At 47.2% G+C, this 55,227-nt stretch carries 64 protein-coding genes and 2 riboswitches (2 of these 66 only partly in view); of the genes, 43 read left to right on the top strand and 21 right to left on the bottom strand.

Annotation, left to right across the window (positions count from 1 at the left end):
* Both HPY28_RS07115 and HPY28_RS07110 read right to left on the bottom strand, forming a co-directional pair.
* Positions 1-116 carry the beginning of a hypothetical protein gene (locus tag HPY28_RS07115; RefSeq protein ID WP_174230293.1) on the bottom strand. 559 nt of this gene lie to the left of the window's left edge, so the window shows 116 of its 675 coding nt (coding positions 1-116); the start codon lies at positions 114-116; its stop codon lies off the left edge, out of view.
* A complete protein-coding gene (locus HPY28_RS07110) occupies positions 113-913 on the bottom strand; it encodes a class I SAM-dependent methyltransferase (RefSeq protein ID WP_174230292.1) in 801 nt (266 codons plus the stop codon). Before HPY28_RS07110 ends, HPY28_RS07115 begins: the two co-directional genes overlap by 4 nt.
* Positions 914-1,111: 198 nt before the next feature.
* Here HPY28_RS07110 and HPY28_RS07105 point away from each other — a divergent pair, with 198 nt between their 5' ends.
* From HPY28_RS07105 to HPY28_RS07095, 3 genes are read left to right on the top strand one after another with little or no spacing between them, the layout of a single operon-like run.
* A complete protein-coding gene (locus HPY28_RS07105) occupies positions 1,112-3,154 on the top strand; it encodes a hypothetical protein (RefSeq protein ID WP_174230291.1) in 2,043 nt (680 codons plus the stop codon).
* A 60-nt stretch (positions 3,155-3,214) separates the two neighbouring features.
* Positions 3,215-3,409, top strand: coding sequence for a hypothetical protein (locus HPY28_RS07100; RefSeq protein WP_170831631.1), 195 nt, complete (start codon positions 3,215-3,217; stop codon positions 3,407-3,409).
* Between the two features lie 13 nt (positions 3,410-3,422).
* On the top strand, positions 3,423-4,277 hold the full coding sequence (locus HPY28_RS07095) for an EcsC family protein (protein ID WP_173622224.1): 855 nt from the start codon (positions 3,423-3,425) through the stop codon (positions 4,275-4,277).
* Here the strand turns inward: HPY28_RS07095 and HPY28_RS07090 are convergent.
* The gene (locus HPY28_RS07090; protein WP_174230290.1) at positions 4,252-4,800 is read right to left on the bottom strand and encodes a GNAT family N-acetyltransferase; all 549 of its coding nucleotides are present in this window, start codon (positions 4,798-4,800) and stop codon (positions 4,252-4,254) included. The two genes, HPY28_RS07095 and HPY28_RS07090, sit on opposite strands and share 26 nt — an antisense overlap.
* A 68-nt stretch (positions 4,801-4,868) precedes the next feature.
* Complete coding sequence (locus tag HPY28_RS07085; RefSeq protein ID WP_174230289.1) at positions 4,869-5,309, bottom strand: flavodoxin; 441 nt, start codon at positions 5,307-5,309, stop codon at positions 4,869-4,871.
* 141 nt (positions 5,310-5,450) lie between these two features.
* Positions 5,451-5,640: riboswitch (Lysine riboswitch) on the top strand.
* Positions 5,641-5,731: 91 nt separating this feature from the next.
* Here HPY28_RS07085 and dapD point away from each other — a divergent pair.
* From dapD to HPY28_RS07070, 3 genes are read left to right on the top strand one after another with little or no spacing between them, the layout of a single operon-like run.
* Entirely contained in the window at positions 5,732-6,442 is a 711-nt protein-coding gene (dapD, locus tag HPY28_RS07080; RefSeq protein WP_007723196.1) for a 2,3,4,5-tetrahydropyridine-2,6-dicarboxylate N-acetyltransferase, read from the top strand.
* 14 nt (positions 6,443-6,456) lie between these two features.
* Positions 6,457-7,671 carry an aspartate aminotransferase family protein gene (locus HPY28_RS07075; protein WP_017249619.1) on the top strand — a complete coding sequence of 405 codons (1,215 nt, stop codon included), beginning with the start codon at positions 6,457-6,459 and terminating at the stop codon, positions 7,669-7,671.
* Between the two features lie 3 nt (positions 7,672-7,674).
* A complete protein-coding gene (locus HPY28_RS07070; RefSeq protein WP_174230288.1) occupies positions 7,675-8,808 on the top strand; it encodes an N-acetyldiaminopimelate deacetylase in 1,134 nt (377 codons plus the stop codon).
* Here HPY28_RS07070 and HPY28_RS30690 read toward each other — a convergent pair.
* The gene (locus HPY28_RS30690) at positions 8,783-8,917 is read right to left on the bottom strand and encodes a hypothetical protein (protein WP_256436311.1); all 135 of its coding nucleotides are present in this window, start codon (positions 8,915-8,917) and stop codon (positions 8,783-8,785) included. The genes HPY28_RS07070 and HPY28_RS30690 overlap by 26 nt on opposite strands.
* Positions 8,918-9,080: 163 nt before the next feature.
* Here HPY28_RS30690 and HPY28_RS07065 point away from each other — a divergent pair, with 163 nt between their 5' ends.
* Together HPY28_RS07065 and HPY28_RS07060 are read left to right on the top strand one after the other, a co-directional pair.
* Entirely contained in the window at positions 9,081-9,680 is a 600-nt protein-coding gene (locus tag HPY28_RS07065) for a hypothetical protein (RefSeq protein WP_173622220.1), read from the top strand.
* A gap of 112 nt (positions 9,681-9,792) precedes the next feature.
* Positions 9,793-10,155, top strand: coding sequence for a DUF4912 domain-containing protein (locus tag HPY28_RS07060; protein WP_017249616.1), 363 nt, complete (start codon positions 9,793-9,795; stop codon positions 10,153-10,155).
* A gap of 112 nt (positions 10,156-10,267) precedes the next feature.
* On the opposite strand, the gene HPY28_RS07055 is transcribed toward HPY28_RS07060, so the two are convergent.
* Together HPY28_RS07055 and HPY28_RS07050 are read right to left on the bottom strand one after the other, a co-directional pair.
* Entirely contained in the window at positions 10,268-10,906 is a 639-nt protein-coding gene (locus tag HPY28_RS07055; RefSeq protein WP_174230287.1) for a glycoside hydrolase family 73 protein, read from the bottom strand.
* A 112-nt stretch (positions 10,907-11,018) separates the two neighbouring features.
* The gene (locus HPY28_RS07050) at positions 11,019-11,447 is read right to left on the bottom strand and encodes a DUF1885 family protein (protein WP_017249614.1); all 429 of its coding nucleotides are present in this window, start codon (positions 11,445-11,447) and stop codon (positions 11,019-11,021) included.
* Positions 11,448-11,627: 180 nt separating this feature from the next.
* On the opposite strand from HPY28_RS07050, the gene HPY28_RS07045 reads away from it, so the two are divergent.
* The 5 genes from HPY28_RS07045 to HPY28_RS07025 all read left to right on the top strand — a co-directional run bounded on the left by HPY28_RS07045 (position 11,628) and on the right by HPY28_RS07025 (position 15,694).
* Positions 11,628-12,176 carry a MarR family winged helix-turn-helix transcriptional regulator gene (locus HPY28_RS07045; protein WP_007723208.1) on the top strand — a complete coding sequence of 183 codons (549 nt, stop codon included), beginning with the start codon at positions 11,628-11,630 and terminating at the stop codon, positions 12,174-12,176.
* A 78-nt stretch (positions 12,177-12,254) separates the two neighbouring features.
* Positions 12,255-12,554 (top strand): DUF3055 domain-containing protein, encoded by a 300-nt coding sequence (locus tag HPY28_RS07040; protein WP_015892160.1) that lies wholly within the window; start codon positions 12,255-12,257, stop codon positions 12,552-12,554.
* A gap of 108 nt (positions 12,555-12,662) precedes the next feature.
* Positions 12,663-13,460, top strand: a complete 798-nt coding sequence (locus HPY28_RS07035) for an alpha/beta hydrolase (protein WP_017249612.1) — start codon at positions 12,663-12,665, stop codon at positions 13,458-13,460.
* Positions 13,461-13,578: 118 nt separating this feature from the next.
* The gene (locus tag HPY28_RS07030) at positions 13,579-13,704 is read left to right on the top strand and encodes a GapA-binding peptide SR1P (RefSeq protein WP_007723214.1); all 126 of its coding nucleotides are present in this window, start codon (positions 13,579-13,581) and stop codon (positions 13,702-13,704) included.
* Between the two features lie 103 nt (positions 13,705-13,807).
* Complete coding sequence (locus HPY28_RS07025; protein ID WP_174230286.1) at positions 13,808-15,694, top strand: TolB family protein; 1,887 nt, start codon at positions 13,808-13,810, stop codon at positions 15,692-15,694.
* A gap of 69 nt (positions 15,695-15,763) precedes the next feature.
* On the opposite strand, the gene HPY28_RS07020 is transcribed toward HPY28_RS07025, so the two are convergent.
* Together HPY28_RS07020 and HPY28_RS07015 are read right to left on the bottom strand one after the other, a co-directional pair.
* Positions 15,764-17,701, bottom strand: coding sequence for a beta/alpha barrel domain-containing protein (locus tag HPY28_RS07020; RefSeq protein ID WP_174230285.1), 1,938 nt, complete (start codon positions 17,699-17,701; stop codon positions 15,764-15,766).
* A 119-nt stretch (positions 17,702-17,820) separates the two neighbouring features.
* Complete coding sequence (locus HPY28_RS07015) at positions 17,821-19,293, bottom strand: aminotransferase class I/II-fold pyridoxal phosphate-dependent enzyme (protein ID WP_069849688.1); 1,473 nt, start codon at positions 19,291-19,293, stop codon at positions 17,821-17,823.
* A gap of 166 nt (positions 19,294-19,459) precedes the next feature.
* On the opposite strand from HPY28_RS07015, the gene HPY28_RS07010 reads away from it, so the two are divergent.
* Positions 19,460-20,419, top strand: coding sequence for an NAD(P)H-dependent flavin oxidoreductase (locus HPY28_RS07010; RefSeq protein WP_017249607.1), 960 nt, complete (start codon positions 19,460-19,462; stop codon positions 20,417-20,419).
* 84 nt (positions 20,420-20,503) lie between these two features.
* On the opposite strand, the gene HPY28_RS07005 is transcribed toward HPY28_RS07010, so the two are convergent.
* Positions 20,504-21,139, bottom strand: coding sequence for a YktB family protein (locus HPY28_RS07005; protein ID WP_173622216.1), 636 nt, complete (start codon positions 21,137-21,139; stop codon positions 20,504-20,506).
* 229 nt (positions 21,140-21,368) lie between these two features.
* On the opposite strand from HPY28_RS07005, the gene HPY28_RS07000 reads away from it, so the two are divergent.
* The 3 genes from HPY28_RS07000 to HPY28_RS06990 all read left to right on the top strand — a co-directional run bounded on the left by HPY28_RS07000 (position 21,369) and on the right by HPY28_RS06990 (position 23,645).
* Complete coding sequence (locus HPY28_RS07000; RefSeq protein ID WP_017249605.1) at positions 21,369-21,968, top strand: hypothetical protein; 600 nt, start codon at positions 21,369-21,371, stop codon at positions 21,966-21,968.
* A 227-nt stretch (positions 21,969-22,195) separates the two neighbouring features.
* Positions 22,196-22,702, top strand: a complete 507-nt coding sequence (locus HPY28_RS06995; RefSeq protein WP_017249604.1) for a DUF4446 family protein — start codon at positions 22,196-22,198, stop codon at positions 22,700-22,702.
* Between the two features lie 346 nt (positions 22,703-23,048).
* Positions 23,049-23,645, top strand: a complete 597-nt coding sequence (locus tag HPY28_RS06990) for a hypothetical protein (protein WP_007723238.1) — start codon at positions 23,049-23,051, stop codon at positions 23,643-23,645.
* Positions 23,646-23,756: 111 nt separating this feature from the next.
* Here HPY28_RS06990 and HPY28_RS06985 read toward each other — a convergent pair whose 3' ends face one another.
* Entirely contained in the window at positions 23,757-24,251 is a 495-nt protein-coding gene (locus HPY28_RS06985) for a GNAT family N-acetyltransferase (RefSeq protein WP_017249602.1), read from the bottom strand.
* A gap of 332 nt (positions 24,252-24,583) precedes the next feature.
* On the opposite strand from HPY28_RS06985, the gene speD reads away from it, so the two are divergent.
* On the top strand, positions 24,584-24,985 hold the full coding sequence (gene speD / locus HPY28_RS06980) for an adenosylmethionine decarboxylase (protein WP_007723244.1): 402 nt from the start codon (positions 24,584-24,586) through the stop codon (positions 24,983-24,985).
* A 79-nt stretch (positions 24,986-25,064) separates the two neighbouring features.
* On the opposite strand, the gene HPY28_RS06975 is transcribed toward speD, so the two are convergent.
* On the bottom strand, positions 25,065-25,676 hold the full coding sequence (locus tag HPY28_RS06975) for a YhcN/YlaJ family sporulation lipoprotein (protein WP_017249601.1): 612 nt from the start codon (positions 25,674-25,676) through the stop codon (positions 25,065-25,067).
* Positions 25,677-25,815: 139 nt separating this feature from the next.
* On the opposite strand from HPY28_RS06975, the gene typA reads away from it, so the two are divergent.
* Positions 25,816-27,657, top strand: a complete 1,842-nt coding sequence (gene typA, locus HPY28_RS06970; RefSeq protein WP_017249600.1) for a translational GTPase TypA — start codon at positions 25,816-25,818, stop codon at positions 27,655-27,657.
* Positions 27,658-27,724: 67 nt separating this feature from the next.
* Here typA and HPY28_RS06965 read toward each other — a convergent pair whose 3' ends face one another.
* Positions 27,725-28,198, bottom strand: coding sequence for a glutathione peroxidase (locus tag HPY28_RS06965; RefSeq protein ID WP_174230284.1), 474 nt, complete (start codon positions 28,196-28,198; stop codon positions 27,725-27,727).
* Positions 28,199-28,429: 231 nt separating this feature from the next.
* On the opposite strand from HPY28_RS06965, the gene HPY28_RS06960 reads away from it, so the two are divergent.
* From HPY28_RS06960 to HPY28_RS06950, 3 genes are all read left to right on the top strand, one after another.
* Positions 28,430-28,756, top strand: a complete 327-nt coding sequence (locus HPY28_RS06960) for a YlaH-like family protein (RefSeq protein ID WP_017249598.1) — start codon at positions 28,430-28,432, stop codon at positions 28,754-28,756.
* 10 nt (positions 28,757-28,766) lie between these two features.
* Entirely contained in the window at positions 28,767-29,042 is a 276-nt protein-coding gene (locus tag HPY28_RS06955; protein ID WP_174230283.1) for a hypothetical protein, read from the top strand.
* 190 nt (positions 29,043-29,232) lie between these two features.
* A complete protein-coding gene (locus HPY28_RS06950) occupies positions 29,233-30,612 on the top strand; it encodes a hypothetical protein (RefSeq protein WP_174230282.1) in 1,380 nt (459 codons plus the stop codon).
* Positions 30,613-30,621: 9 nt separating this feature from the next.
* On the opposite strand, the gene HPY28_RS06945 is transcribed toward HPY28_RS06950, so the two are convergent.
* Positions 30,622-30,963, bottom strand: a complete 342-nt coding sequence (locus tag HPY28_RS06945; RefSeq protein WP_007723262.1) for a DUF5665 domain-containing protein — start codon at positions 30,961-30,963, stop codon at positions 30,622-30,624.
* 137 nt (positions 30,964-31,100) lie between these two features.
* Here HPY28_RS06945 and HPY28_RS06940 point away from each other — a divergent pair, with 137 nt between their 5' ends.
* The 3 genes from HPY28_RS06940 to HPY28_RS06930 all read left to right on the top strand — a co-directional run bounded on the left by HPY28_RS06940 (position 31,101) and on the right by HPY28_RS06930 (position 34,195).
* Positions 31,101-31,559, top strand: a complete 459-nt coding sequence (locus HPY28_RS06940) for a pyridoxamine 5'-phosphate oxidase family protein (protein WP_173622212.1) — start codon at positions 31,101-31,103, stop codon at positions 31,557-31,559.
* A 74-nt stretch (positions 31,560-31,633) separates the two neighbouring features.
* Positions 31,634-31,753, top strand: a riboswitch (SAM riboswitch).
* A 94-nt stretch (positions 31,754-31,847) separates the two neighbouring features.
* Complete coding sequence (locus HPY28_RS06935) at positions 31,848-33,011, top strand: aminotransferase class I/II-fold pyridoxal phosphate-dependent enzyme (RefSeq protein WP_173622211.1); 1,164 nt, start codon at positions 31,848-31,850, stop codon at positions 33,009-33,011.
* Positions 33,008-34,195 carry a trans-sulfuration enzyme family protein gene (locus HPY28_RS06930; protein WP_017249593.1) on the top strand — a complete coding sequence of 396 codons (1,188 nt, stop codon included), beginning with the start codon at positions 33,008-33,010 and terminating at the stop codon, positions 34,193-34,195. Before HPY28_RS06935 ends, HPY28_RS06930 begins: the two co-directional genes overlap by 4 nt.
* 24 nt (positions 34,196-34,219) lie before the next feature.
* On the opposite strand, the gene HPY28_RS06925 is transcribed toward HPY28_RS06930, so the two are convergent.
* Positions 34,220-34,822, bottom strand: a complete 603-nt coding sequence (locus HPY28_RS06925; protein ID WP_026043165.1) for a YhcN/YlaJ family sporulation lipoprotein — start codon at positions 34,820-34,822, stop codon at positions 34,220-34,222.
* A 202-nt stretch (positions 34,823-35,024) separates the two neighbouring features.
* Between HPY28_RS06925 and HPY28_RS06920 the strand changes: the two genes are divergently transcribed.
* Positions 35,025-36,359, top strand: coding sequence for a PhoH family protein (locus HPY28_RS06920; protein ID WP_069849661.1), 1,335 nt, complete (start codon positions 35,025-35,027; stop codon positions 36,357-36,359).
* A gap of 335 nt (positions 36,360-36,694) precedes the next feature.
* On the opposite strand, the gene HPY28_RS06915 is transcribed toward HPY28_RS06920, so the two are convergent.
* Complete coding sequence (locus HPY28_RS06915; protein ID WP_017249590.1) at positions 36,695-37,171, bottom strand: DinB family protein; 477 nt, start codon at positions 37,169-37,171, stop codon at positions 36,695-36,697.
* A gap of 137 nt (positions 37,172-37,308) precedes the next feature.
* On the opposite strand from HPY28_RS06915, the gene HPY28_RS06910 reads away from it, so the two are divergent.
* Together HPY28_RS06910 and HPY28_RS06905 are read left to right on the top strand one after the other, a co-directional pair.
* Positions 37,309-37,755 carry a hypothetical protein gene (locus tag HPY28_RS06910; RefSeq protein ID WP_174230363.1) on the top strand — a complete coding sequence of 149 codons (447 nt, stop codon included), beginning with the start codon at positions 37,309-37,311 and terminating at the stop codon, positions 37,753-37,755.
* A gap of 82 nt (positions 37,756-37,837) precedes the next feature.
* The gene (locus tag HPY28_RS06905) at positions 37,838-38,377 is read left to right on the top strand and encodes a hypothetical protein (protein WP_174230281.1); all 540 of its coding nucleotides are present in this window, start codon (positions 37,838-37,840) and stop codon (positions 38,375-38,377) included.
* A gap of 53 nt (positions 38,378-38,430) precedes the next feature.
* Here the strand turns inward: HPY28_RS06905 and HPY28_RS06900 are convergent, their stop codons facing one another.
* A complete protein-coding gene (locus HPY28_RS06900; protein WP_173622207.1) occupies positions 38,431-38,931 on the bottom strand; it encodes a hypothetical protein in 501 nt (166 codons plus the stop codon).
* 63 nt (positions 38,932-38,994) lie between these two features.
* On the opposite strand from HPY28_RS06900, the gene HPY28_RS06895 reads away from it, so the two are divergent.
* Entirely contained in the window at positions 38,995-39,642 is a 648-nt protein-coding gene (locus HPY28_RS06895; RefSeq protein WP_017249586.1) for an MBL fold metallo-hydrolase, read from the top strand.
* Between the two features lie 94 nt (positions 39,643-39,736).
* A complete protein-coding gene (locus tag HPY28_RS06890) occupies positions 39,737-40,993 on the top strand; it encodes a CapA family protein (protein WP_174224374.1) in 1,257 nt (418 codons plus the stop codon).
* Positions 40,994-41,006: 13 nt separating this feature from the next.
* Here HPY28_RS06890 and HPY28_RS06885 read toward each other — a convergent pair whose 3' ends face one another.
* Positions 41,007-42,080: a hypothetical protein gene (locus tag HPY28_RS06885; RefSeq protein WP_017249584.1), complete on the bottom strand. Its 1,074-nt coding sequence runs from the start codon at positions 42,078-42,080 to the stop codon at positions 41,007-41,009.
* Between the two features lie 93 nt (positions 42,081-42,173).
* Between HPY28_RS06885 and HPY28_RS06880 the strand changes: the two genes are divergently transcribed.
* Positions 42,174-43,271, top strand: a complete 1,098-nt coding sequence (locus tag HPY28_RS06880) for a class I SAM-dependent methyltransferase (protein WP_174230280.1) — start codon at positions 42,174-42,176, stop codon at positions 43,269-43,271.
* Between the two features lie 49 nt (positions 43,272-43,320).
* Here the strand turns inward: HPY28_RS06880 and HPY28_RS06875 are convergent, their stop codons facing one another.
* A complete protein-coding gene (locus tag HPY28_RS06875; protein WP_017249582.1) occupies positions 43,321-43,587 on the bottom strand; it encodes a DUF2626 domain-containing protein in 267 nt (88 codons plus the stop codon).
* Between the two features lie 137 nt (positions 43,588-43,724).
* Complete coding sequence (locus tag HPY28_RS06870) at positions 43,725-44,423, bottom strand: helix-turn-helix transcriptional regulator (protein WP_173622203.1); 699 nt, start codon at positions 44,421-44,423, stop codon at positions 43,725-43,727.
* Positions 44,424-44,703: 280 nt separating this feature from the next.
* On the opposite strand from HPY28_RS06870, the gene HPY28_RS06865 reads away from it, so the two are divergent.
* The 3 genes from HPY28_RS06865 (at position 44,704) to HPY28_RS06855 (ending at position 46,712) form a co-directional block, all read left to right on the top strand.
* The gene (locus HPY28_RS06865) at positions 44,704-45,081 is read left to right on the top strand and encodes a Spx/MgsR family RNA polymerase-binding regulatory protein (protein ID WP_016740704.1); all 378 of its coding nucleotides are present in this window, start codon (positions 44,704-44,706) and stop codon (positions 45,079-45,081) included.
* A gap of 87 nt (positions 45,082-45,168) precedes the next feature.
* A complete protein-coding gene (locus tag HPY28_RS06860) occupies positions 45,169-45,936 on the top strand; it encodes an enoyl-CoA hydratase/isomerase family protein (RefSeq protein WP_017249580.1) in 768 nt (255 codons plus the stop codon).
* A gap of 134 nt (positions 45,937-46,070) precedes the next feature.
* Positions 46,071-46,712 carry an RsfA family transcriptional regulator gene (locus HPY28_RS06855; RefSeq protein ID WP_173622201.1) on the top strand — a complete coding sequence of 214 codons (642 nt, stop codon included), beginning with the start codon at positions 46,071-46,073 and terminating at the stop codon, positions 46,710-46,712.
* A 92-nt stretch (positions 46,713-46,804) separates the two neighbouring features.
* On the opposite strand, the gene HPY28_RS06850 is transcribed toward HPY28_RS06855, so the two are convergent.
* Entirely contained in the window at positions 46,805-47,272 is a 468-nt protein-coding gene (locus tag HPY28_RS06850; RefSeq protein WP_007723302.1) for an N-acetyltransferase, read from the bottom strand.
* Positions 47,273-47,547: 275 nt separating this feature from the next.
* Between HPY28_RS06850 and HPY28_RS06845 the strand changes: the two genes are divergently transcribed.
* The 9 genes from HPY28_RS06845 to bshC all read left to right on the top strand — a co-directional run.
* Positions 47,548-48,903 (top strand): acetyl-CoA carboxylase biotin carboxylase subunit, encoded by a 1,356-nt coding sequence (locus HPY28_RS06845; protein ID WP_174230279.1) that lies wholly within the window; start codon positions 47,548-47,550, stop codon positions 48,901-48,903.
* Positions 48,904-48,939: 36 nt separating this feature from the next.
* Positions 48,940-49,152 (top strand): biotin/lipoyl-containing protein, encoded by a 213-nt coding sequence (locus tag HPY28_RS06840; protein WP_015892116.1) that lies wholly within the window; start codon positions 48,940-48,942, stop codon positions 49,150-49,152.
* Positions 49,153-49,204: 52 nt separating this feature from the next.
* Entirely contained in the window at positions 49,205-50,104 is a 900-nt protein-coding gene (locus HPY28_RS06835) for a hydroxymethylglutaryl-CoA lyase (protein WP_174230278.1), read from the top strand.
* Between the two features lie 38 nt (positions 50,105-50,142).
* Complete coding sequence (locus tag HPY28_RS06830; RefSeq protein WP_017249576.1) at positions 50,143-50,916, top strand: enoyl-CoA hydratase-related protein; 774 nt, start codon at positions 50,143-50,145, stop codon at positions 50,914-50,916.
* 17 nt (positions 50,917-50,933) lie between these two features.
* Positions 50,934-52,472, top strand: coding sequence for an acyl-CoA carboxylase subunit beta (locus HPY28_RS06825; protein ID WP_017249575.1), 1,539 nt, complete (start codon positions 50,934-50,936; stop codon positions 52,470-52,472).
* Between the two features lie 172 nt (positions 52,473-52,644).
* Entirely contained in the window at positions 52,645-53,610 is a 966-nt protein-coding gene (locus HPY28_RS06820) for a ketopantoate reductase family protein (RefSeq protein ID WP_017249574.1), read from the top strand.
* Positions 53,607-54,005, top strand: coding sequence for a DUF3397 domain-containing protein (locus tag HPY28_RS06815; protein WP_017249573.1), 399 nt, complete (start codon positions 53,607-53,609; stop codon positions 54,003-54,005). The genes HPY28_RS06820 and HPY28_RS06815 overlap by 4 nt, the downstream gene beginning before the upstream one ends.
* 52 nt (positions 54,006-54,057) lie before the next feature.
* On the top strand, positions 54,058-54,615 hold the full coding sequence (locus HPY28_RS06810; RefSeq protein ID WP_007717657.1) for a helix-turn-helix domain-containing protein: 558 nt from the start codon (positions 54,058-54,060) through the stop codon (positions 54,613-54,615).
* Positions 54,616-54,738: 123 nt separating this feature from the next.
* Positions 54,739-55,227: the beginning of a bacillithiol biosynthesis cysteine-adding enzyme BshC gene (gene bshC, locus HPY28_RS06805; protein WP_174230277.1), read on the top strand. The gene runs 1,134 nt beyond the window's last position; only the first 489 of its 1,623 coding nucleotides appear in the window; its start codon is at positions 54,739-54,741; the stop codon falls past the right edge of the window.

Below are 55,227 nucleotides of genomic sequence, written 5' to 3'. Positions count from 1 at the left end.
TGCAGGAGTAAACCTGGATCAACAAAATGAATGAGCTCTACGTCAAAGGCTGCGAACGCTTCTGATATGAGGGAAATATTCGAATCATGTCCATGGAGACAGGCAATACGAGTCATTGTGCAGCTCCCCCATGTAGAGTATCAGTCTCTGATTTCTTATGGGCAAGGACACGAATGCGTTTGTAATCGAGCACCCATTGACCATCTTGAAACAGAGCAGGACGAAGTAAGTCAGTGACTTCCCTACATACTTGCTGGATTTCATCTGCGGACAGCCCCGCAAAAAAAGGACTGCAAAAAGAATTCAACCAATGCGAAAGCCCCAGTTCCCCATCAGCCATGACTGTGGGACGATCAAAATGGGAGGCAAGTACGACGTGGAAGCCTTGCTTCTCCAAAAGAGTCGTGTACTCTCCAATGCTGGGAAAATACCAAGGTGATCGCTCATCCGCGGATATTCCTTTTTGTGCCAAAACAGTCCGTAATGCCTTTGTGATTTGACCGCAATTGCCGTGTCCCCCGAATTCCGCGACAAAGCGTCCACCGGGAGCAAGAGCCAACCAAATGGTCTCAACGACTTCAGCAGGACGTTTCATCCAGTGGAGTGCGGCATTGGAAAAGACAGCGTCGTAACAGATATCTGTACGATACGTATGCGCATCGGCTACTTCAAAAGCAAACTGCGGATATTTATGGCGAGCAGCCTCAATCATGGCGGCAGAAAAGTCGATTCCTGCCACATTTGCTCCGGAAAGCGATAGTTGAGCACACAGGTCGCCTGTTCCACAGCCTAGGTCAAGAATGCTTTCTCCAGGAGCCGACTGTAGCCAGTCCACTAATCCTTTGCCGTATTCAGAAACGAAATTCATTTTGGCGTCGTATAGCCCGGCATTCCATTGATTGGTTTGAATCATCTGTATCCCTCCCTACCTTCCTTTTTACCGACTGAAAAGACATAAGTCAAATCTATATAAATTATTAAACAGATAGTTTTTAACTATATCGAGCTTGGGAAAAAGCGTGAGAACATAAAAGGATATAACACGGTTATTGTCGAATAAAATCAGTTGTTCACATACAAATACGTAAGACAAAAAGTAGGAGGACAGTTCGTGAAAAAATGGGTTGTAAAAGCACTTCTCGTGTGTTTGGCAACTGGTACCTTTTTGTCAGGTTTGTCAGTACCGCCAGCCATGGGAGCCGGGGCAACAGCATCCATGAAAAAAAACAGCCAAGTATCTAAGCCGATCCGGAAGCAGCCTGTTCACGATATGGTTATCTTTAACGATTATCAGGTTGCGGGACTGGATTCAAAAGGTTGGAACTGGGTGAAGAATGATGAGTTTATTCTACCTCCGGAGACACCACTCGATATTGACGTGATACAGACTACTTATGGAAATGGAACAAACCTAAGTCGGAAGCAAGTATATTTGGATGGTGTAGAATTAACGGAGTTACAAATGGAGCAAACCTCAAATCAAGCTGTGTTCAAATGGCAGGTACCTCGCTTTACAATTCCCGCAGCGAAATTGTCTGCTGGCTCTCATACGTTGACCTTTGTAGTGACTGATGCCAATGCAAAGAGCAGTACGTTACACGTAAGCTTTCAGGTAGAAGCACAAAATTACCCACGTATTTATAAGGGAGAAAAAGCAGAGGGAGAGCCTTTGTCGACAGGTGGGCAGACGACCATTTTCGGAAATATGGGGTCAACTGATTTTAACAGTTCTGTACCTGGTACGTGGAAGCTAACAAACAAGTCTACGAACCAAGAAATGAGATCTGTTCCTGCTACTGTGTTTTCAACAGGTACGTTGTTGACTGGTCAATACCAACTCCTTTTTCTACCTGATGATACCTCGATGTCGCCTTGGACGACGACAGTTCAGATTGGCATGGCGGAGCTATATATGGGTACAGATGCAAGTGGTCAAAAACTGGCACCGGATCAGACCATTACTGCCCCGGAGCCACCAGGTAAGATTTCTTTGTATTCGGCATACCTAGGTCGATGGTCGGTGAACGGAACTGGACAAACGTTGACAAATGCGCAACATTTTGAAGTTGATATCCCGAAAATGCTGGCGGGTATGACGATTTCTGTCACTTTTGAGCCAGATTCCAAGGAAAACAAAACGGATTCCTTATGGGGTAGCTCTACGTCGACTACGATTCACATACAAATTCCAGGTGCACCGAATGCTTGTGGTCCCACAAGCGGAGATGTCACGTTGGATGTGTTGATGCAACCAAACGAAAAATCTACACTCATGGTCGAGAAAGCAAACGTGTATTCATCAGACAATACAGTGAGGCTCTATCAAAACCCGGTACATGTAATATGGCTGACTACAGCAGCAGAGCATATCGAATTCGGTAGTGAAGCTGATGACGATGAAGGACCAGGCGTATGGGCAGTCGATAACGTCGTGGTCGATAGTGATAAATTGAATTGGGATCATACAGGCTTGTTACTGTCTGGCTATAAGCCAGGGCGTTACAAGGTAAACTATTACAGCAAAAGAGACCCTGCCAAGTCATGGTGTGGTTACATACAGGTCATTGAGGACACGCCACCAATCCCAGCGTCCCAAAGTTGTGATCCAGGTGATTCAGGTATAGCTCCACCACAAGCCCCAATGCTCATGAGAGGAAAAGAGGGCAAGGAATATCGAGATGGAGATATTGTGACTGTGGAATCTGATAGCGATCTTACTGAATTGGAAAACCTACAACTCATCTCCACGTATGCAGAGCGGACTGGGACGAAGAAAATTAGAGAGAGTAGGAAGGCTTCCTCTTACCATATGCCCAAGTATGAGTGGATATATGGAGAGAACGCCATTGGTGCTAGACAAGAGCACAGCAGTGCTACGATATCTTCAGAAAACCGGATCGAGATCTCCTACGAAGGAAAAGAAATCACTACCATTAAGCCTTCCAATCGAGATGACGGCACTGAAAACGGACTGGAATCACTTGATATTAGCAAATACATTAATCGGCAGAAGCCCGGCAAATACGAGATCAAAATAACCAACATCCTTAGCAACAAGACTTGCCAACTCGTTACAAGACAAAAAAGATCAGTCAAAAAAACAGACGTTGATGAACGAAAAGAAACGATCGCATTCACAATCGAAGTGAAATAACGATTGACCCCCTTGCACTTTTTGGCATGGGGGTTTTCGACTACATGGGGAGGAAGTCCAATGACAAATGAGCAGAAGACGATCTTGGAAAAGTTCGGGTTTCGAATCGAAGGAGAGGAAGTGAAACATTTAAAACTGGGAATCGTAAGAAGTAAAAAAGAATTCGTCTGTCACGCCACGTCAGAAGAGTTGCAGGACTACATCAAGTCCATCTTGCGCAACCAATGTCAGTGGAGGCGAGGAGAATCTGAGTGAGCAGCCAGGGAGGTTGTTGGGGTTGAGTGAGTCTAGGGAGTCATTGGTTACGGCATTACGTGAAGTGGAGGCTTGGGAGAGAGACCAGAACGACTTGTGGTTCTGGGAAAAGCTTGGCAGACTTCCGTTTGTTCTGTTGGATCGGATTACGCCTGCATTCGTTCAAGAGAAGCTGGGAAAAGCCGTAGATGAAATGGCAGCCTTTCTTGAGACAGGTGGAACTTATTTGGTGCAGGATGAACCGATTTACAAGCGGTTTGGCAAACGGTTAGAGGGACAGGGGGCGTCTGTTGTTGACAAAGAAAAGATTGCCGCTGTACCGCTTACGATCATGAATGATGTCGCAATGGAGTTAAAGGATTCACGTGCGAATTTTGCCACGGTACAAGGTGCCACGACTGGCTTCGGAGGGATTTTTACCCTCGCGATCGATATCCCTTTATTGATGGGGACATCCCTTAAAGTATTACAAGAGATGGCTCTTGCCTATGGCTATCGACCTGAAGAGAAAAGAGAGCGGCTGTTTGTCGTCAAATGCTTGCAGTTTGCTTCATCAGACATTGTAGGGAAAAAAGCGATACTCGCTGAGCTCTCCCGCTTTGATGATCCAAATGCGCAGAGAGAGGTTATGGCTCAATTGCAAGGATGGCGTGAAGTCGTGGTAACGTACACAGAAAACTTTGGGTGGAAAAAATTGTTTCAAATGGTGCCGATTGCAGGTGTTTTGTTCGGGGCGTATTTGAACCGTTCAACCGTACAGGATGTCGCCGAAGCGGGGATGATGCTGTACCGCAAACGGCGTATCCTGGAGCGGCTACGAGAGAGCGAAATGAGGGAGGAAATTACTGAGCCCACTCCTCAGCAGTAAGAGCGTACAGGAGATGGTCTTCCCATACACCGTTAATTTGCAAAAAGCGTAACGAAAGCCCTTCCTGGCGAAAACGGTTTTTTTCCAAGACGCGAATGGAAGCTTGATTGCGAGGCATAACAGCAGCTTGTACTCTGTGCAGCCCAGCATCCGTTAAAGCAAAGCGGAGGGCGAGATTTACTGCTGATGTCGTATAACCTTTGCCATTGCACGCCTGATCCATAAAGTAGCCAATCGTCGCATTTTGCCATGCGCCACGTGCGACATTCGACAACGCTACACGTCCAATCATCTTTCCGGATTCTCGGGAGAATACGCCGAAAGCATAGGCAGTACCACGTTCAAAATCAATCTGCGCTTGTGAAATCTGTTCTTGCTGTCCTATGAGGGTCAGAAATGAAGCGGGGCGGATTGGTTCAAATGGTTGGAGAAAGTCATGATTACGCAGCCGAAGCTCTAGGAGCTCGGCTGCGTCTTGTTGTTGGAGAGGCCGTAAGAGAATCTCGTCCGTATGTAGTGACATGAGATCAATCCTCCTTAAAAAGTTGGATTGATAGTATAGCATGTGCCAGAGTATTTGGGAAACATCAATTAGCCGAGCAATTCAACAAATGACACCCCAAATGCTTTGCACGTTTCCACTTCTTTTGCAGTAGGAGAAAGCTCGATTTTCAAACCTTCCAGAGGAGTTTCCGCACCACGCTCGCTCGCCTTTTTCAGCAAAATATCAACAGCTGCACCGACATGCTCGTAAGCGGAGTCGCAAGAGCCAAAAGCAACAACCTTTTTCCCGCTGAGGTCAATATTGTCCATTTCCTCATAAAAATCCAGGCATTCGTCTGGCAGTTCACCGTCGCCCCATGTGTAGGCACCAAGCAAGATTCCGTCGTAAGCTTCGAGTTCTTTTGCGTTCGCATCCATCACTTCTTTTATCTCCAGCTCAGCACCAGTTGAACGAATACCTTCTGCAATTGCTTCAGCAATTTCTTGAGTATTCCCTGTCATGCTCGCGTATACCATCAAAATGCTCATAAAACGTAAAACCTCCAATTCAGATAATGAGTATCATTCTCATCAATAAAAATAATGAAAATGAGAATCGTTGTCAATAACTTTTTTCTTATTGCCACGTTTCATTGATTTTGGTAGAGTTAAATAAAATTATAATAATGTACTCTAAATAGAGGTGCGCCGAAGAAGAGTAAGTCTTTTCGCAATCTGCCAGGGGGCAGGAGAAGGAAGAAAGGCTAAAGCGCCGAAGCTTATGCTATGCCCCTACGTAGCACAGGCTGGGGTGTCTCATGAAAAATGATCATCCTGTCACAAGGGACCTAAAGTCTTTTTGTGGAGCGCTATTTATGATTTGCTTCTGTAGTAGTAAGAGCAATGAGATAGCGAATGCACTCATTGCTTTTTTTGATTTACCATGCTGTTATTTTGAGGAGGATGTAACCATGAACATGATGGATGCCAACGAAATTATCGCGTTTATTCAAAAAAGCGAAAAGAAAACACCAGTGAAGGTATATGTGAAAGGGAACCTGGAGGGAATCGACTTTGGTGCGAGCTCCAAAGCCTTCATTACTGGTCCTACTGGTGTTGTTTTTGGTGAGTGGAAAGAGATTGAGCCAGTGCTCGCTGCTAACGCAGACAAAATTGAAGATTATGTGGTAGAAAGCGACCGCCGCAACTCCGCTATTCCATTGCTGGATACAAAAGGAATTCAAGCACGTATTGAGCCAGGCGCAATTATCCGTGACCAAGTGACAATCGGTAACAATGCGGTCATCATGATGGGTGCTTCCATTAACATCGGCGCAGTTATCGGTGAAGGTACGATGATCGACATGAATGTTGTTGTAGGTGGACGTGGAACCATCGGGAAAAACTGCCACATCGGCGCTGGATCGGTTATCGCAGGCGTTATCGAGCCACCATCTGCACAGCCAGTTGTTGTCGAAGACGATGTTGTCATCGGAGCAAATGCTGTCATTCTGGAAGGTGTTCGCGTAGGAAAAGGTGCTGTCGTTGCAGCGGGTGCTGTCGTGATTGAAGATGTACCTCCATACGTAGTAGTTGCGGGAACGCCTGCTCGTGTGATCAAGCAAATCGATGAAAAAACTCGTTCCAAGACAGAGATCAAGCAGGAGCTACGTCAGCTGTAAGGGAGAGAGTGCACATGGACTGGCGTTCGCTCGATGAACAATATATCGTCTCCTCTTACAAAAGACTTCCGATTGCCATAGAAAAAGGCGAAGGAAATTACTTGTACGATACGAATGGAAAGAGCTACCTCGACTTGTTTACCGGACTCGCGGTAAACGTTCTGGGGCATTCTCATCCGCGCATTGTACAGGCTCTGCGTGAGCAGGGAGAGCGCTTCTTGCATATTTCCAATGTATTTTTAAATAAGCCCGCTATTCGTTTGGCCGAGCGTTTGGTTGCGAACAGCATTAGTGGAAAAGTGTTTTTCACCAACTCTGGTGCAGAGGCTACAGAGTCTGCGATCAAGCTGATTCACAAATGGACGAAGAACGAGGGAGCAGGTCGTGAAGGCATCGTTGTCTTACGCAACAGTTTTCACGGGCGAACACTCGGAGCAGTGCGTCTGACGAGGCAGGCTCACGTCTATCAAGACTTTCCTCAGCCGGCTTTTCCTGTTTATGAACTGGATGTGGAAGACACGGAAGGATTGCGAGCGATTTGCCAGGAAGCAAGACCCGCTGCGGTCCTCATGGAGCCAGTCTTGGGTTCTGGCGGTGTCGTGCCGTTAACGGAAGCGTTCTTGCGAGAGGTAGCTGCGATCTGTGAACATGAAGGCATGCTCTTTGTCATGGACGAGATCCAGACAGGAATGGGCAGAACAGGAAAGCTGTTTGCTTATGAGCATGCAGGCGTAACGCCAGACCTGATCCTTTTTGCCAAAGGCATAGGGGGAGGGCTTCCCCTCGGCGGTGTCATCGCTGGCCCAAAGCTGATGAACCAGTTCAAACCGGGGGATCACGGAACGACTTTTGCACCATCGCCACTGTCTGCTGCCCTAGGGAATGTCGTGTTGGACGAATTGCTTGATCCAGCCTTCAGCGCTCACGTAGAAGAAGTGATTGCGTACCTGTGGGCGGGCTTGGAAGCGCTGCGAACGCGTCTTCCAGATCAGCTGCAATCCCTTCGCGGAAAAGGCTTGATGGTTGGAATTCCGCTCTCTTCCACCCCGGAAGAGGTAAGCCACTTGCAGCAAGCATTGCTTGACGAAGGAATTCTCGTTGACGTGACGCAGAAAACGATTGTTCGTCTGCTTCCGCCACTGACGTTGACAAAAGCCGATGTGGACCGTTTTCTTGCTGTGTTTGAGGAGCAATTAACAGCAAGAACAGGTACGAAAAAGGAGGCGTAGACCATGACGACTTCCTTGTTTACACAAATTCGCCGAGACTTGCACCAAATACCGGAGCCAGGCTTCGCTGAAGTGAAGACGCAACAATACTTGCTCGATTATTTGAAAAAGCTGCCCCAGGAGCGAATCGAGATCAAAACGTGGCGGACAGGCATTTTGGTCAAGCTGGCAGGAACAAAGCCAAAACGATTAATTGCCTGGCGGACGGATATGGATGGCCTACCGATCGTAGAGGAAACGTCCTATCCGTTTCGCTCGCTTCATGAAGGATTCATGCATGCATGCGGTCATGACATGCATATGGCAATTGCTCTTGGCCTCCTGACGCATTTTACCGAGCATCCGATGGCAGATGATTTGCTGTTCCTCTTCCAGCCGGCAGAAGAAGGTCCTGGCGGTGCGGAGCCGATGATGGAAAGTGAAGAGTTTGCGGGGTGGCGACCGGACTGCATTTTTGCCCTGCATATCGCGCCAGAATATCCGGTCGGTCATATTGCGACGAAGCCAGGAATTTTGTTTGCCAACACTTCTGAGTTGTACATTGATTTGGTTGGCAAAGGGGGGCATGCAGCCTTCCCGCACAAGGCGAATGACATGGTGGTTGCAGGAAGCCATCTTGTGACACAGCTTCAATCGATTATTTCGCGCAATATGGATCCATTGGATTCGGCTGTCGTAACGATTGGCAAGCTGGAGAGCGGAACGAAGCAGAACATCATCGCAGAGAAGTCCAGGCTAGAAGGGACCATCCGAACCTTTTCGATGGAATCGATGGCAATCGTCAAGAGCCGCATTGAATCTCTCGTAAAGGGAGTGGAAATAGGCTTCGATTGCCAGGCAACGATTGACTATGGGGTTGGCTACTGCCAGGTTTACAACGAGGAGCAGTTAACGACAGACTTCATGCAATGGGTACAGGAACAATGTGAAGAAGTAACTCTTATCACCTGCAAGGAAGCCATGACCGGAGAAGACTTCGGTTACTTTTTGAAAGAAATTCCCGGCTTTTTGTTCTGGCTGGGTGTGCAAACGCCGTACGGCTTGCATCATTCTAAAATTGAGCCGAACGAAGACGCGATCGAAGTTGCTATTCGACTGGTCTCCCGGTATTTTACATGGCTTTCGCAACAGGAGTAGCAGGTGTCAGGAACAAAAAAGAGTGGCTGGATAGCCGCTCTTTTTTCTGTGTCATTCCCAGCCGTATTTTCGTCAAGAGTAAGAAGTAGTTACTAACATCTCTGTGCATAAGTCTTTCTTCCTAAGGTTTTTGTGCTTGTGGATAATGTGGATATTGTTGAAAAAACTTATCAGGGCAGCACAACTATTTCCTTTTCCAAACGTATAAACTAGAGAGAAGAAATTTCGGAAAAACAAGCGCTGCCGCGCACACATACAGGAGGATTATTGACATGAAAAAAGCATGGTTATCGGCCTTGTTGGCGTTGACTGTAGCAGCAGGGGTAGGGAGCACTACTGCGGTGGGAGAGGGTGCAATGCGCGTATTTTTCGGTGCGGAAACCGTAGCGAGTGAAATGCCAGCATCCAAGGCCGAATCGATAGAATCAATAGTGAACAAGCTCGGTGGTTTCGCCGATTACGATCAGCAATCTGGCAAATTGCAAGTGATTAAGCCAAACGTAAATATTATTGTGGTCGAAGGAATTCAGCAGACCCGCAATAAAAATGTCGTTTTCAGCAACCCTGTCAAAGGATACAGCGACAAAAATGTGCCTCGTACGTTTAACGTGTTCGTAGAGGTTGATGACGCGCCTGTAGCTAAAGACTTGCGCATGCAACTTGTGTTGATCGGACCGGACGGCAAAGAAGTGTCTAAAGGGAAGGAATGGAAATACTCCACACAAAATGCAAACAGCTTCTATTTTTCTGAGCCTTTTGTATCTACGAAACTCGAAGCATACGGCACTTATAAAGTACAAGTTCAAATGAAATCCGAGAAATTCACTTCTTATGTATCCGTTGGTGAAAATACATTTACAGTTGGGCGTTAAAAATTATGGCTTGGATGCGTTTCCACTTTGCATGTCCCCGTGCTATAATATACGGAAAAGCCAATATACTTGGTAATAGCAAGTACATGAAAGAAAGGAACGATGGGAGCGAATGGAGACAAATCCCCCGCGATCGTCCACAGATCTAGAAGGCCCGAGTATACGCATTGCCTGGAAAGATGAGCAATCCATTCAGGCAGAGTGGAGCATGACGAAGGAGTTCGAGCAAGAAATAGAGCGAAAGTTTGCTATTCCTTTTGCTGAACTGCCTTTTGTCCTACGCCTTTTTGATGTGACGTACCGCAAAGAGATCCGAAATGATGGCACTGACCTTTACACTGATTTTGATATCAACCACCTCTCTTCCGAATGGATATTGTACGGAGTGACGCAAGGATTGGAATATTGCGTCGATCTGGGAATTCGGATGGTGGACGGAAGGTTTTATTCGCTGTCCAGGTCTCAAATGATTTGATCAACGTGCTCAAGCAACGTACGACTGAGGCAACTGCATTTTTATACGAAACAGCCCCATTATCCACGAGGTTTACTTGTGGCAATGGGGCTTTTGTTTTTTATTCATGGACTCATGGCTTCTCTCGCTGTCTGTCCAGTAGTCGCAGGGCAACCGCTAAAACAGCCCATACTGGCATTGGTTCGTCTAACTTATTTAGCCATTCAGGCGAGGTCAGCAAGCCCTCCTGTAATGCGCGATTGCCCAGCTCCAATTTCCAGGGAGGAAACGTTTGTGGCCCTTCTGAGGTGAATGAATCGTACTGAGACAAGTTGTACGTCTGAATGAGGCCCGTCAGCTTTTCGGCGTACGCAGGGTCGGTAGCGTAGCTGGCTTCTTCTAAAGCCTGTGCGGCTTGTGCGGGAGTCGTGGCTGCCAGCACGTTTTTATATGCGGGCCTACGTAAAAACTGGGTATGGTCTTCCATGGATTGCTGGTAATTTTCATAAGCGCGGAACTGGGAGGTACGTGTGACCATTTTTCCGTTTTCCACCTCTTTGCTTTCGATGGTGACAGAGCCGGCAGGTCCCGTTCCCTTTATTCCAAAGAGGTTATACGAGGATGTCCCAGTGACAGGGTCAACAGGTACTTTTTTACCCCAACCAGACTCGAGTATGGCTTGCGCTATGATAATGGAGGGGAATAAACGATGGTTCAGATAAGACTTTCTGGCGTGGTCAGCAACCAACTGAACAAATGCTTGCGCCTCCATAAGCACACCCCTTTCCACTCTTTGTTATTCGTATGAAAAAAAGAGGTCAGGGGGAATAGGCCTGGACATGAAAAAACAGTCGAGATTTCTCGACTGTTTCTCCGTTTTTTCTTTATGGCTTTCGAGGTTGGAAGTATTGAATGCGATTATTGAAGAGATGGAGCTCTGCTTTATAATCACGTGCCAAGTATCGACAGTACTCATTCGCCTTGTTTTTATCGCCATGCGTGGCCGATTCAGGGAGGGACACCTGTATGTAGTGCTTTTCGGAACCGTTTTCATTTTTGCTCCCGACTCCAACAACGATGGCTTTGTACATGTTTGGGTCTTTTCCTTTGAGAAGGAACCACGAGTCCTTTCCTTCAGGGCGTTCTTCTAGGTTGTAAGGGAAAGCGGCGTCAGCATAGGTCCAGCCCAACTGCTTTCCTGTTTTTGAGGTCATGTCAACGTATCGCGTAAACTTGGCTTTCACGTCGTCAATACTTACAGATGCTGCGGTAGAACCATCAACGAAATAGATGTAGGCCGATTGAAGTTTCACGACTGCACTCACTCCTAGTACCGGTATTCTGTGCGTTAAGTGTAGCATTGTCTTCCACTCTTTGGCAATGAGGCAGTTGGCGACCAAAAACAATTGCGCGTTTTTTCTGAAAAGTGTAAAATATATATCATATTTATATGCCGTTAGATGAACGATAAAGGATCATGGAGGAATATACGCATGCAGGAGGCCTCAATTAGACACGTATTCGAAGCTTTAAACACCATGCGCGCCATCGATGTGGTGAACAAAGAAGACTGGGAGCGGGCAGCGAAGGAAGCTGAATTGGATTCCTCCGTACAGTTAAACATTCTCTGGATCATCTACTGTTATGAAGGTGTACGCGTCACGCAAATTGCAGATTGGACCTTCTGGCATCCCTCATCGATTGTCATTCATATCAAGAAATTAATGGAGAAAGGCATGGTGACCATCGAAAAGTCGGAGTTGGATGGGCGTGTAGTTCACGTATACCCGACTGAAAAAGGAAAAGAAGTATTAGAAGCCAGTCGAAGAAGTGTACCAGATATTTTTAGATTGACGTATGCATTGGAGAAAATGGAGGAACGATACAGTACAGCAGTAGTTGAATTGTTCTTTGAATGTCTCTCCTTTGTCGCGCAATCGTTGCATGGGGCAGAAAAAGTGAGATGGATTCAAGAAGGGGAAGACAGGGTCATTAACCCGACGCGTTTGGTAAATGATGCTGTTTGGGTGGCAAAAACGTGATTTTTCGCTTATACTAGTGAATAATCCGAATATTTCACGAAATTCGGAGGCCAAAATACTGTTGAGGAGGGATTGCTGATGGAGCACTACGACCACTTATACGACGTTTCGGAGAACGCTAATGTACGTTTCCTCGGTTTTATTTCAGAGGGAACTCGCTACGACTTTGGCATGGTATTTACACACAAGTTTTATGGGAAGCCGTTGGTGATCTGTATGCAGACAGGGCAATCGACTCTTCTCAGTTCTGAAGATGCGGTGAATCCAGGATATCTGCAAAAAATTTTCAGACTGGATTCAGAGAACGAGGCAGTCGCGCTTGCTGAGTTTTTCCAGGAGCATTTACCATCGATTCCATTTGAAGAAAATCAGTATTAGGTAACGAGCAGAAGTTTATCTTCTGCTCGTTTTGGTTTTTCAGTAAAATATGGCCTTCCGTTTTTTAGTATAATCGAAAGAAATCAAGCAGTAGGAGGAACAGTGGGAATGGGTGTACATAAATGGTCGGCCAAAGATTCTCGGGGAGCGATTGTTCTCGTCCATGGAACGGGAGAGCATCATGGGCGCTATGAGCATGTAGCGGCTTATTTCAATCAGGCAGGCTGGGACACATATGCGGAAGATTTGCCGGGATGGGGGCGCTCTCCTGGGAGACGGGGGCATATTCAATCATTCGAAGACTATTTGTCCCGTGTACGGGAGTGGACGAGTACCGCGCTTGCCGATGCGTCAGGAGAGAAGCCAGTATTTTTAATGGGGCATAGTCTGGGTGGTCTCATCGCGACTCGCTTTATTCAGGCGGATGAGCGGAGTAAAGAGTTGGCAGGGTTAATTCTCACATCTCCATGCTTGAAACTGAAACTGACTGTACCGGCGTGGAAGGAGCAATTGGCACAGTTTCTCGATCGGGTCTGGCCAACACTTGTCATGCCTAATGGAATCACTCCCGACATGGTATCGCGTGACGAAGCTGTTCAGGTTGCTTATCAGAACGATCCACTCAATTATTCCAAGGTAAGTGTCAGATGGTTTACAGAATTGAACCGCTCGATGGAAAAGGCGTGGGAGGAAAGAAACCAAATCAAGCATCCTGTCCTTGTTTTGCAGGCTGGTGCTGATACATTGGTTGATGCGGATGCAGTGGAGCAGTTTACAGCGGGCCTTCCAGACAGACAGACTTTTGAACGATTCGCGGGCTTGCGGCACGAAATTTTGAATGAGCCTGAAAAGGAAGAAGTCTTGCAAAAAATCGTGAACTGGTTGAATGACAATATTTCAAATTAATGTGACATACTAATTATCAACAAATGCATCTTGACTCCGAATGACGTGGCATATTAAGATGAATGTAACATAATATTTGTAGTAATATGTGAATCAATTGAATGCGGAGGGGACATAGATGGGAACTATCGTATGTCAGACTTGCGGAACCATCATTGAGCATTTTGAATGTAATTCAGTGAAAACGCTTTATGCGGTGTGCAACTGTGACTGCCGACCTGGTGAAAGACAGGAAAAAGAATAAATAGTCAACAGGCCTATGTTGAGGCCTGTTTTTTTTGACAACCTTTTCCGCATGGAGGATAATGGAGAAGTGTGAAAATCGCTGCAAAAGGAGGAATTGTGTCATGAAGCGAAAACCGATACAGGGAATGCTGGCCGCTGCACTTTTGGTCACATCTCTGTGGAGCGGGACACCAGCACTTGCTTACAGTATTGGTGATGAAGAAAAAATAGACGGTAGCCAGCCATCAATATCCTCAGCAGGATATGATATATCAAAAAAATATGCGGTATGGATGGTTGAAGGTGGGCAAAGAGTAACACTCTACAACCTTGATAAAGGTAACCAGAGCGAAATAGGTGACAAGGAATCAGAAAAGACGAATCCAAAGGTCGATGGAGATTACGTCGTATGGATTGATTCCCGAGAAGGCGGTTCAGATGTCTATTTGTATGACATTGTGAAAGAAAAAGAAATCCGTTTGACAAGTGGTTCTGCTTCGGTCGATGGCTTGGAGATTGCCGATAAAAATGTTGTTTGGACAGAAAACGGCGATGTTTATCTACATAAAATTTCTACTGGAGATACAGAGATCGTATCAGCGAGTGGAAAAGCAAGCAACCCGGTGGTAAGCAGTGGTTATGTTGCTTGGGAAGATGATCGTAATGGCAATGATGACATTTATTACTATGACATCAAAGCAAAGCAGGAAAAGGCTGCCGTTACTGCTAAAGGGGATCAAGGGCGTCCAAGTATTTTCTCCAATCAAATCGTGTATGAGCATCAATCGGCTGGCGACCTCTATTCCTATTCCATCAGTAACGGTAGAATTAAGGAATTGACTGATGATGCAAACGAACAGCAAAATGTACATTTGTATCAAGAGGATTATGTCTATTCTGACAATAATGACTTGAAATATCGTGAGCTTGGCAAAACGTCTGGTAAAAAGATCGCGAGCAATCTGTACGGTGAGACCGGACCGAAAATTTATGGCGATTTCATCTTATTCGCGAAAAAAGATAGCAACAAAAAGCTCCAACTCCACCTGTATGACCTGGACGAAAAGGAATTAGTTCCGATAGGTAATGCAGGCGGGAAACCAAAGGAGCCAAGTGCTCATGATCGTTATGTAGCGTACGTAACCGAGTCTAAAAAAAATAATACGATCGTTTTCTACGATGTAGAAAATAAAAAAAGTAAAGTCATCAGTAATCCAGAACATGATTCTGTTCGCCCTGTTGTAAGCTCGCGTTATGTTGTCTGGTATGACGAGCATGAAGATGCACTCTTCTCCTACGATATTCGTAAAGACACTCAAAAGCAGATTACACATGAAGATGATGATCAAAAACCGAGTGAGAAGCTTTATGAGATTGACGGAGAGCGTCTGTTATGGGTAAATATCGATGGCAAAACAGAAGTGATCATCACAGATCTAACGACTGGAAAGCATACGGAAGTTACGACGGTGAGAAATGAACCATTAAGTGTTGATATTTACAAAAACTACGCTACCTGGGTAGTGGAAGAAGGCTCAAAGAGTGCAAGCATCGTACTCTACGATATCGAAGAAGATGACGAGACAGAAATCCGCGATAATGTAAAAGTAGAGAAAGCAGAAATCGGCGATAACTTCGTTGTTTGGAGCGAAGATACAGGCAATTCCAAAACCGGTTGGGATTTGTACTATTACAACATCGACCGTCAAAGAGTCAATCCGTTGCTACGTTATATGGATGGTGACCAGAAAAATCCACAGGCTTCACGCAATATGATTTTGTATGAAGACAATCGTCTGTCCGCAAAAAGCAAGGAATTCTACTATGAGCTGTATGATTTCGAAGAGGATTCCTATAGCAATATTGAGTGGGATGATGATGCGGAGATGGAAAATGCTCGCATCGGTGGAAATCGCGTTGTCTGGGTCGATGAGCGTGATAAAGACCCATATGTATACACGGTGGCATTCGCTCCAGGTAATGATGATGACGAAGATGACGAAGACTGATTCTGCACAATAGTAGTCAGGCTTTTATAAAGAAAAACAGACGAAAGGAATTCTTTCGTCTGTTTTCTTTTATGTCCGGCATAAATACGGCTTCAAAAGTACAAGTGCTACGAAAAATAAAATGACTGCGACATAAGCAGGCAAGAGATGAATAAAATCGACATAGCCAACAGTAAAATGTATGCCTATGCCAGAAATAAAGCCTGGAATGCCTGCTAAAAACAATGTCCACCAAATCCACGCTTCTCCTCGCCTGATACCCCAAAGGCTAATCAGTAAGACGGCCAGGCCATTCGAAACTAAGGCTCCGCCAAAGCCAGCACGGTCATGAGCAATCACCGGAATTAATTGCTCATTGTAAGACTGCAAGGTATCAGCTGATACACAGAGAAAGACGAGGTCGGAAGGAATGAAGACACCTGTGACGCCGATGATCGAAATGATGATACCAGCCCCTGTCAAACCAAATCCGATGATGACAAAGAGCAATTGTCCCCATAGAGCCATTCGCCAATCCTGATCATTGTGAAGCTGAGGCGGTAGGCGAGTCAAATGAACCTTTGCAGGTGCTCGTAATGCGAGCAAAAACATGGGGAACAACACGAGCGCTAAAATCGCGTGCAAGTAATCGAAGTATCCGTATCCAATAAATAAAAAGAAGCTGGAAAATCCAACAGCACCGGAGACGAGCAAGATGGTCCGCGTCCAGTGAATGTCTTTGCGTAGACCATGGTAAGCCAGTTGACTATACAAAATTCCGATGGATATCATCGTTCCTGCCAGACTAATCCGATCGTGTGACATAAAAGAGAGGATTTGCGCATTTAAGAGTGCAAGCTGGTCGGCTGACATCCCGAGAAAGCGTTCGTCGTAGGGGAGGACGACGGTTGTTGCGGCGACCAGCCAAGCAAGTGCCCCACCAATAATCATGCCCACGCCCAACAAGAGTCCCCATATCCAAGAAGGAAATAAAAAAGCAGGTCGCTTTTCTTGAGGAGCCTCAGTGTCTGGCTGTGTTTGCAAGATGGCTTCGTTAATTCGTTTTGGCAAGCCAGGGCCAGAATAGACCAAGCCACTGTGCAACTGTACAAAATTGGCACCCGCTGCCAGAAGAGTCAGAGCATTTTGTGGCTCCAGAATACCACCTGATCCAATGATAAGGGCATCTGACCACTGTTCCCGTGCCCAGGAGACAAATTTGACGGCTTGCTCGTGTGAACTCCTCCCCGTGATGTAAACAGAGTTGTTCGCGCATGCTGAATTTTCCTGAATCGTGCCTCCAGCGACAACGAAGCCGTTGAGTCCTGCTTCTTTTGCCGAGGTAAGAATCGGGAGTGCTTCCGCTTCTGCAAGACTCGGTGGGATCGCCAGCAAGAGTGGCATATCCGTCTTGTTACGCAAACAGGAGAAATGTTCCTTCCACGCTGTATGGCTCCATTCTGGTTGTCCCATATTCGCCCGCGTATCTATTGTGAAAAATGAACAAAAACGCTCCAATCTGGCGATCAGCTCCTGAAGCTCTTCTGTGGCATCTCTCAGGCTGGCCTCTGGTCGGCAGGCCAATCTGACTCCGATAGGAATTTGGATGCCAGAAGCCCCCTCCAGGCGCCTCTCAAGGGTATATATACCAGTATTTTCCAACGGACTGGAATAGTGGATATTCATCGCGGCAATGTCACGTTGAACGGTGCCGTCAGAATCAATCGGTTCTTTGGACACAGGCCCCAGCTCTAGAAACCCGAAGCCGAATTTGGACAGCGCCTGAATGGCGATGCATTCCGTGTCCAATCCGGCACCCAACCCGACTGGAGTAGGGAACGTGACTGGACCAATTGTTTTGGAGAGCTGTGAGGGAGGCTCCATATGTCCCATCCATTCGATGATGTACGGACCACCCGGAATTTTTGCCAAAGTGCCGATTGACTTCAAGGTAATAGAACGGGCCCGTTCGGGTGGCATGAGAAAGAGAAGTGGCCGAAACATCGTTTGATACGACCAGTCTGGCATGGCAGCATAGCCCACCTTTCCTGATTTTTCCCAATTCCATCTTATCTTAAAGTGTTTGTATAAAAAATAAAAAAAGCTGCTCTCTTGTGAAAGAGGCAGCGTTTTTTGGTTCGGATCGCTTAGCCAGAAATGGCAGTTTGTCTTTTTACGACTTTGATCGTTTTCAATGTCTCATCTTCAGGACCTTGTACGGGTAATCCGACTCGGATGTTTTCCTGAATGTACGCGATATTTTCCTCGGTGATTACCTCCCCAGGAAGGAAGATCGGGATACCTGGAGGATAGACCATGATGAACTCAGTGATGACTCGACCTGCTGCTTCCGCCAACGGAATCGTCTCTGTTTCTGCATAGAATGCTTCTCGAGGGGTGGTGGACAGTACAGGGATATTCGGCAGTGAGATGGTCGGCTTCTCTTCTGCTTGTACGTGCGAAAATTCAACGGACAGATCACGCAATCCATTTACCAGCGTGCGGATGGATTCTTCCGTATCGCCCGCAGTAACGAAGCAGAGGATGTTGTACAAATCGCTCATCTCTACTTCAATGTTGTACTTGTCACGCAGCCAGTTCTCGACTTCCCATCCAGTGATTCCGAGATCGCGTACGTGGATGAGGAGCTTGGTTGGGTCCATCGCAAAAGTCGCAGGCTTTCCAAGAATCTCCTTGCCAACGCAGTAGATGCGCGGGATTTCGTTAATCATATCGCGTGCTTTTGCTGCCAGTTCCATCGCTTGGTCCGCGAGCATTTTCCCGTTGAGGGCCAAATGCTGACGCGCCATGTCTAACGATGCGAGGAAGATGTAAGAAGTCGAAGTCGTCGTGAGCATACTCATGACCGTTTTCACCCGATCGACATCAACGAGGCCTTCCCTTACATTCAAGATCGATGTTTGGGTCAAAGAGCCACCCAGCTTGTGTACGCTGGTTGCTGCCATGTCGGCACCTGCTTGCATGGCCGAAATCGGCAGTTCCTCATGAAAATGAATATGCACACCGTGAGCCTCGTCTACCAATACCGGAATTTCATAGTTATGCGCAGCCCGCACGATCTCACGCAGGTCACCTGCAATACCGAAGTACGTTGGGTTAATCACCAACAGGGCAGCAGCATCAGGATGGGCTTCCAGTGCTTTTTGCACAGCCTTCACTGTGATCCCGTGAGAAATACCCAGACGCTCGTCCATTGCAGGGTGAATAAAGATTGGGATTGCTCCAGCGAAAATAACCGCCGACATAATCGATTTGTGTACGTTACGCGGTACGATAATTTTGTCGCCAGGACTGCATGTCGCCATAATCATCGCCATGATGGCACCGCTTGTTCCTTGCACGGAAAAAAATGTATGGTCAGCGCCGAATGCCTCGGCTGCCAAATCTTGTGCTTCTTTAATCATTGCCTTTGGGTGATGCAAGTCATCCAATGGCGCAATGTTGATGAGGTCTATCGAAAGAGCGTTGTCCCCGATGAACTCGCGAAATGCCGGATGCATACCCATACCCTTCTTATGGCCCGGAATGTGAAATTGAATCGGGTTCCGGTTGGCGTGCTCCAACAACCCGCTGAACAAAGGAGTTTTCATTTGTCTCACTACGATCGCCTCACTTTACTAATCAAGAATAATAAGGGGAAAAACAAACAAATTGAGTATAGCAAAATAGGGGGGGAAAGCAAGCGAATTTTTATTCATGTTTACGAGTGGTGGCAGGAGTTTGGCCTGTAAGCCGAGAAGGTCATTTACATGGGGTGATAATTGGATGAAAACGAGAGTAACGGAGCTACTTCAAATTACATATCCGGTCGTTCAAGGTGGCTTGGCTTATTTGGCTTACGCAGACTTGGCTGCTGCTGTGTCAAATGCCGGGGGACTCGGTCAAATTACGGCTATGTCCTTGCCATCGGCTGAAGCACTGCGGGAGGAGATTCGCAAAGTCCGTGCATTGACGGATAAACCATTTGGTGTGAATTATGCAATTGGTCAACACGGTCGGCCGTATGAAGCAATGCTGGATGTGGCGATTGAAGAAAAAGTGGCAGCTGTTTCGGTAACAGGAGGCAATCCAGAGCCGCTGCTGCGCAGACTCGATGGTCATCCCATCAAAAAGCTTGTTTTGGTTGCGTCTGCCCGTCAAGCACAAAAAGCAGAATCGATTGGCGCGGATGCTGTGATGGCTGTTGGTCAAGAAGGTGGGGGGCATCTGGGACGAGATGATATTGGGACGTTCGTTTTAATTCCGCGTGTGGTGGATTCTGTGAAAATTCCGGTATTGGCTAGTGGTGGTATCGGCGATGGTCGGGGGATTTTGGCAGCGCTTTCACTTGGTGCAGAAGGTGTGGAGATGGGGACGCGATTTATTGCGACGCAAGAATGTGTCCATGCGCATTCTGCCTACAAAGAGGCGTTGGTTGCTGGAACCGAGCACGATACCGCAGTTATCAAGCGAACACTGGGGACACCTGCCAGGGTCGTTCGTACACCAGGCTCTGATCATATTCTCCAATTGGAAAAAGAAGGGGCAGGCTACGAGCAGTTAAAGAGCTTCATCAGTGGAGAGAACAATTGCACATTTATTTATGAGGGCGACAGCCAGCGTGGCTTTGGTTGGGCAGGTCAGGTTATTGGATTGATTGATGATGTACCAAGTGTCCAGCAATTGTTTGACCGCATGTTTGGCGATGTGAACAAGTCGTTGGATCGACTGCGGTCTTTTTCCTAAAACAAAAGAACAGGCCTGCGTTTTTCAAATGAAAGCGGACCTGTTCTTTTGCATATAACTTAACTAAAGAAAGCGGGAGGCGGTCTATCCACGAGAATTTCCTAAGGTATAGAGCTTACTCAACACGCCAAATGTTTCTTCGAGACGACTCACCAATGCTTCTCCGTCTGCTAGGATTGGATCATGACGGTCAATGGTAATACCACAGAGCAACTCCGCTTTTTTTACCTGTGCCAGCCTGTCCACCAGCTTTTTCACGCCAGCAGTGCCCAGCTCTTTTTGAGAAGTGCTTGCTGGTTGCATATGATCTGGAGACCAGTGAAAATGCTCCGGAACCATCGCGATGACCTCATCTAGACGCTTGTTAAACGCATGACTGATGATCTCTTTGGAAGGAGACTCGTAAATTACCGCGTACCAAACAAACAAATGTGTTCCCCACAAGCCGATTTGAAAGTGCGGATGTTTTTTGTAACCGCGTTTATCATTAGCCCAGGCAACCCACGTATCAGCTGGTGGGTTCACCGTACGGCGTGCATGCTTTGCTATGTGTGTAAACATTTCATCTCCGGTGGCTACAGAGAGAAAAGGCGCAAAATGTTGGCTGAGTACTTCGAATTTAGGACGGATATTGGTTTTGATCGCGTCCATCCGAGCATCCAGTCCATCAATGGCAAAAACATCAAAATCTTCTTGACGAAAGCCTGGAAACGTTAGCATGTAACAAACACCTCTTTTAAGCATCATCGAACCCCACTGGAAAGAAAAGGGCGATCGTCCCCGTCAAGGGAGCTTGGAATCCTCCATATGATATCATACCATCCAGGAAAAAAATACATGCCGAGTTTTATGAATAGCAAAACCAAAGCCTGAATAATATGATATACCACTCACTCCCTTGCGGCTAATTTGATATCTGAGTATTCTGTCAACGGGAGGGGCCTGTAGAATGAATCTCGGCATGGAGTTGGAGTATTTTCATTTAGCAGTTTGGTTTGACCGCAAAACATTGCACGCGATGGTGCAGGCCCTGGTGGAAGCAGGGGTGAGCGTCACGTGGAAAGAATCTCCCGAGCAGTTTCACCTCCTCGTGAACACCACAGATGGCCGATCCGACTGGAAAATGCAGCGTTTAAACGGGTCCTATAAGCTGCACATTACCGGCATTCCTGTCAATGATTCGCGGGTGGCACTTGTACTTTACCACTTCGTAGAGCGGGCAAAAGGGCATGCCATGATCAAGGTCACTTTTGAAGAGTGCGTCTTGCTGAAGCAAATCCAGTACGGAGAAGTTATCAGAATAGTGGAATTAAAAGGAGCTGAGAAAAAAGTGATCTATGAAAAATTTTGCAATGTAACGATGGATCAGGTAATTGCCGCGATGAAACGACGTGACTCGGAAGAACGCATCCCGGTGCTGCGTCTGGAGTTGGATTATGAACTGGCGACGTTGTATGACGCAATGCAAGCCAAAGACCAAAGTCAAATGAAACAGTCCACAGAGCGATTAAAACAGCTCCGTCGGGAAATGTTGCTTTTGGAAGCGTAGGCAGACTGGAGGATAGCCAAAGGACGATGAGTTTGACACAAACGAATACGGAATGAAAAAGCGACATCTCAAACAAATGAGGGTGTCGCTTTTTTTGGTTTGACCGTCGCTTATTTAGTAATTGTTGTTTTTATGAAAGACTTGTTTGAATGGGAGGCCCGGCGGTTGTACAATAAAGAAGGTTTTTGACAGCATATTTACGCACGCACCGGAAAGGAAGAAAAGTTTTGGAAGCATTCCTATCACAAATCCCCAATGTAGCGATCCTGCTTTTAGCCGTCATCGCATTGACACTGATCCTATTATGGATGGTGATTATGCAGTCTGTCCGGATTAGTCGATTGAGGAAATCAATCAACCGGATCATGACAGGGACGGGAGGAGCCAATCTCGAGGAAGGCTTGCACAGACTGCTGGATCAGGTAGAGGAAATGAAAAAGCAGCATAGCGATCAGCAGTTTGCCATCAATCGTCTGTCACAGCGAATGGCAGCGCAATGTGGCAAAGTAGCGATTATCCGTTACAATGCCTTCGGGGATGTCGGCAGTGATCTTAGCTTTTCGCTGGCGGTAACAGATGACGCTGGGAACGGTGTCGTGATCACCAGCATTTTTGGACGAGAAGAATCTCGCGTGTACGCCAAGCCGCTTGAGCAAGGGACATCGAGCTACCATTTGTCTGAAGAAGAACAGGCTGCGATCAAAAAAGCGATGACCTCAACTGCAGGGATATAAGTCCCTCTGAATTTCAATGAAACAGTAAGCATATGAATGAATCAGGGAGTTCTTTTCATTTCCCTGCGTCTGATTGCGGATATTCCGGTTTTTTGCTAAAATTCATCGTCATTTTGCTCAAGACTTTTGAAGGCACCTGAGGTATAATAAAGATGTCAAAAATGGCTTTTTTGCGAAAAACAAAAAGTAGGTGATCCGCCTTCATTACCCAAATCGATTTTCGATTCGCGGGGCAAGGCCAGGTTCTACAGCGTTCTTTTGTTGACACTTAGCGTATCTCCTCTGATTTGGATAACTGTTCGGTCGTATTCGGCCCATGCAAACCAAAAGAATTGAGGAGATATTTATGGCACAGCGTTTAGCAACTAATTACGCCAAGGCCTATTTCACGGTGAATGAAGAAGAGCTGAACCAGTTCGTTTCGCTTTTCACCAATGAACACATTTCAGTCCAAGTCAAAGTGTGTGACAATGGCGATCGTGACGTAATCCTGAATGACAAGAACGGCGAAATTCAATTGAGTTTCTGTCGGGTTGGCAGCCGCTACTCATGCGACAGCTCGTATCTGATCCGAGATAGGCAGCTGGCAAATGCCATGAGAAAAGCAATGAAAGCGTTCCGAGGCTATGGGATTGTCCACCGGATTTATGACGGCTTCACAATGGTGTATCACTACGATCAAGGATCGGTTGTGAGCATTCAGGAGCTAACCGGAGACGAAGAAGTGTCCATCTTTGAAAATAACTCTCTGCATATGGCCAATGAGCTGGAGGCTTTGTTCCAGCAGGATGGCAGCGAGCAGGAGATTGAGTCCTTACGTCAAGAAACGGACCGATGGCTGGATTTGCGTAATTGGGCAAAGAGAACTGCCCCGGAAAAACTTCCAGCAATTGATGTTCGATTAGTAACGTTATCGCGACGTCTATTTGAATTAGAAGTTTAGAAAAAAGGGTGCCTGAGGCGCCCTTTTTTATGTATGTGATCACACAGCGAATAACAAAAAGCGGGTTTCCTCCTGACCAGAGGTGCCCGCTTTTGCTTTTTTGCCCTTCGCTTAGCGCAATTGTAATGGTTTGCTCATATTGTACCAAATAGCTCCAGCATGATCTGAGCTGGAAACACCGTTGTTGAAGTATCCCTGACTTTCATAGTAGCCAATCAAATTTTCCTTACATGTCAGCGTGATCGTCTCACGACCGGCCACTCTTGCTGATGCTTCCAGGTGTGTGAGGAGCATGGAAGCAATGCCTCGTTTTTGAAAAGCGGGAGAAACCGCTAGTCCTAGGATGGTTTGATGCCCGCCCGATGCCGGATTTTCTTTAATTGCTTGAAACAAATCATCCGTAATGAAGGGGGTTTCGATAACGGGTCCATTCACCAACCCCGCAATAACGCCATCCTCTTCCGCTACAAAAAAACTGTCTGGAATCAATCGAATGCGTTTCTCAAATGCTTCCTGTGTCGCAGCCTCTTCTGGTGAAAAGCAAAGCTGCTCGATGGCGATCAGTGCTGGCAAATCTTCTGCTTTGGCATTGCGGATAGTGATCATGTGTTCCGATCCTCTCCATTCTTGTTCGTTTTCCTTTCTCGAAAAGTTTAGAATCTTACCTGTTTGATGTCAACGAGAGCGGCTTGTAGCAAGGGGGCGCCTTCATTCTGTCGAGCGTTTGATCAATTTATTTTTATAGTTCTTGTTTAATCTTGAAAAAGGGTATTGTCAAACTAGGCCGATGCATGGTATTGTTGTTTTCGTTGGAAACAGGATTAGGAACCAGGATTCACTTTAAAGGGTGGATAACAACGGAAACCGCCCCCGTTAGTGAATGACGCAGGTCCTAGCGATGTTTAACATTACACTCGTTAGGAAGGGGGAACCGAAAGATGGAATATTCGACTTTCGGAAGACACGTTGCTGTTGACACATGGGGAGTTCAGTTTGATTTGTTGAACGACGCAGAATTTTTGAAAAAGGAAATGATTGAGGCTGCTGAGGCATGCGGTGCTACGGTACTGAGTGTGCAAGCGAAGCAGTTTTCTCCTCAGGGTGCTACCGTACTGGTTCTTCTCTCGGAAAGCCACCTGTCCATTCACACGTATCCTGAGCGCGGCTTTGCTGCTCTGGATTGCTACACGTGTGGGGAAACCGTTGATCCGCAAATCGCCATCGACTACTTGGTATCCGTGCTGAAGCCGGAAAAAACTTACGCGAAGAAATTAGTTCGTGGTTTGGGTGAACTGCAAGTTGTTGAGCCAGAAATGAAGCTGGTTGAAGCGGCAAAGTAAGTAACAAATGGAAAAGTTTTCAAGAGGTGCGGGCTCATTCCGCACCTCTTTTATATGGAGCTTCCATTCCTATTTGTCATCATGGAGTGACTGTAGGAATTCTGCGGCCAATATCGTGGAGCAGAGAACGAAATTCCGTGGATGTATTGGAGATCTGGCTTTTCATGTCGGGTCTCACATCAACTTGATTGGTCCGATGCGTCGCTTCTTCATAAATATCTGCATGGATGGCACGAATCCGGTCAAATGTCCCTGCGTCGGAGGCTACTTGGATCGAGAAGTTGGGAACACGTGAACGAACGGCTGAGTGGACTTGCTGTTCAATTATGTGCGTTTGCTCAGGGCCAAAATTTTTCCGAACACGAATTCCGATAACGGCATCTGTGCCGCTCACGAGAACAGTAGCACGTTCTACACCAGGCACGTCATCTGCGACCGTGGTGAGCTGTTCAGCTAAATCCTGATTAAAACCATTGACCGTATATCCGTTTCGATAATTGCGGGCATTGATTCCGCCAGTGTAGGCATGATAATCATGAGCGAGGCTTGTCCGTGCACCTGGGGCTTGCTGATAGGTGGTACTTTGTGTGTGCGCTTGATTTTTTGGATGGCTGTTCGAGCTTGCGCATCCAGTCATCATGGTTGCGATCATAAGCAAGCCAACCAAATATTTCGGGCCGTACCGTTTCATACGTATGCCACCTCCATTTTTCTTAGTATGACGAAAATAAAGTCCCTTACTCTGGAAGTGGCTCCCGTAAAAAACTGCCCATTGTGCCGCGTTTCACTACCTGTTAATATGGAAGGTATGCATAATAGAGGAGGTTCACATGAAGCGTCTTGACATACGCAACATTGCAATTATTGCCCACGTTGACCACGGAAAAACCACGCTGGTTGACAAACTTTTGATCCAATCGGGCACATTCCGCTCGAACCAACAGGTAGAAGAGAGAATGATGGACTCTAACGACCTGGAGCGCGAGCGTGGAATTACGATCCTGGCGAAAACCACTTCTGTCAAATACAATGATTTCACGATTAACATCTTGGATACACCAGGCCATGCTGACTTCGGTGGCGAGGTTGAGCGTATCATGAGCATGGTGGATGGCGTTCTGTTGATCGTCGACGCCTTCGAAGGCTGTATGCCACAAACACGCTTTGTATTGAAAAAAGCGCTGGAAGCAAAAGTTACCCCTATCGTTGTCGTGAACAAAGTAGACCGCGACAATGCACGTCCTCAAGAAGTTATCAACGAAGTGTACGACCTGTTCATTGATCTGGATGCGACGGAAGACCAGCTGGAATTCCCAATCGTATATGCTTCCGGTCTGCAAGGGATTGCAGGACTTGAGCCAGATAAGCTGGAAGGCGACCTTCGCCCACTGTTTGACACCATCGTAGAGCATATGCCTGCTCCTGACGCAGACGAATCTGCTCCGCTCCAAATGCAAGTAACCATGCTGGATTACAACGACTTTTTGGGTCGTATCGGGATTGGCCGCATCTATCGCGGTACTATGAATTTGAATGAAATGGTATCGGTCACTACGCGCGAAGGCGAAGTGAAAAAAGCGCGGATTCAAAAGCTGTTCGGTTTCTCCGGTCTGCAACGTGTTGAGCAAAAAACAGCAAGAGCGGGAGATATCGTAGCGATTTCTGGTATTGATGATATTAACGTAGGGGAAACGGTTTGCCACGTTGATCATCCTGAGGCATTGCCACTCTTGAAAATTGACGAGCCTACCCTGCAAATGACATTCCTCGTGAACAACAGCCCGTTTGCTGGTCGCGAAGGTAAGCACGTGACTTCCCGCAAGCTGCGTGATCGTCTGATGTCTGAGCTGGAGACAGATGTATCTCTGCGTGTAGATGAAACAGATTCGCCAGATGCGTATGTGGTTTCTGGACGTGGTGAATTACACTTGTCCATCTTGGTAGAGAACATGCGTCGTGAAGGCTTTGAGCTGGGTGTGTCCAAGCCTGAGGTTATCATTCGTATGATCGATGGACAAAAAATGGAACCGGCTGAGCTGTTGATCATTGATGTACCTGAGGAATACACAGGGCCGGTTATGGAGACATTGGGTCAACGTAAAGCCGAGATGGTTAACATGATCAACAACGGCTTCGGACAAGTTCGTCTGGAATTCATTATTCCATCCCGTGGTTTGATCGGATATCGTACAGAGTTCTTGACGATTACACGCGGTTACGGTATTCTCAACCACTCTTTTGACAGCTATCGTCCACTTGTACCAGGAGCGGTAGGAGGACGTCACGCAGGGGTACTTATTTCCCACGAGACAGGAACAGCTACCACGTACGGCTTGATGTCCGTAGAGGATCGCGGAACGATGTTCATTCACCCAGGTACAGAAGTATACGAGGGCATGATCGTGGGCGAGCATAACCGTGACAACGATCTTGTTGTTAACGTATGTAAAGAAAAGCATGCGACCAACGTACGTTCTGCGACCAAGGATGAGACTGTCAAAATGAAGGCTCCTCGCATGTTGTCTTTGGAAGAGGCATTGGAATATCTGAACGACGATGAGCTGTGCGAAGTAACACCTCAATCCGTTCGTCTGCGCAAAAAATATCTGAACAAATCAGATCGTGAGCGCTATGAGAAGCAAAGACGCTATGAAGCACAACCGCAAGCGTAAGATAGAAAAGAAAAGAACGCCACTTGATCCTGTTTGGGATGAAGTGGCGTTTTTGTTTGGGCTGTCCTTACAACAGACTTTCAATATCAGCGATGAGCTCTTCAGGTTGAGTACGAGCACTGATGCGTTTTACAACCTGACCGTCTTTATCCACGAGGAATTTGGCGAAGTTCCATTCGATATCTGGATTTTCTTCGCTCGGGGCATGTTCCTTCAAGTACTGATACAACGGGTGAGTATCAGGACCATTGACATCGATCTTTGCAAACAGCGGGAACGTCACGCCGTAATTTCGATCGCAGAACGTTGCGATTTCTTCTTCTGTTCCTGGCTCTTGTCCAGCGAACTGGTTGCAAGGGAAGCCGAGAACAACGAGACCTTTATCCTGATAACGCTCATACAGCTCCTGTAGCCCTTTGTATTGAGGAGTAAGGCCGCATTGGCTGGCGACGTTTACGATTAGCAGGACATGCCCTTTGAAGGCAGCTAACGTCTTTTCTTCACCGGAAATGGTTTTGACGGCAATATCATACAAGCTCATCTTATTCCCACCTTTTTCTACTGACATATCTTCATCATAGCATGTACGGCGAAATTCATGCCAGCAACATGGAAGAGCCTACCGTTTTTTGACACAGAATCCACCACCTGATAAAGTAAGAAAGATAGCGTTTTCCTAAGAAAAAAGGAGTGACTATTCGTTTCATTCCGCCTATGAGGTGGCATGTGAAGCGGTAGGAGTTTCACCGCTTGAAGACAGGAGAGATAAGTGATGGACTGGATACAAATCGCATCAACCTATGTGCCAACGAATCCAGATCAGCTCACCGCATATGACAGCTTTCGCATATGGGCTGATAAATATCGAGCTTGGATTTTGTTTGTGGAATTAATTATCGTCTATTATCTTGGCTTTGCTACCCGTATCCGTATGCCTATTTTGAAAAACGTGCTCTTGTACATCCTTTTGTTTGCTGGAGCTCTCATTTTCGCTATTTTGGATGTGCAGCTTCCTGTGAAAAGTGCAATGTTCGTAGCGATTGCGATTCTCGTGATTGTAAAGGTACGGATCAAGCCGGAGCAAACTGGGCGAAAGTGAGGAGAACCGAGTGAAGCGTGAAGATGCACTTTTTAACTGGCTCCAAATTCAAGTGGTTGCCGATGCGCGACCAGAAGACCGCTCTGCTTTGGATACAGCTGCTTTTTTCTTGCAATTGCTGCAAGAGGATCATCAAATTAGCGATATCGGCTATCGTCAGGAAGGCAGCTGGTACGTGCTATTTGGGAACGCTGATTCACAGTCCTTGGAAGTGCGATACCCTGCTGAATCAGTCGAAGCTTTATTGGCCGCGATTGAAGGCGAACCCAAGTACAACTGCAACTAAAGGGACAAAGACTCCCCTCCACTTGCCGAAATGATTCGGAAGTTGGGTGGAGTTTTTTTGTATCAAGCGCTTTTTGTAGGTAATAAGACGCGGTTTCTTGGAGGATGCAACTTTTGAAAATGATTTCCCGTCAATATTCATGCCCCAAGCAACCAGGGGGATTTTGCCAGACTAGAAGGGGGAACTACCATTGAAAAAGTACATGACCAAGCCCGTATTAGCAGTGGTGACAGCTGCAGGTATTCTTGGCTGTTTGACGCCAATTTTTGCCGATGCAAGCTCGATTGCTAGTCCAAGTGCCACAAAGGTAGTCATGAATGACGAAGGGAAACAAGTAACGCGCTACAATCTGAAAGAACTTGCCCAAAATGATCCAACCACGTTGAACATGCTCTTGAAGAATCAAGCGGATCACTTGTACATCATTGTAGAAGAAATCAACTTGAATACGAAACTGCAAACCTATATGGAAGAAAACAAAGCGGAGTGGGAGCGTATTTACAACGAGTACTACGGCGATATTTGGCTGGAAGTGCGCTTGACAGACAATGATGAAGAAATCGTGAGCGTAAATGCCAAGACTGAAAATAACAAGGTGTACATAAAGGGGATTGTGACTTCGGATGTCACCAAGGTGGTTGTGAAAAAGCCGAATTCCGACATTATTGAAGTCGTTCCGACCAAGGAGCACTCTTTTACGGTCAGCTTTGAAGCTCCAGATGCATCCTATGAACCGTATGTAACTGTGAGTGCCTATGAAGGCAGCAAGCTGGTCGATAGCGAAAAAGTAAAGATCGTACCAAAAGCAGAAGAAGATAAGGAAATGATCATCCATACCATGTCTGTATTGGATGCGAAGAAAAAGGAATTAAAAGTAAAAGGAATTGTCAAGCAAGGGGCAGACAAAGTAACTGTCACCTATAATGGCGTGAAAAAAGACGCAAACGTGAAGAAGCTGTGGGACGGCGTAGGCAGCTTCACAGTTTCAGTAAAGGATGTACAAGCAGCAAAAGATCAAAAAGCCTTGATCGAGGTTTACGAGGATGGCAAGAAGGTTGATTCCGAATCCGTTCAGGTAGAAATTGTTAACGCTCCTGACAAGGATCAAGCGACCGTATATGCCATTAAGGCGACTGCTGTAAACAATCCTGCCGCCAAGTCCATTCAAGTGAAGGGGACAGTAAGCGGCTGGAATAAAAAGGACGACACTGAATTGTATGTGATCGCTCCTGACGGGAAGAAAAAAGAGATTAAGCCAAATGACAAAGGCGAGTTTTCGCTGACATTGTCGTACAAGAATCATTCCTTTAGTGCCAAAACCATTCAATTCGCATTGTATGAAGATGATAAGCTGGTTAAGAAAGATGACGTTGCATTAAGCACAAAAGTCATTGTCGAGCCTGTGAAGCCAACAGATGAGGATAAAGACGATGATGATGACAAAAAGAAAAAAGAAAAAGGGAAGCAGAAAGATAAGCATCCCAACGGCAACGCGTATGGCTATTGGAAAAAGCACGACAAACATCATGATGACGATGAAGATGACGATCGTGACGACGACAGAGACTAGTCTCTAGCGTTAAGGCCGCTGCTTGTAAGTCTCGACGTACTCCACCAATTGTCTGATGTAATCCCCCAGAATGGGGATGGAAAGAAATTGCGTCAAGAGGGAGCCGAGGAAAGCCAAAACGATAGCAGTACCAATCGTCAACCCCAGACCCCGGGCAAGACCTGCGAGGAAATTGATCCAGAGCAGCTTGCGCGGGGCTGTGTAATTTTGGATCACATCTGCTAGTCGGATATCTTCCAGGAACATCGCAATTTTATGCATCCGCTCATTTACCTTCCGAACTTCCTGAAGCTCTTCAAGGACTTGATCAATTTGCTGCATGAGGCGGTCTGTAGGCGACAAGCTGTCCATCCCCTTCCATCATTCGGTATCGTTACTACCAGTCTAGGGAAAAAGACAACCAGAATCAAGGTGAAGAGGAAACGTTTGCCTATCAGCTAGGCGAAGGGTAAAATGAACGTACAAAACGTTTGTTAGGAGGCTTTGAAATGGCTGAAACTGTTTCCCAATCTCTTTCCGAAGATTTATTCAAGCTCTTGCAAAAGGAGCGTTTTGTTACCTTGGGCACAGTAGACCATGAGTCAGGAGCACCATCGCTCAGCTCCTTGTCCTGGACGTATGCTGTCACCGCCGATACGATTCGTTTTGCCGTGGATAATCGCTCACGTATTTTGGCTAATATTGCGAAGGAACCGCAAGTTGTCTTGCATTTGATCGGTGCCGGCTCGTCTTTCGCCATTAATGGTCGTGCTTCTGTCAAAACAGACCGACTGGAAGGCGTTCCGCTCAAGCTGGCCATGGCAGAAATCAAAATTGAGGCTGTTCGTGATATTATGTTTTACGGTTCCCGTATTTCCGTAGAACCACAATATGAAAAGACGTATGACAAAAACGCGGCAGCGAAGCTGGACAATCAAGTGATGACCGCCTTGAAAGATGTAAATTAACGGGTGGAAATAAATTGTTGACAAGAATCCTGCCGATCCTTTAGTATTAGGGTCAATCAAATTGAATAGCAATCTTCTTATCCAGAGCGGCGGAGGGACTGGCCCGATGATGCCCGGCAACCAATCACCTGTATTTTATCAGGGAGATAATGGTGCTAATTCCTGCAGAGTTATCAAACTCTGAAAGATGAGAAGGATTTGCTTACGGTGACGTAAACAAAGCCTTCTTTCAGAGGAAAGAGGGCTTTTTTGATGCCCTCGTACACTATTGGAGGGAGAGAAACAGACATGAATTTGGAAACGAAATTGATTCAGGCGGGAGTAGGCAGAGATGAAAAAACAGGGGCGGTGAGCTTTCCTGTTTACTATGCAACGGCTTATCGCCATCCGGCCTTGGGCCAGAGCACTGGATACGATTATACACGCACAGCTAATCCTACTCGCACTATTTTGGAGGAGACCATCGCTGAAGCGGAATCAGGAGATGCAGGTTTCGCTTGTGCCTCAGGAATGGCTGCTGTTCATACCGTCATGGGCTTGTTTTCCCAAGGGGATCATCTGATCGTTTCACTCGATCTGTACGGGGGAACCTATCGATTGTTCGAGCAAGTGCTCTCTCGCTATGGTCTGACGTTTTCGTATGTGGATTTGCGTGACATTGGTGCACTCAAAAATGCGATTCGCCCTGAGACAAAGGCGATCTTCGTCGAGACACCAACCAATCCGCTCATGCAGATTACCGATATTCGAGCAGTAACGCAATTGGCGAAACAGCATGGTCTCCTTACGATTGTAGACAACACATTCTTAACCCCGTATTGTCAACGCCCACTGGAGCTTGGTGCAGATATCGTTCTACATAGTGCAACCAAGTATTTGGCAGGACATAACGATGTACTGGCTGGACTCATCGTAACAAAAGGGGGAGAGTTGTCGGAAAAAATCCGGTTTTTGCACAATTCAATCGGTGCTGTACTTGGACCACAAGATTGCTGGCTTCTCGTGCGCGGGATGAAAACATTGGCATTGCGGATGGATCGTCATCAATCCAATGCCTTGATTGTAGCGAAAAAGCTGCGTGAGCATCCGGCAGTGGCGGAGGTATTTTATCCAGGTCTGCCAGAGCATCCGGGGCATGAGATACAGGTGCAACAAGCAACTGGGCATAGTGGGATGGTATCGTTCCGCGTACACGATGCAGAGCAGGTGGGATTGTTCCTGCAAAATCTGCAAATCGTGTCCTTTGCGGAAAGTCTGGGTGGTGTCGAGTCATTGTGTACGTATCCGGCAACGCAGACTCACGCCGATATCCCGCAAGAAGTCAGAGAGCATGTCGGTGTTTGTGATCGATTGTTGCGACTGTCGGTTGGCATCGAGCATCCAGATGATGTCGTAGCCGATTTGTTTCAGGCATTGAATGCTAGTTTGGTCGTAGGGGGGAGTGTACGATGAATTTTGCAACCAAGATCCTCCACGGTTCGACTTGCATTGACCCGTTCACAGGTGCGTCGTCGGTTCCGATTTATCAAGCTTCGACGTTTCATCAGGCTGATATCGATCAGCCAGGTACATTCGATTATGCCAGGTCAGGGAATCCGACCAGGCAGGCTTTGGAGGAAGCTATTGCGTCTCTGGAGGGAGGCGCACGCGGTTTCGCGTTCTCATCTGGCATGGCTGCCATTTCCAGCGTGTTTATGCTGTTTTCAGCTGGAGACCATGTTGTAGTGGCGGAAGATGTATACGGTGGCACGTTTCGGTTTTTGACCAAGGTATTATCGAGAATGGGCATCTCCGTTACGTTCGTGGATGCAACAAATACAGATTCCGTTCGTGCGGCCATTACATCGGCAACGAAAGGGGTTTACCTGGAGACCCCCTCCAATCCCACCTTAAAGGTGACAGATATTGCAGCGGTTTCTCGTATCGCAAAGGAGCACGGCTTGCTCGTCATTGTCGATAATACGTTCCTTACCCCGTATTACCAGCGGCCATTGGAACTTGGCGCAGATGTGGTCATTCATAGTGCAACGAAGTTTATTGGAGGGCATAGCGACGTCGTGGCTGGCCTGGCCGTTACCAGGGAGGCTGCGTTAGGGGAGCAGCTCTACTTTATCCAGAATGGCATGGGAGCGATTTTGGGTGTGCAGGACTGCTGGCTGGTGATGCGTGGACTCAAAACATTGAAAGCCCGACTAGATGTCAGCACGAAAACAGCCGCGAGCTTGGCCGACTGGTTGTCATCGCATCCACAAATAAGCCGCGTTTACTATACAGGGCTGGAGGATCATCCTGGTCATCTGATTCAAACACAACAAGCGACTGGTCATGGGGCTGTTCTTTCTTTTGATGTAGGGAGTCGGGAGCGAGCAAAAGCATTGTTTAATCGTGTAAAATTGCCGATTGTGGCTGTCAGCCTCGGGGCAGTGGAAACGATTCTCTCGTACCCAGCTACGATGTCACATGCAGCGATGCCTGCTGAGGAAAGAGCTGCAAGGGGAATCACAGATGGCTTGATCAGGTTGTCAGCTGGCTTAGAGGATTTCGATGACTTGGTAGCAGATTTGAAGCAAGCTTTGGATCATTTGCCATCTGAAGCACCAGTCCATAAAGAAAAAGAGGTATTCTCCCGGGCTTAAATCCGGGGGATACCTCTTTTTCTTTTAAGGGGTTCCTGTACGATTTGCGTTGATTTTGTTTTGTCCTTGCGGCTCTTTGTGCATGCGTTTTTCTTTTACTTGAGAAGGTGTTTCATCGCGAGGCTGCACACTGCGCGGCAGTTGGGGAATGATCCGACCTACGATATCCGCCAACTCTTCCGTAATACCGGCAACAGGATGGCCGCGACGAATATCATCTCTCATTTCCCGTAACCGCTGTACGACGGCAGGGTCTGCGGTTACGACAGCGTTCGCTCCTTGAGGGTCTTCTTTCAGTGCTTCCGCAACCGTATACTTAATGACGCCGACTTCTGGGCGATCCAAATTCGGGTCTACAGTAATACCGACTACAGCATATTTACCCAAGACCACAGCAGTCGCGCTGTGTACCCTTTTCACACGTGTTGCCAGTTGGGCCAGACGATCAGCGGTGGCTTGAGAAGATTGATTATAAGCAGGCTCAGGAGCTGTTTGCTGAACGCGTTGCGTATGAGTGGCATGCTTCGGCTGTGCAGCCTGATTGGCTGGTGGATTTTTGCCCGACATGCATGCTGTAAGCAACAAGCTAAAACCGAGGCAGCAGATCATGATCCGTTTCACAGGCATTCTCCCTTTCCCAGTATTGCCTTCCTTCTTGAGGAGGGCAGGGTTACAAGTATTTTGTTCTGGGCTGCCGATTTTCATTCTGCCAATGGGTCGTCTATCTCTGTCTACCTGAACATAGACTGTAGTACATCACGTCGCCGCACTTGAGCATCCCTCCAAAAATTGCATAGGGTATATAAGAAGGGTAATAGGAGGCGAGATTTTGAAGAAAATCTACGTACTGGACACCAACGTACTCCTGCAAGATCCAAGGGCGATGTTTTCTTTCGCTGACAACGAAATAGTCATACCAGCTGTCGTATTAGAAGAAATCGATTCCAAAAAGCGGTACATGGATGAAATTGGCCGCAATGCTCGGTACGTATCTCGGCTCTTTGACAGTTTTCGTGAGCTGGGGCAATTGCACACTGGTATTACCCTAGAAACAGGCGGGTTGTTTCGGGTGGAACTGAATCATTCCTCTTTCCACCGCCTTCAGAAACAATTCACAGAAATGAGTAATGACAACCGCATTTTGGCGGTCGCACTAAACTTACAGGAGGAGGAAAACGGAAAACCACAGCCAAGACCGGTCATTTTGGTAAGTAAGGATGCTCTCATGAGAGTCAAGGCTGATGCATTGAATATTTCCGCAGAGGATTTTCTTTCGGATCGAGTTGTGGGGGAGTTCTCCAGTATTTACCCGGGGTATCAGAAGATGATGGTAGCGTCCGATATCATCAAGAACTACTACGCGACAAGAAAGCTGCAGTTGGCCTCCTGTTTTCCACGCTATCGCTTTTACCCTCATCAATTTTTAGTGCTGAAGGACGAATGCAACCCATCTATTTCAGCGATTGGAAAGGTCGACCCGGACGGAAAAACGTTAGAAATGCTTGTGTCAGATGATGATCCGATTTGGGGCATCCGAGCCCGTAACGTACAGCAACGGATGGCAACCGAATTGCTGCTACGAGATGATATTCCTTTAGTAACCATGACCGGTAAGGCCGGTACAGGAAAAACTTTGCTGGCATTAGCAGCGGGCCTGCTGCAAATCGAGGACCAGCAAAAATACAAAAAACTGTTAGTGGCAAGACCTATCGTTCCGCTTGGAAAAGACATCGGTTATTTGCCCGGCGAAAAAGAAGAAAAGCTTCGACCGTGGATGCAACCGATTTATGATAATTTGGAATATTTGTTTAACACAAAGCGCCCAGGTGATCTGGATAAAATTTTGGCAGGCATGGGTAGTTTGCAGGTGGAAGCTTTGACGTATATTCGTGGGCGCTCCATCCCCGAACAATTTATTATCATTGATGAAGCGCAAAACTTGACAAAGCATGAAGTGAAGACGATCCTGACGAGGGTAGGGGACGGCTCGAAAATTGTACTAATGGGTGATCCTGAGCAGATTGATCATCCATACTTGGATGAGAGCAACAACGGTTTAACCTACGTGGTAGAAGTATTTAAAGACCAAAAGCTGGCTGGACATATCCAGTTGGAAAAAGGCGAACGGAGTGTGCTTGCACAGCTGGCCGCAGATTTATTGTAAAGAGGATGTATGAAAAACAGCGAGGAGGTCATACTATTTTTGTCGAGCCCGATGATTCATGTAAGTAAACGGCGAAATGCCTTGCAGGAGGCGAAGATCCGTGGATAATCATGATCAAGCAATCGACGAAAGTCGTATGGAGATTAACCGATTCCTTTAGCTACTTTTCTCTACGATGGAGGTTGAAGAGCCAAAGAGAATAACCGGTAGAACCCCATAAGCAATTCGGGCTCGACAAGGACCGCTCCTCATTGGAGCGGTTTTCATTTTTTGCAGATTCGGAGGCAAAAAGAAAAACGCGGATAATAAATTCCCGCGTTTTTGTCCGATTTTCCTTATTTAGCAGCTGTGATCGCATTTCGCAATGACGAAATACATCCGATGTGCATCCCTTCATGGAAAAGAGTGAAGACCATCATTTCCCCATAAGTATGCATAGTACCTTTGTCTCCTAGCTGAAACGGTTTTGGCAATGGATCATTCAATCGGGAATGCAATTCTTCTTTAATACGCACATGTTGTTCTTTTAGCTCTGCAGCTAAGGTCTCGAGGGAAGGTCCTTCTTTTTGCCAATCAGCAGGCTTGGTTCCTGGAGCAAACATGGCTGCGTAATACGGAGGACATTTCATTCCTTCTGATCCGAAGAGCAAGTAATCTTGTGTCAGGAGAATATGACCAAGATTCCAGCGAATGTTGTTTTTAAAGCCATCTGGAACCACGTCTGCTTCTTCCTCGGTTATTTCCGTCAATCTCGCCAAAAACATTCCGCGAATCAAGTCGTACTGATTCCATACAAAAGAAAAGTCCTGCATAGCAATCCCTGCCCTTCCTCATATTTACATGCACCAACATGTTACCGTATAAACAGAAAAGGGGAAATATACAAACTGTAAAAAATTTGCAAGTTGTCCCTCCATCTCCATACATATGTACAAAGGGGGGAAGCATGATGGTTACGTTGGATTCATCTATTTCTTTTTTGATTTATATAACAGCGGTGTCCAGCGCGGCAGCAGGTGTCACGGAAGCTTTTAAATCAGTCGTTCCCTTTTTGGCGACGGACTATGAGGCGAAAGAAAATTGCTGGGAAGATCAGTATCACGCTGCTAGACTGATGCACTACAAGCGCTTTTTCAATCTGCTTATTTCCGTATTGGCTGCTGGTGTCATTTTTGGCATGCTTGGTCTGGATCCAGCTCTCATTTTAACTGGTGCTGAATCCGCTTATGTAAAAAATTCGTGGCAGTTAGGAACCTGGATGTGGGGAATTGTAGCGGTGTTTGGTTCGCCTTTTTTCGCATCACTCCTCAAAATACTAGAGAGCTTCAAACAATCGGTGGACAGCAATCTGCCGCCTAATCGACCGCGCCGCAAAGTCAGCGGAACACGAGAATAAGCTCGTCTCCCTATGGTTGCCCGATGCTTGCCAGATAAGCTAAGATAACCAAAAGAGTGGTAGCAAAGGTGGGCACAGGTGAATGATGTGGAAATGTTTGCGAATGACTGCAGTTTGGGTATTAACAGTTGTTGTCTTGGCGGCGTGTTCGGCCCAGTCGGAACCAACTGCTACATTTGACTCTGAAAATCAAAAGGAATACGGAGTCAACGGCATGTATCTCGGGCAGAACATAAAAGAAGCGATGGATATTTTGAAGCCGACAAAAGCTGATTTTATGGATATGGTGACAAGGCAAAGCTACACGGTAGAGCAGATGTCGCAGGGTGCGGGAGATGCTGTGATGGGGATGCTGCTGGTTGATCAGACCCAGATGATGATCAAAGTCCACAAAGGTGAATTGACATCAATCATGCTGGGAGGAGTTCCGCGTGAGGACGGGCAAAAATTCAAAACATACCGAGGACTCACCATGTTTGACAGTGCTGAACAGCTAGAGAAGCTGTACGGAAAAAGTAAAGGCGAACAAGAAGTGGTATATGAGGGCAGTAAATACACCGCCAATTTTGGTCTTGTGGACAATCAAGTAGCGTGGTTCCGATTTGATCGTAAATCATCGTAAAAAGGAGAAGGGAGTTCGCTTATGAGGAACTCCCTTTTTTGCGTGTAAAGGATTCATTTAGTCGGATGGTGCCAAACGAGCTTCACTTGATAAGCCTTCGCGATTCCCTCTGCCAGTGGAATCAAGCTTTGATCGATCAGGTAGGCTTCGGGTTGTTGTGTATTTTCGGGTATTACGCCTAAAATGTGCTCACGGAGTTGCTCCGTAGCAGCCCACTGATCTTCTGAATGGGATGGAGCCCCGAGCGTTACGATGGCAACTTGATCTGCATATACATACAAATGTTCATTTTGGGAGACAAAACCGATATCATCGAGTTGATCGATTGTGGTTGCTGACGGGAGCAGCAATAGGGAAAAGGCATCGCCTAACATGTTGGACTTCTCCAAAATGGTTTCCAGCTTCTCCAGTTCGGCTTGATTCTCTAAAATAAAAAGCAGTTTGTCCCGATCAAAGACATTGACATGATCTCCGATTTTATGTATGACTTGAGCATAGAAGCCAGGGAGCTTCCCGGCTGGTACATTCAGTTCAATTCCGTACATATGGCGCATGTCATACCCCCATGTTTGCAAGCGTGTTTTTTCTATCGTATCAAAAAATCAAGGAGGTTTCCTATGACGAATCAAAATCTTGCCATTGAATCCTATGCGTTGGGAGCATTTCAAACCAATGCGTATGTGGTGACAAACACCGATACCAATCAAACCATTGTGATTGACCCTGGTATGGAGCCAGATCAGTTGCTTCGTGCTCTCGCAAATAAAAACGTCGTTGCCATCCTTTTGACGCATGCCCACTTGGATCATATTGGTGGTCTCAACCAAGTAAGAGAATTGACAAAAGCACCGGTTTACATTCATCCACTGGAGCAGGAATGGCTCACAAATCCTGATCTCAACGGATCTCGACGCTGGAATCTGCCTGAACTCATCGTATGTGAGCGGGCCGAGCACGAACTGGAGGATGGTCAGACTCTGGAACTGGCAGGTTTTCACATTCAGGTGCTGCATACGCCAGGGCATTCACCAGGCAGCTGTTCATTTGTCATTGGCCAGCACTGCTTCGGTGGCGACGTTCTGTTTAACCAAAGCATCGGGCGTACGGATCTCTTCGGAGGAGATTACGAAACGCTGATGATCAGTATCCAAGACAAGCTGTTTGAGCTTGATGATGAAACCATTGTGTATCCAGGGCATGGACCGAAGACGACGATCGACTACGAGAAAACGTACAATCCGTTTGTCACAGGCATGCTCCGTTAAGTCACTTCATCATTCTTTATAAAATATGGGAGAGGATTTTGTCAGGTGGTGGAGAAAAGGAAGGGGTCACCATTTACTAAAGGAGCTATTCATTATGAAGCGAACATGGAAATGGGCATTCATTCTCGTTATCGCCTGCACGAGTCTGGTTGGGTGTGCAGCACCCATCGCCCAAGCAGATAAGACCAACCAAGCTCCCAACGTGAAAGCGCCTGATCCCGCAACACCACCGCAGACAGCGCCCAATCATCAGGAGACACAACCTCCGACTTTGCCATCAAGATTTCCGGAACAGCGTATCTCCCTTCTTGCTGTTGGGGATATCATGATGCATCAGGAGCAGTTGGATGCCGTCTGGGACCCAGCGACGAAAAGCTATGATTTTCAACGATTCTTCCCGAATGTCATCCCGATGTTCCGTGAGGCAGACTGGGTTATCGGCAATCTTGAGACAACGATGAGCGGTAGCAAGGCCAAATACTCAGGCTATCCGATGTTTAATTCTCCTGAGTCGCTGGCACATTCGTTGAAGGAATTTGGATTTACTGCGGTATCGACAGCGAATAACCATTCGATGGACCGCAAAGAACAAGGGGTTCTGCAAACCATCAAATATCTCGATGAAGCCGGTCTTCCGCACACGGGAACGTTTGCCAGTCCAGAGGATCGAGATGAGCCCTTGTTGTTGACCAAGGACGGATTCACGCTAGCCTTGCTATCGTATACGTACGGAACGAATGGAATCGCGATTCCAGAAGGCAAGCCGTATCTGGTCAATCTGATTTCGCCTGCGCTGATGAAAAAAGATATCGCACGGGCAAGAGAAAAAGGAGCCGATCTGGTTGCAGTGGCGCTTCATTTCGGAAATGAGTATCAACGCATGCCTAGTCCTGAACAAATCAACACCGCCGAGCAAGCTCTAACATTTGGAGCGGATTTGATTTTGGGGGCGCATCCACATGTGGTACAACCTTATGAATGGAAGACGGTTACCCTCGAAGATGGACGTCAACACAAAGGACTGATCGCCTATTCGTTGGGCAATTTCATCTCTGCGCAGCGTTGGGACTACAAGGATGTTGGCGCAATCCTGAAGCTTGTGCTGTACAAGAATGAGTCAGGAGAGGCCAGCATCGAAAGTGCTGAAATGATTCCGACCTACGTTCATTTTTATCGGAAAAATAATAAGCGCAACTATGTCATTTACCCGGTGTCAGAAACATTGGAGAAGCTGAAGCAGGGGCAGAAATACCCTACGCTGACGAAAGAAGCGATCCAGTACATGACACAATTGCAGAAGGAAATGCCGGTTCATGTCAATAAGGTTGTCTCCAAGAAAAAAGCCAGCTAACAAATAGCTGGCTTTACTTCTTTCCAAATCCAAATGGAAGATTGAATTGTAGCTGGAGTTTTAATTCTTCGTCCATCAGCGTGATGCCTTGCACTTGGATGTTGGGGGAGATCAGCTCCGGATAAAATCCGAGATCGTACGCTTCCTCCATTTCCTCCACGGTCGATTGAGGCAAGGCAAAGCCGTCAAAGTACAGCTCGGTAATGTGGAATTTGAGATGGGTAGGTGAGACGAGCTCATAGTTACCAACGAGCTTTAGCTCCATCTGATCATACGTGCCTTCCACGGTCAGCTTGTTATCCTCAAAGGCGAAATGGGATTGTTTAAACAAGGCGTCTTTCTCTATCAGAAAATTGTTGAAGTCAGTCTGATTGATGGTTAGTGTATGCTTGAGGAGACCTTCCGACTGAATTCGATCCGGCGTCGCCAACTCGGGAACTTGAACCATCACCTGCGCGAGCATTCCGAAGAAGGTCTGGAATGCGGGCAAACCACGTTTTTCCCAGTCTAAAATCAAGTGATTCATCATGGATTCCACAACTGTCGGGTTATCCAGCTTTTGTACGTTTTTTTCTTTTTCAGCGGCAACAGCGAGCATTTCTGCTAATTGAAGCTCGTATTTTTTTCGCAGCGTTTGAAGTTGGTCCAATCGATTCTTTTTGTCGGTTTGCATCGCAGTGAGCTTGGTGCGCTCAGTATGATAGGACTCTAGTCGAGACATGTCACGCTCGTACAAGATCTCGTAGAAGTCGTACATCAATAAGAACTGATTGAAATTTTCCGCATTTAATAGTAACGTCAGAAGATTAGTACGCTCGCCCATGTAATAGGCCCGCGCTACCTCACCGGCCCGGCGTTGTGTCGCTTCCATCACCAGCTTTTGTCGTTGCAAATCGAGATCCATTTGAGCGATTTCCCCGTATGTCCGCGTCTCTTCTTCCTTGAGTAAGGTGAGGGTTCGCTCCAGCTCTTTTTGTGTAAAATGCTGCTGCAGGATGAGCTGCTCCAAAGGAGTAGAGGGCTCTTCCTGTGCGAATACCGTCAGTGGACATACAAGTAGGAACAAGACGAGAAGAAATTTGCGCATGATTTCACCTTTTGCTTTTGCCTTTCCATATTGTATGCTTCTTTTCGTATTATAGCCTTATCTAGTTGAATTTGGATAGCAGGAGAAGAGCTTATGACGATGATCGAACTGATTCGCGAGGAAATAGCAAGCCAACCAGGGAAAGCGATTACGTTCGCGCGCTTTATGGAGTTGGCCCTCTATCATGACACGTATGGATATTATATGGTCGAACAACCCAAAGTAGGCAAAGCGGGAGATTTTTATACGAGTGCATCGGTGCATCCTGTCTTTGCGGAAACAATCGCAGATGCAATCTTGGCATTGTGGGAGAAGTCGGATATTACTTCGCCTGTGCTCGTTGAGATCGGTGGTGGCACCGGGGCTGTTTGCCGACACATGCTGGAGCACATCCGTGAGAGCAAGCCAGAGGTATACAAAGAGCTGACGATCATTTTGATAGAGGCGAGTCCTTATCACCGAAAAATGCAGCAGGAGGCGCTCCAGTGGCACGAGGGTCCAAAGCGCTGGTATTCTTCTGTGAATGAAGCTGCCAAGCATGAAAAAATAGAAGGGGTTATTTTCTCGAATGAATGGCTGGACGCATTTCCAGTACATATTGTGGAGAAAACCAGATCCGGCTGGCAGGAAGTATGGGTGCGTGTTGGCGAGGATGGATTGGAAGAGTGTCTGGGGGATATGACACCAGCGCTTGAGGAATATTTGCGCGAGCTAAACTTGAAGCTGCCAATCGGCATGCGGATCGAGATAAATATGGCGATGGAGCAAGCCGCACAAGAAGTTTCCAGCCTATTGAAAAAAGGGTTCGTCATCACGATTGATTACGGTGATCTGCAAGAAGAGCTTTACCATCCTAGTCGAAAAAACGGAACATTGATGTGCTACCATCGTCATCAGGCTCATGCGAATCCGTATATCAACATAGGCGAACAAGACTTGACGACACATGTGAATTTTTCTGCGTGGCAAGAGTATGGAGAAAAGGCTGGTTTACGGGAAATAGACTATATGAGACAGGATCGGTTTTTGATGCAGAATGGCTTGCTTCATAAAGCGGTCGCGCATATGGATACAGACCCTTTCACAAGCGTTGCGATGAAACGGAATCGGGCGATCCAGCAGTTGATTGATCCTGCTGGCTTAGGTGGGCGTTTTTGGGTCATGGTCCAAGAGAAAGGCACCTGGGAGTAAAAGAAGAGGAAAACATAAAAAAAGATGCTCATGGCGAGCATCTTTTTTCTTACATGATCAATTGTAGAAAAGCGTGTTCTTGTGGTCCTACAGGCATCACGAAGAACGTGTAATACGTGAATCCAACAAAAGACAGGAACATGAAGCCGAAGAAAATGTTTAGGTATACTCGTTCAGTCAGATTCATGTAGCTCAACGCTACGAAGAATGCAGTCAAACTGAAGAAGATGAGCGCCATCGGGTACAACTCTGCCCAAAACGCCATCAACGCGATCACGATGGTCCAGAAACCAAGAACGCGATACATACGATCCATTTTTGTCCCCCCTTTTTGCCTCGATCGGTAAGATTTACAAGATTCCTCCCCCATTATATAGGACAGGTGAACACGTGTAAACGATAAAGGTATGACGGATTGTTGTCACCCGGGGAGGAAAGACTGGACTTGCGGTGCTAATACTGAATCAGCGTATAGTTGCAGGATTGGCATCCGCGAATTTTGGAATCATCCTCACGTAATTCAATGTTCCCCAAGTACGTTTCGAATATTCCCATCAACAGAGCGTTGTGCATCTGGCATACGGCATTCGGGTATTTTTTTGCGCTGTCAGAGAAGGTGCAATTATTTACGCGAAAACGTAGCTTTCCTTCATCCATTGCTTCGATGTCTGGTTTCAATCCCTGAGCCACGACAATCCGATGGATCAGGTCCAATTTTTCTTCCATAGAGGCGATTTCTAAATTGATTCCGCTTTGGACAACCGCCCGTTTTGCCATCTCAGTTCCAATGCGATGTCCCATTTTAATTAGAGCGGCTTCGCCAGCTTCGCCGAGCGAGAGCAGGCTTTCAATCGCGATATCGGCTAACAGCTGATAGTCACGAGGAGGGAATTGCAGACTCACAACCTGTTCAGACAGTGAGTACAACCGACTGGGACGTCCTCCCTTACCACTTTTGTCTGTAACAGCAGTGAGTAAATTCACGTCCTCCAACTTCGTCAAGTGCAAGCGTGCCACATTAGGGTGGATAGAGAAGTGATCAGCTATATCCTGAACCGTGATGGAATCTTTACTGTAGGCGACAAATTGGTAAATGGAAAAACGGGTGGGGTCAGCTAAAGCACTGGTTAACTTTTGCGCATCGTGGTCCATGCCGATACCCCTTTCTCAAAACAATCTCCATAAGTGTATCCCATTTTGTGTTACTTGTTAAGGTAGCAGTGTGCTACAACAGCATTTCGCATAAATTTTCGTCTAGTTTTTAGATTAACTACTATTGACATAGTGTTAATCAAGCATTAAAATCCAAAGTAAGGAAGGAAATTTTATTGGCTAACTTTTTGTAAGAGCTTGAACCAAACATCACGAACAGCAAATCGTAAGACTTTTATAGATGAAATCATACGTGATAGATGAGATGGAGGGGTAACCAATGGCCGTTGCTGAACGTACACAAACACAAAAATTAACGTTTTTCACTTATCCTAGCTGCACATCCTGTCGCAAAGCGAAGGCATGGCTGGCAGAAAACGGAGTGAATTACGAAGAGCGTCACTTGTTCAAAAATCCACCGACAGCAGAAGAACTGCTTGATATTATTAAAATGACTTCAAATGGCTTGGATGAAATCTTGTCGACGAGAAGTCAGCGTTTTAAAAACCTGGATGTCGATATTAATGATATGTCAGTGAAGGAATTGCTCGAAATGCTTAGTGAAGAGCCTCAGCTTTTGAAGCGTCCGATCCTGACTGACGGTGAAAACCTGATCGTCGGATTCAATTCTTCCGCCATGAAAAATCTGTTGTCCTAATAAAGAGGGGGTAAAGACCTCCTCTTTTTTGTTTGTCCATCGAAAGGTAAAATAAAGCCACAAGCTGATAAAAAGGTGGGAGTTCTTATGGAGACCTTGCTTTTGCAAAAACAGGACGGTATCGCCACAATCACATTAAATCGACCGCATGTACATAATGCCATTAGCGTGGAGCTGGTTGATGAACTGCATCAGGTCTTGCGAGACTGCCAAGCCGATCCAGAGGTAAAGGTTCTGATTGTGACGGGGACAGGCAGAAGCTTTGTTTCCGGAGGCGATTTGAATCAGTTTATTGCAGCGCGCGGCTATGAACAGGCGCATCCTTTGCTCAGTAAAGTGACGGGGCTTTTGTCCGCCATTGATCAGAATTCCAAACCGGTGATTGCCATGATTAACGGTGCAGCGGTCGGAGGTGGCTGTGAGTTTGCGGGCGCGTGTCATTTTCGTTTTGCCAGTGACCGGGCGACCTTCGGGTTTGTACAAATCAGCATGCATATTACGACAGGCTGGGGTGGAGGAAGTCGGCTGTTGGACTTGTTGCCAGAGTCAAAAGCACTCGCTCTCCTGTTGACTGGTGACAGATTGCGTGCAGAGGAAGCTAAGTCCTACGGTTTTGTTGACGAGGTATACACGGAAGAGAAGCTACATGAGGAAGTATATCGTTTCGCTCGAAAAATCGCTGCCCAGCCGCTAGCCGGCATTGAGGCGTACATGAAGATTTTGCAGTGGAAGCGTATGGGCATTCCGCAAGAAGAACGAATCCGGCGCGAAGTGAGTCAATGTGCGCATCTTTGGGGTAGCCCTGAACACGTCGCCGTAGTGGAAAGCTTCCTGACTAAGCGCCCAACGTCCTGATCGATGTAGTCCATTTCGTTTAAACATTTATTTGCTTGGACATACTTTTTCTAGTAGAAAGCGATTCTACAAGAGTAGGGAAAAGCATAGGATGAATTACATCATCCTTTTTAAAGGTAACGGGAGGGACTCATATGGTAGCTTCCAGACAAGACGCATGGACCGAAGATGACGATCTAGTGCTGGCGGAAGTCACCTTGCGCCACATACGCGAAGGCGGCACACAGCTTGCTGCATTTGAAGAAGTGGGTCAAAGGTTAGGAAGGACAGCAGCTGCGTGCGGCTTCCGCTGGAACAGTTGCGTGCGCAAACGGTACGATGCGGCTATTTCGATTGCGAAAAGCCAAAGACAGCAGCTGAAAAAGCTCGGGAGGATTCAAGTACCGCCCCCTGTGGTGGCTGAGGTCGAGGTCGTCGCGTTGCACACAAAACGATCTGAAACACCAGTAACAGAGGTACAAAAGTACGCGGATGTAGAGGAGCAGCAGATTGAAGCAGTCATTCGCATGCTCGTCAATCAAAAAGAAATGACTCGTCGTTTGCGACAATTGGAACAAGAGTTGGAAGGAAAAGAGTTGGAGTTAAAAGAATTGAAAGAAGCCCACGAACGCGCTAGAAAAGAACTGGATCAGGTTCAGGGGGTCAATGATGACTACCGTGCGTTGGTACAGATCATGGAACGTGCACGCAAGCTTGCTTTTTTACAGGAAGAGGATTCCAACAAAGCGATCTTCAAAATGGATGAAAACGGAAATTTGGAGCGCGTAGAAAAATAAGCGTAGAAATTAGGGATGAAAAAAGAAGCGGGCATTGATCCGCTTCTTTTTGTTTACGCATTCATTTTTCATTCATGTTGGGAAAGGAAGAGCTAGTCTTGCAGCTCTACGCTCTCTGGCAACCATACGTACGGGTTTTCACCACGATCACGCATGAGGTTGTATTTCACAGGCGTGAAGCCCATTTTCAACCAAAAATCGTCTGCGCGACAGCGTGAGTTGGTTTTAATAGGAGCTCCAAAGCTCTTCGCGTGGTTGACCAAAGCAGTTCCGTAGTCTTTGTGACGGTAGTCAGGCAGGACTTCGAGCTTCCACAGCTCATAATAGTCTTGCGCAGGTTGGAAGTAACGGTCGTATTTCCCGTCAATTTTGTAGAGGCTCATACGTGCTACCATAAGATCGTTGTCATAAATACCGTAAAATGGAGATTCCGAATCGTTTTCCACGATGTTCGCCTCCAGGTCTTCCTTCATAGAAAGCTCCTCCAGGCCAAATTCGCGAAACTTCTGGAATTCCTCCAGTGTCTTATAGTTGATTTGCAAACGTCTTACTTCAAACATGGTTAGCCACTCCTCTCACAGCTCTTTGCCTTGGCCACCTTTTGGCCCCGCCCCTTTATTATACACGATGATGGGCTTTTCCGAAGTGTTTTTCTTTTATTATTGGAGGGATTGTCAGGAAATGATTTCGCTTCCTTGGAAAAATTTAAAATTTCATCCTAGAACTATGATCATTCTCGTGGCAAAATAGAAATAGCATCACATGATACAAACCAGGCAAACAATTTGGAAGCGCTTACGGTTGTAGTCGGTTTGTCAAAGAGGGGAGCGTTGCCATGCGTAAGGTATTAATCGCAAACCGTGGTGAGATTGCCAGACGAATTATCCGTACATGCAAGGCAAGAGGAGTGGCTACGGTTGCTGTCTATTCGGATGCAGACAAGGATCTGCCGTTTGTTCGTGAAGCAGATGAGTCAGTCCATATTGGTCCACCGCCTGTGCCACACAGCTACCTGAACGTAGAAGCCATTCTTGGAGCAGCGAAAAGCACCGGTGCCGATGCCATTCATCCGGGATACGGTCTTTTGTCAGAAAACCAAGCTTTTGCCCGCCGTGTTCTGGAGGAAGGTCTTCTTTTCATTGGTCCAACCCCGGAGGTCATCGGTCAAATGGGTGACAAGCTGACTGCACGTCATATGATGGAGACTGCGGGAGTACCAGTCGTTCCAGGGTGCGAACAGGCTATCGATTCACCAGATGAAGCAGCTGTCATCGCGATGTCCATCGGATATCCTGTGATGCTAAAGGCCAGTGCTGGTGGCGGAGGAATCGGGATGCACATTTGTCGAGACGAGGCTGAGCTGCGTCAAGCTTACCAATCGGCGAAAGGTCGTGCAAAAGCGTATTTTGGTAACGATGCGATGTACATGGAGAAGTACGTGGAACGCCCGCGCCACATCGAAGTGCAGGTCGTTGCCGATCAGCATGGAAACGTCATCCACTTATTAGAACGGGAATGCTCCATACAGCGCAGACATCAAAAGGTACTCGAAGAAAGCCCGTCGCCCTTTTTGGACATAGCAACGAGAGAGCTTCTGTGCGATGCAGCGGTTACAGCGGCGAAAGCAGTGGGCTATTCGGGTGTTGGAACAGTTGAATTTATCGTAGATGAACAGAAAAACTTTTACTTCTTGGAAATGAATACACGCTTGCAAGTGGAGCATCCCGTGACGGAAGAAATGACGGGTATTGACCTCGTATCGCTCCAACTGGACATTGCCGATGGTCACCCGTTGTCGATCGAGCAAGAGGACGTCAAGGCTCTGCGGCACGCGATTGAGCTACGTGTCTATGCGGAAGACCCTGTCACCTTCCTTCCATCGCCAGGGACGATTACGTTATACCAGCCACCTGCATTTGAACATGTACGAATTGATGATGGGGTAGAGACAGGTACACAGGTGACTCCTTTTTACGACCCGATGATTGCAAAGGTCATTGTATCTGGGGCGACAAGACAAGAGGCTGTGCAACAGGCGCAGAAGGCTATGGATCATTTTCTGATTACTGGCATTAAAACGAACATTCCGTTTTTGCAAGAAGTATTACAGGACGACCAATTCCGAGCAGGTAACTATACGACATGGTTTGTTACTGAGCGTGGAGCGGCGTCAAGCAAGGAAAAACGCTAAGCTAATAAAAATGATAGGTAAGGGAGAGGACTATCCATGAAACAAGTAGCAGCCAATATGGCAGGAACTGTTATTAATGTCCTGGTTCAGCCAGGTGACGAGATCAATGAAGGACAAGACGTCCTTGTATTGGAATCGATGAAAATGGAAGTTCCTGTACAGGCTCAAGCCTCAGGCAAGGTTGTGGAAGTAAAAGCGAACATTGGCGATTTTGTCAACGATGGCGATATCATTGTCGTTTTGGAATAGGATTAGAATGCTTCTAAACTGAGCGACCGCTAGGCGAGGAGGTGGGCTTATAGTGCGTGTGCAAATCGTGGAGGTCGGCCCTCGTGACGGGCTGCAAAATGAGAGCGCGATCGTTCCGGCGGCAGCCAAAATCACGCTGATTCATAAGCTGATGGAAGCAGGCTTGAAGCGGATCGAAGCAAGTTCGTTTGTGAATCCAAAATGGATACCGCAATTGGCGGATGCAGATGAGGTCTTGCAGGGAATCAATCGCAGCCAAGAGGTAACGCTTAGTGCATTGGTTCCAAATATTCGCGGTCTGGAGCGGGCGCGCCAATGTGGACTGACAGAGATTGCCCTGTTCATGTCTGCCTCTGAAACGCATAATCAAAAAAACATCAATAAACGGATAGAAGACACGTTTCCGATCCTGCGGGAGGTTGCCCAGGAAGCGCTGGCTCTCGGGATGAAAGTTCGCGGATATATCTCAACGGTGTTCGGTTGCCCGTACGAGGGAAATGTTCCGCTGGACAATAGCCGCAGGGTGACACAGGCTCTCTTGGAAATGGGAGTGTACGAGATTTCTCTTGGGGATACGATAGGGGTTGCAACACCGAAGCAGGTTCATGAGGTTTTTGGAGAACTTGTGAAAGATGTTACGAACGAGCGCTTAGCCGCCCATTTCCACGATACGAGAGGAACTGGATTGGCGAACGTAGCAGCAGCGTTAGCGGAAGGAATCCGGATCTTTGACAGCTCAATCGGCGGCCTCGGCGGATGCCCGTATGCCCCAGGAGCTGCCGGCAACATTTCGACTGAAGATTTGGTATACATGCTGCATGGAATGGACTATGAAACGGGCGTCGATCTCGAGAAGTTGATTGAGGCTGGTGCGTATATTGGGCAGCAATTGGACAAAGAGCTCCCCTCAAAAGTGCTGCGGGCATCGCTCGCAAGCAAACCAGCTGGATGATCTGTATGTTCTACACATTCGCAAAGAGGGGATAGAATATGACGGTTTCCCTGCAAAGAGAGGGCGCAATCGGCGTACTAACGCTGCAACGGCCAGAAGTTTTTAACTGCCTCAATCTTGAAACGCTCGTGACATTGCGCGGCTTGATCAGTGAAATCAGCCATGATCGTGACATCCGAACGGTCATTGTGACAGGTGCTGGCGACAAGGCGTTTTGCTCTGGTGCGGATTTAAGAGAGCGGCGCTCCATGTCACCACAACAGGTCGATGTCTATATCCAAACGATTCGAGATACCTTCACAGAGCTGGAAAAGCTACCGAAGCCAGTCATCGCGGCGATTAACGGGCTGGCGCTGGGGGGCGGTACAGAATTGGCGTTGGCGTGCGATCTGCGGATCATGAGTGAGCATGCCCAGATGGGTTTAACGGAGACATCGCTCGGGATCATCCCGGGTGCTGGCGGAACACAGCGTTTGCCTCGGCTGGTCGGAAAAGGCGTCGCCAAGGAACTGATTTTTACGGCAAGGCGAGTATATCCGGAGGAGGCACTGTCCATTGGTTTGATCAATCGGATTGTTCCCGCTGATCAACTTATGGCGACAGCGATTGCTGTGGCTGAGCAAATTTCAGCGAATGCTCCACTTGCCCTAGCCCAAGCCAAGTTTGCTATCGATTGTGGAGTGGAAGTCGAGCTAGCTAGCGGACTTCAGATTGAGAGCAATGCGTATAAGCTGCTCGTCCCGACGAAAGACCGCCTAGAAGGACTCGCAGCCTTTCAAGAAAAACGAAAACCGATATACCGCGGAGAGTGACGAGGGGGATTACGCTGATGACCAAACATTTGGAAGACACATTGCACGAAAAAATCGCCCAAGTAGTGCAAGGGGGCGATGCCAAGTATCATGACAAGCTCAAGGAGCAAAACAAGCTGTTCGTCCGTGATCGTCTCAAGCTATTGTTCGATGACGAGTTCATGGTCGAGGATGGGCTGTTCGCGAATGTCATGGCAGGCGATCTGCCGGCGGATGGAGTTGTGACCGCAATCGGCAAGGTAAATGGTCAAACTGTCTGCGTGATGGCTAATGATTCGACAGTGAAAGCCGGGTCTTGGGGATCGCGGACCGTCGAAAAAATTATTCGCATTCAAGAGACCGCTGAAAAAATGCGTGTTCCTCTTCTCTATCTAGTGGACTCAGCAGGAGCGCGTATCACTGACCAATTGGAGATGTTCCCAGGCCGACGGGGTGCTGGGCGAATTTTTTACAACCAAGTGAAGCTTTCCGGCAAAATTCCACAAGTGTGCATTTTGTTTGGACCTTCTGCTGCTGGTGGCGCTTATATCCCAGCTTTTTGTGACATAGTTATTATGGTCGACAAAAACGCGAGCATGTACTTGGGCTCTCCGCGTATGGCGGAAATGGTGATTGGAGAAAAAGTGAGCTTGGAAGAGTTGGGCGGCGCACGGATGCATTGCTCCGTCAGCGGATGCGGCGACGTACTGGCTGCCAATGAAGAAGAAGCGATTCAAGCAGCGCGCAGCTATCTCCGTTTCTTCCCGGCGAACTATACGTTGACGCCACCGACTGTACTGGCGAAGGCCCCTGTGTCTACAGCGAAGGAAATCACGAGCATCGTGCCGGAGAACCAAAATGCAGCTTTCAATATGCATGATGTCATTACAGCATTGGTCGACGAGGATTCGTTCTTTGAAATCAAAAAATTATTTGCCCAAGAGCTGATTACCGGATTGGCACGTTTGGATGGAAAGCCTGTCGGTATCATTGCCAACCAGCCGCGTGTGAAGGGAGGAGTCTTGTTTGTAGATTCGGCTGACAAGGCGGCTCGATTCATCACGTTGTGCGATGCGTTTTCGATCCCACTCCTGTTCTTGGCGGATGTTCCTGGCTTTATGATCGGGACAGCAGTAGAGCGGGCAGGCATTATCAGACACGGGGCCAAAATGATCTCCGCCATGGCGGAAGCCACCGTACCGAAAATCTCCGTCATTGTACGCAAAGCGTATGGTGCTGGCTTGTATGCAATGGCCAGCTCTGCATTTGAGCCAGATGCTTGCCTCGCACTCCCTGGTGCCCAAATCGCCGTAATGGGTCCAGAAGCAGCGGTCAATGCCGTCTACAGTAACAAAATTCAGGCGATTGAGGACCCGGCAGAGCGTCAAGCGTTTATTCAGGAAAAACGCAGAGAGTATCAGGAGGACATCGATCTGTACTTACTGGCATCCAACTTGATTGTAGATGCTGTTGTACCTCCAAGCGACCTGAGACGAGAATTAATCCAGCGCTACGAGGTTTACAAGGAAAAGCGTCACGTTTTTTCGGACAGAAAGCATGCAGTTTATCCCGTATAATTCAGGGTTCAGGCTGTCGTCAAAAGGCGATGGCCTGATTTTTTTTACAGAAAATGTGTGACAACCTAGGAATATTTCGATAATTTCGATCTTTTTTTGTGTCAATCAATTGAACAATCCCGAAAACTCTGTTATTCTTGAAAAATAAGCATTGATTAATGTGGGTGAACAAATGCTGCTAAAACCAAGGACGTGTCAGGTGGTAGTCATAGGTGGAGGGTCTGTCGGGCTGCTGTATGCAGCAAGGCTCGCACTCGCTGGACAACCTGTTACGATTGTTACACGCAGTTCACTCCAGGCGAATCAGCTAAATGAACGTGGGCTCAGCTTTCAAAAGCTGAATGGCGAAACAGTCACTATTCCTGTCACCGCCAGCCCCATTGAAGAAGGATTGCCTGAAGGGGATCTGTATCTGTTAACTGTAAAGCAGCCAGATTTGCACAGCGTGCTTCCAGCCTTACAAGGGGTAGACCTTGAGGCAAGAGTGATCGCTTTGCAAAATGGCATGGGTCATTACGAATTGCTTCGAACCGTTTTAACGGAGACACAGTGTTTCTTTGCAATTAATACGGAAGGAGCAAGGAGATTGTCGCCTACAGAGGTCGTGCATACCGGTACAGGTACTTTGCGCGTAGGTTCTTGGGAGACTTCTGATTGCAATGATCCATTGATTCGCACATTTGTTGAGTGGGCGCTATCAACAGGCATGGAGGCTGTCTATGAAAAGGCAATACAGCCCTTCGCTTGGCGCAAGCTCATCGCAAATGCGCTGATCAATCCGTTAACCGCGCTTTTTGAAATCCCAAATGGTGCTCTCCTCGAAAATTCACATACGCAACAGCTCATGCGTGCTTTATTTGTGGAAGCAGCTGCAGTGGCTGCCTATGCCGGACAAAAAATCGAGGATGCAGACTTGCAGGAAATTGTCTCCATTTGCCGAAATACTTCCCGTAATCTTTCCTCCATGTTGCAGGATATAAAGAAGCGCAGACAGACGGAAGTGCAGTCTATCAACGGCTATCTCGTCCAAGTAGGACAAAAGGCCGGGATTCCGACTCCGCTGCACGAAACCTTGCTTCGCGTTATCCTTCTGAAGTCAGACATGGGAATACGGAAGGAGGGAGGCGACAGTAGATGACCTTTTTGGCGAATGTCTGGGCCTATTTGTGGGGTACGCTGACGGTTGTGCCGTTTCTCGGGTTTCCGCTCGTTTATTTCATCTTGTATGTGACGACGCGGAATAAGAAATTGGCAGGCCGCTTCGCGATAAATATCACGAATCTTTTGGTGATTCGTTCTGCCGTTTCCGCTTACGAACTGATCTGGCCCGAGGCTTTGTCCGCTTGGTGGTGGGTATTCTGCTTTTACCTAGTGGTAACCGTGCTTCTTGGGTGGGTACAGATGAAGTGGAAGGGGCGGCTCTCCCTCAAAAAGGTAGGATTTTCGGCCTGGCGTTTGTCGTTTCTCTGGTTTGGAATCGTCTACATAGTGCTGTTTACGACCGGAATTATCAAAACGATGGGTGTCGTGTAAAGCACTGTTGATACATATCGTATTTATTCCGATAAGAAAGAAGGTTGGAACTATGCGACTTCCCATCGAGACCATCGGTCACAAGATTCGAATGATTCGGAAAGAACGCGGCTTTACCTTGGAAATTATGGCAGGCAAGACAGGGTTAAGCAAAGGTTTGCTGAGCCAAGTAGAGCGTGGAATTTCGCAGCCGTCGCTTGATTCGCTGTGGAAAATCACCAAAGCTCTGGAGTCACCCATCATTCATTTTTTCGAGGATATTGATCAGAAGCAGGTGCATGTGACTCGCTTGCAAAAACGCAGACAACTAGTCTTTCCTGAATCGACGGGCACTTATTCGCTGCTCTCGATGGGAGGCAGTGCCAAGCTGGGGATGCTGGAAGTGCGACTGATGCCTGGAGAAATGGCTGTCGACAAATTCGTACAGTCTGAGGGAGAAGAGTGCTTCACGGTCATTACTGGTAGTGTGACAGCGCGCTTCAACGATGAAGAGCATGTATTGGAAGCAGGAGACAGTATTTCATTTGACAGCAGCAAAACACACTCAATCGAAAATACAGGAGAAACGGAAGCTTTGTTAATTTGGTCCGTAACCCCTCCACAATTTTAATGCAAGCGCGAACGAGCCTGTATTACACTTTGACAACCCATTAAAGTGGGTTGTCTTGTTTTTTGTGGCTGTGGAGCATGTTATAATTTTGATTGACCATGGCCCTAAGAAAGGTGAGCTAGCATGAATGTTGAATGTCTCGCGCTTCCATTGGCGAATCCGCTGGCACAGGAGTACCAGCAGCAAAATGCCTCTGCATTACAGTTTTTTGCGCATAATCCCTACCGAGAACAGTCCTACCGAGAACGCGTGGAATGGCTTCAAAGTCAATCCTATCCTCACCGGAACCAGCTCGTGGAAGGTTTATATCGTTTTAATAAAGAGATGGGTACTCACCCTGAAGCACTGAAAAATATCGAGTTGCTCAAACAGCCAGACACATATGTGGTCATCGGCGGTCAGCAAGCAGGAATTCTGGGTGGACCACTCTATACAGTCAACAAAGCTGTTCATCTGATCCAGGCAGCGAAAAGGCTGTCTGCCGAGCTTCAGGCGAACGTCATTCCGGTGTTTTGGATTGCTGGGGAAGACCATGACATCGATGAGATCGATCATGTGTACTGGGGAGCGGACGATGGAAAGCGCCTGCATAAAGAGCGGCTGCCTCTGAAC

This window comes from Brevibacillus sp. HB1.2, from assembly GCF_013332495.1.
In the GTDB taxonomy this organism is placed as follows: domain Bacteria; phylum Bacillota; class Bacilli; order Brevibacillales; family Brevibacillaceae; genus Brevibacillus; species Brevibacillus porteri.
This window is presented reverse-complemented; position numbering and strand designations above follow the sequence as displayed.

Excerpts from the sequence above, each read along its gene's own strand:
- typA (WP_017249600.1), top strand. The coding sequence starts at position 25,816 with ATGAAGCGTCTTGACATACGCAACATTGCAATTATTGCCCACGTTGAC.
- HPY28_RS06870 (WP_173622203.1), bottom strand. The coding sequence starts at position 44,423 with ATGGACCACGATGCGCAAAAGTTAACCAGTGCTTTAGCTGACCCCACC.
- HPY28_RS06875 (WP_017249582.1), bottom strand. The coding sequence starts at position 43,587 with ATGGATCGTATGTATCGCGTTCTTGGTTTCTGGACCATCGTGATCGCG.
- HPY28_RS06915 (WP_017249590.1), bottom strand. The coding sequence starts at position 37,171 with ATGCAGGACTTTTCTTTTGTATGGAATCAGTACGACTTGATTCGCGGA.
- HPY28_RS06985 (WP_017249602.1), bottom strand. The coding sequence starts at position 24,251 with ATGATCACTATCCGCAATGCCAAAGCAGAAGATTTGCCAGCACTGATC.
- HPY28_RS06815 (WP_017249573.1), top strand. The coding sequence starts at position 53,607 with ATGACCTTTTTGGCGAATGTCTGGGCCTATTTGTGGGGTACGCTGACG.
- HPY28_RS06850 (WP_007723302.1), bottom strand. The coding sequence starts at position 47,272 with ATGTTTGAAGTAAGACGTTTGCAAATCAACTATAAGACACTGGAGGAA.
- HPY28_RS07090 (WP_174230290.1), bottom strand. The coding sequence starts at position 4,800 with ATGTCACTACATACGGACGAGATTCTCTTACGGCCTCTCCAACAACAA.
- HPY28_RS06890 (WP_174224374.1), top strand. The coding sequence starts at position 39,737 with ATGAAGCGAACATGGAAATGGGCATTCATTCTCGTTATCGCCTGCACG.
- HPY28_RS06960 (WP_017249598.1), top strand. The coding sequence starts at position 28,430 with ATGGACTGGATACAAATCGCATCAACCTATGTGCCAACGAATCCAGAT.
- HPY28_RS07005 (WP_173622216.1), bottom strand. The coding sequence starts at position 21,139 with ATGCTAACGTTTCCAGGCTTTCGTCAAGAAGATTTTGATGTTTTTGCC.
- HPY28_RS07065 (WP_173622220.1), top strand. The coding sequence starts at position 9,081 with ATGAAAAAAGCATGGTTATCGGCCTTGTTGGCGTTGACTGTAGCAGCA.
- HPY28_RS07060 (WP_017249616.1), top strand. The coding sequence starts at position 9,793 with ATGGAGACAAATCCCCCGCGATCGTCCACAGATCTAGAAGGCCCGAGT.
- HPY28_RS07025 (WP_174230286.1), top strand. The coding sequence starts at position 13,808 with ATGAAGCGAAAACCGATACAGGGAATGCTGGCCGCTGCACTTTTGGTC.
- HPY28_RS06940 (WP_173622212.1), top strand. The coding sequence starts at position 31,101 with ATGGCTGAAACTGTTTCCCAATCTCTTTCCGAAGATTTATTCAAGCTC.
- HPY28_RS07040 (WP_015892160.1), top strand. The coding sequence starts at position 12,255 with ATGGAGCACTACGACCACTTATACGACGTTTCGGAGAACGCTAATGTA.
- HPY28_RS06900 (WP_173622207.1), bottom strand. The coding sequence starts at position 38,931 with ATGCGCCATATGTACGGAATTGAACTGAATGTACCAGCCGGGAAGCTC.
- HPY28_RS06895 (WP_017249586.1), top strand. The coding sequence starts at position 38,995 with ATGACGAATCAAAATCTTGCCATTGAATCCTATGCGTTGGGAGCATTT.
- HPY28_RS06905 (WP_174230281.1), top strand. The coding sequence starts at position 37,838 with ATGATGTGGAAATGTTTGCGAATGACTGCAGTTTGGGTATTAACAGTT.
- HPY28_RS07020 (WP_174230285.1), bottom strand. The coding sequence starts at position 17,701 with ATGCCAGACTGGTCGTATCAAACGATGTTTCGGCCACTTCTCTTTCTC.
- HPY28_RS06990 (WP_007723238.1), top strand. The coding sequence starts at position 23,049 with ATGGCACAGCGTTTAGCAACTAATTACGCCAAGGCCTATTTCACGGTG.
- HPY28_RS07070 (WP_174230288.1), top strand. The coding sequence starts at position 7,675 with ATGACGACTTCCTTGTTTACACAAATTCGCCGAGACTTGCACCAAATA.
- HPY28_RS06820 (WP_017249574.1), top strand. The coding sequence starts at position 52,645 with ATGCTGCTAAAACCAAGGACGTGTCAGGTGGTAGTCATAGGTGGAGGG.
- HPY28_RS06855 (WP_173622201.1), top strand. The coding sequence starts at position 46,071 with ATGGTAGCTTCCAGACAAGACGCATGGACCGAAGATGACGATCTAGTG.
- HPY28_RS07075 (WP_017249619.1), top strand. The coding sequence starts at position 6,457 with ATGGACTGGCGTTCGCTCGATGAACAATATATCGTCTCCTCTTACAAA.
- HPY28_RS07110 (WP_174230292.1), bottom strand. The coding sequence starts at position 913 with ATGATTCAAACCAATCAATGGAATGCCGGGCTATACGACGCCAAAATG.
- HPY28_RS06930 (WP_017249593.1), top strand. The coding sequence starts at position 33,008 with ATGAATTTTGCAACCAAGATCCTCCACGGTTCGACTTGCATTGACCCG.
- HPY28_RS06975 (WP_017249601.1), bottom strand. The coding sequence starts at position 25,676 with ATGAAACGGTACGGCCCGAAATATTTGGTTGGCTTGCTTATGATCGCA.
- dapD (WP_007723196.1), top strand. The coding sequence starts at position 5,732 with ATGAACATGATGGATGCCAACGAAATTATCGCGTTTATTCAAAAAAGC.
- HPY28_RS06810 (WP_007717657.1), top strand. The coding sequence starts at position 54,058 with ATGCGACTTCCCATCGAGACCATCGGTCACAAGATTCGAATGATTCGG.
- HPY28_RS06880 (WP_174230280.1), top strand. The coding sequence starts at position 42,174 with ATGACGATGATCGAACTGATTCGCGAGGAAATAGCAAGCCAACCAGGG.
- HPY28_RS06825 (WP_017249575.1), top strand. The coding sequence starts at position 50,934 with ATGACCAAACATTTGGAAGACACATTGCACGAAAAAATCGCCCAAGTA.
- HPY28_RS07000 (WP_017249605.1), top strand. The coding sequence starts at position 21,369 with ATGAATCTCGGCATGGAGTTGGAGTATTTTCATTTAGCAGTTTGGTTT.
- HPY28_RS07100 (WP_170831631.1), top strand. The coding sequence starts at position 3,215 with ATGACAAATGAGCAGAAGACGATCTTGGAAAAGTTCGGGTTTCGAATC.
- HPY28_RS07055 (WP_174230287.1), bottom strand. The coding sequence starts at position 10,906 with ATGGAGGCGCAAGCATTTGTTCAGTTGGTTGCTGACCACGCCAGAAAG.
- HPY28_RS06830 (WP_017249576.1), top strand. The coding sequence starts at position 50,143 with ATGACGGTTTCCCTGCAAAGAGAGGGCGCAATCGGCGTACTAACGCTG.
- HPY28_RS06845 (WP_174230279.1), top strand. The coding sequence starts at position 47,548 with ATGCGTAAGGTATTAATCGCAAACCGTGGTGAGATTGCCAGACGAATT.
- HPY28_RS06935 (WP_173622211.1), top strand. The coding sequence starts at position 31,848 with ATGAATTTGGAAACGAAATTGATTCAGGCGGGAGTAGGCAGAGATGAA.
- HPY28_RS07030 (WP_007723214.1), top strand. The coding sequence starts at position 13,579 with ATGGGAACTATCGTATGTCAGACTTGCGGAACCATCATTGAGCATTTT.
- HPY28_RS06865 (WP_016740704.1), top strand. The coding sequence starts at position 44,704 with ATGGCCGTTGCTGAACGTACACAAACACAAAAATTAACGTTTTTCACT.
- HPY28_RS06885 (WP_017249584.1), bottom strand. The coding sequence starts at position 42,080 with ATGCGCAAATTTCTTCTCGTCTTGTTCCTACTTGTATGTCCACTGACG.
- HPY28_RS07085 (WP_174230289.1), bottom strand. The coding sequence starts at position 5,309 with ATGAGCATTTTGATGGTATACGCGAGCATGACAGGGAATACTCAAGAA.
- HPY28_RS07045 (WP_007723208.1), top strand. The coding sequence starts at position 11,628 with ATGCAGGAGGCCTCAATTAGACACGTATTCGAAGCTTTAAACACCATG.
- HPY28_RS07035 (WP_017249612.1), top strand. The coding sequence starts at position 12,663 with ATGGGTGTACATAAATGGTCGGCCAAAGATTCTCGGGGAGCGATTGTT.
- HPY28_RS07010 (WP_017249607.1), top strand. The coding sequence starts at position 19,460 with ATGAAAACGAGAGTAACGGAGCTACTTCAAATTACATATCCGGTCGTT.
- HPY28_RS06860 (WP_017249580.1), top strand. The coding sequence starts at position 45,169 with ATGGAGACCTTGCTTTTGCAAAAACAGGACGGTATCGCCACAATCACA.
- HPY28_RS06945 (WP_007723262.1), bottom strand. The coding sequence starts at position 30,963 with ATGGACAGCTTGTCGCCTACAGACCGCCTCATGCAGCAAATTGATCAA.
- HPY28_RS06925 (WP_026043165.1), bottom strand. The coding sequence starts at position 34,822 with ATGCCTGTGAAACGGATCATGATCTGCTGCCTCGGTTTTAGCTTGTTG.
- HPY28_RS06840 (WP_015892116.1), top strand. The coding sequence starts at position 48,940 with ATGAAACAAGTAGCAGCCAATATGGCAGGAACTGTTATTAATGTCCTG.
- HPY28_RS06965 (WP_174230284.1), bottom strand. The coding sequence starts at position 28,198 with ATGAGCTTGTATGATATTGCCGTCAAAACCATTTCCGGTGAAGAAAAG.
- HPY28_RS30690 (WP_256436311.1), bottom strand. The coding sequence starts at position 8,917 with ATGCACAGAGATGTTAGTAACTACTTCTTACTCTTGACGAAAATACGG.
- HPY28_RS06910 (WP_174230363.1), top strand. The coding sequence starts at position 37,309 with ATGGTTACGTTGGATTCATCTATTTCTTTTTTGATTTATATAACAGCG.
- speD (WP_007723244.1), top strand. The coding sequence starts at position 24,584 with ATGGAATATTCGACTTTCGGAAGACACGTTGCTGTTGACACATGGGGA.